This window comes from Sphingobacterium sp. E70 (genome assembly GCF_019285695.1).
In the GTDB taxonomy this organism is placed as follows: Bacteria; Bacteroidota; Bacteroidia; order Sphingobacteriales; family Sphingobacteriaceae; genus Sphingobacterium; species Sphingobacterium detergens.
In genome coordinates this window covers 1,442,683-1,498,194 of the sequence record NZ_CP079104.1, presented here as the reverse complement: position 1 = coordinate 1,498,194, position 55,512 = coordinate 1,442,683, and the positions used below count along the sequence as shown (strand labels likewise).

General features: G+C 39.9%; 74 protein-coding genes, 1 tRNA gene and 7 pseudogenes (2 of these 82 cut by a window edge). 44 read left to right on the top strand and 38 right to left on the bottom strand.

Going from position 1 to position 55,512, the window contains the following annotated elements; genetic code table 11:
- The 6 genes in view from KUH03_RS10805 to KUH03_RS10780 are tightly spaced (at most 59 nt apart) and all read left to right on the top strand, a layout consistent with a single transcriptional unit that may run on beyond the window.
- On the top strand, nucleotides 1-240 hold the 3' end of the coding sequence (locus tag KUH03_RS10805; protein WP_257093235.1) for a TonB-dependent receptor plug domain-containing protein. Its footprint begins 255 nt before the window's first position; the window shows 240 of its 495 coding nt (coding positions 256-495); the start codon falls outside the window, past its left edge; it ends in the stop codon at nucleotides 238-240.
- 50 nt (nucleotides 241-290) lie between these two features.
- Nucleotides 291-674 carry a hypothetical protein gene (locus KUH03_RS10800; protein WP_257093234.1) on the top strand — a complete coding sequence of 128 codons (384 nt, stop codon included), beginning with the start codon at nucleotides 291-293 and terminating at the stop codon, nucleotides 672-674.
- 59 nt (nucleotides 675-733) lie between these two features.
- Nucleotides 734-1,696: a hypothetical protein gene (locus tag KUH03_RS10795; RefSeq protein ID WP_257093233.1), complete on the top strand. Its 963-nt coding sequence runs from the start codon at nucleotides 734-736 to the stop codon at nucleotides 1,694-1,696.
- Nucleotides 1,648-2,667, top strand: a complete 1,020-nt coding sequence (locus KUH03_RS10790) for a TonB-dependent receptor domain-containing protein (RefSeq protein WP_257093231.1) — start codon at nucleotides 1,648-1,650, stop codon at nucleotides 2,665-2,667. Before KUH03_RS10795 ends, KUH03_RS10790 begins: the two co-directional genes overlap by 49 nt.
- Before the next feature lie 36 nt (nucleotides 2,668-2,703).
- Nucleotides 2,704-3,834 (top strand): RagB/SusD family nutrient uptake outer membrane protein, encoded by a 1,131-nt coding sequence (locus KUH03_RS10785; protein ID WP_257093229.1) that lies wholly within the window; start codon nucleotides 2,704-2,706, stop codon nucleotides 3,832-3,834.
- 5 nt (nucleotides 3,835-3,839) lie between these two features.
- Nucleotides 3,840-4,187: a RagB/SusD family nutrient uptake outer membrane protein gene (locus tag KUH03_RS10780; protein ID WP_257093227.1), complete on the top strand. Its 348-nt coding sequence runs from the start codon at nucleotides 3,840-3,842 to the stop codon at nucleotides 4,185-4,187.
- A gap of 188 nt (nucleotides 4,188-4,375) precedes the next feature.
- Here KUH03_RS10780 and KUH03_RS10775 read toward each other — a convergent pair whose 3' ends face one another.
- The 5 genes from KUH03_RS10775 to KUH03_RS10755 form a co-directional block, all read right to left on the bottom strand.
- The gene (locus KUH03_RS10775) at nucleotides 4,376-4,687 is read right to left on the bottom strand and encodes a PepSY domain-containing protein (RefSeq protein ID WP_257093225.1); all 312 of its coding nucleotides are present in this window, start codon (nucleotides 4,685-4,687) and stop codon (nucleotides 4,376-4,378) included.
- A complete protein-coding gene (locus tag KUH03_RS10770; protein WP_257093223.1) occupies nucleotides 4,684-5,535 on the bottom strand; it encodes a PepSY domain-containing protein in 852 nt (283 codons plus the stop codon). The genes KUH03_RS10775 and KUH03_RS10770 overlap by 4 nt, the downstream gene beginning before the upstream one ends.
- Entirely contained in the window at nucleotides 5,536-6,471 is a 936-nt protein-coding gene (locus KUH03_RS10765; protein ID WP_257093222.1) for a TonB-dependent receptor domain-containing protein, read from the bottom strand.
- 56 nt (nucleotides 6,472-6,527) lie between these two features.
- Nucleotides 6,528-6,677 (bottom strand): hypothetical protein, encoded by a 150-nt coding sequence (locus KUH03_RS10760; protein WP_257093220.1) that lies wholly within the window; start codon nucleotides 6,675-6,677, stop codon nucleotides 6,528-6,530.
- 70 nt (nucleotides 6,678-6,747) lie between these two features.
- Nucleotides 6,748-7,863: a TonB-dependent receptor gene (locus KUH03_RS10755; protein ID WP_257093218.1), complete on the bottom strand. Its 1,116-nt coding sequence runs from the start codon at nucleotides 7,861-7,863 to the stop codon at nucleotides 6,748-6,750.
- Between the two features lie 485 nt (nucleotides 7,864-8,348).
- Here KUH03_RS10755 and KUH03_RS10750 point away from each other — a divergent pair, with 485 nt between their 5' ends.
- A complete protein-coding gene (locus KUH03_RS10750) occupies nucleotides 8,349-8,693 on the top strand; it encodes a glycerophosphodiester phosphodiesterase family protein (protein WP_257093217.1) in 345 nt (114 codons plus the stop codon).
- Nucleotides 8,694-8,716: 23 nt separating this feature from the next.
- Nucleotides 8,717-9,118 (top strand): hypothetical protein, encoded by a 402-nt coding sequence (locus KUH03_RS10745; RefSeq protein ID WP_257093215.1) that lies wholly within the window; start codon nucleotides 8,717-8,719, stop codon nucleotides 9,116-9,118.
- On the opposite strand, the gene KUH03_RS10740 is transcribed toward KUH03_RS10745, so the two are convergent.
- The 8 genes and pseudogenes from KUH03_RS10740 to KUH03_RS10700 form a co-directional block, all read right to left on the bottom strand.
- Nucleotides 9,115-9,270: a hypothetical protein gene (locus KUH03_RS10740; protein WP_257093213.1), complete on the bottom strand. Its 156-nt coding sequence runs from the start codon at nucleotides 9,268-9,270 to the stop codon at nucleotides 9,115-9,117. The genes KUH03_RS10745 and KUH03_RS10740 overlap by 4 nt on opposite strands.
- Nucleotides 9,271-9,732: 462 nt before the next feature.
- The gene (locus KUH03_RS48490) at nucleotides 9,733-9,891 is read right to left on the bottom strand and encodes a hypothetical protein (RefSeq protein WP_373564805.1); all 159 of its coding nucleotides are present in this window, start codon (nucleotides 9,889-9,891) and stop codon (nucleotides 9,733-9,735) included.
- Between the two features lie 6 nt (nucleotides 9,892-9,897).
- Nucleotides 9,898-11,186, bottom strand: a pseudogene (locus KUH03_RS10730) (SusD/RagB family nutrient-binding outer membrane lipoprotein); the annotation flags it as partial.
- Between the two features lie 4 nt (nucleotides 11,187-11,190).
- The gene (locus KUH03_RS10725; protein ID WP_257096890.1) at nucleotides 11,191-12,534 is read right to left on the bottom strand and encodes a TonB-dependent receptor; all 1,344 of its coding nucleotides are present in this window, start codon (nucleotides 12,532-12,534) and stop codon (nucleotides 11,191-11,193) included.
- Between the two features lie 223 nt (nucleotides 12,535-12,757).
- Nucleotides 12,758-13,876 carry a TonB-dependent receptor plug domain-containing protein gene (locus KUH03_RS10720; RefSeq protein ID WP_257093207.1) on the bottom strand — a complete coding sequence of 373 codons (1,119 nt, stop codon included), beginning with the start codon at nucleotides 13,874-13,876 and terminating at the stop codon, nucleotides 12,758-12,760.
- Nucleotides 13,842-14,369, bottom strand: a complete 528-nt coding sequence (locus KUH03_RS10715; protein ID WP_257093206.1) for a carboxypeptidase-like regulatory domain-containing protein — start codon at nucleotides 14,367-14,369, stop codon at nucleotides 13,842-13,844. Before KUH03_RS10715 ends, KUH03_RS10720 begins: the two co-directional genes overlap by 35 nt.
- Before the next feature lie 586 nt (nucleotides 14,370-14,955).
- Nucleotides 14,956-16,454: pseudogene (locus KUH03_RS10705) on the bottom strand (sulfatase).
- A 175-nt stretch (nucleotides 16,455-16,629) separates the two neighbouring features.
- A complete protein-coding gene (locus KUH03_RS10700) occupies nucleotides 16,630-17,370 on the bottom strand; it encodes a FadR/GntR family transcriptional regulator (protein WP_257093200.1) in 741 nt (246 codons plus the stop codon).
- Nucleotides 17,371-17,506: 136 nt separating this feature from the next.
- On the opposite strand from KUH03_RS10700, the gene KUH03_RS10695 reads away from it, so the two are divergent.
- The 28 genes and pseudogenes from KUH03_RS10695 (at nucleotide 17,507) to KUH03_RS10560 (ending at nucleotide 32,439) form a co-directional block, all read left to right on the top strand.
- Nucleotides 17,507-18,511 (top strand): TonB-dependent receptor plug domain-containing protein, encoded by a 1,005-nt coding sequence (locus KUH03_RS10695; RefSeq protein ID WP_257093198.1) that lies wholly within the window; start codon nucleotides 17,507-17,509, stop codon nucleotides 18,509-18,511.
- Entirely contained in the window at nucleotides 18,484-18,651 is a 168-nt protein-coding gene (locus tag KUH03_RS10690; RefSeq protein ID WP_257093196.1) for a hypothetical protein, read from the top strand. The genes KUH03_RS10695 and KUH03_RS10690 overlap by 28 nt, the downstream gene beginning before the upstream one ends.
- A 20-nt stretch (nucleotides 18,652-18,671) precedes the next feature.
- On the top strand, nucleotides 18,672-18,860 hold the full coding sequence (locus tag KUH03_RS10685; protein ID WP_257093194.1) for a hypothetical protein: 189 nt from the start codon (nucleotides 18,672-18,674) through the stop codon (nucleotides 18,858-18,860).
- Nucleotides 18,842-19,147, top strand: a complete 306-nt coding sequence (locus KUH03_RS10680) for a hypothetical protein (protein ID WP_257093192.1) — start codon at nucleotides 18,842-18,844, stop codon at nucleotides 19,145-19,147. Before KUH03_RS10685 ends, KUH03_RS10680 begins: the two co-directional genes overlap by 19 nt.
- Complete coding sequence (locus tag KUH03_RS10675; protein ID WP_257093190.1) at nucleotides 19,144-19,281, top strand: hypothetical protein; 138 nt, start codon at nucleotides 19,144-19,146, stop codon at nucleotides 19,279-19,281. The genes KUH03_RS10680 and KUH03_RS10675 overlap by 4 nt, the downstream gene beginning before the upstream one ends.
- Nucleotides 19,266-20,036, top strand: a complete 771-nt coding sequence (locus tag KUH03_RS10670; RefSeq protein WP_257093188.1) for a TonB-dependent receptor domain-containing protein — start codon at nucleotides 19,266-19,268, stop codon at nucleotides 20,034-20,036. Before KUH03_RS10675 ends, KUH03_RS10670 begins: the two co-directional genes overlap by 16 nt.
- Before the next feature lie 115 nt (nucleotides 20,037-20,151).
- Nucleotides 20,152-20,808 carry a hypothetical protein gene (locus KUH03_RS10665; protein ID WP_257093186.1) on the top strand — a complete coding sequence of 219 codons (657 nt, stop codon included), beginning with the start codon at nucleotides 20,152-20,154 and terminating at the stop codon, nucleotides 20,806-20,808.
- Nucleotides 20,809-20,818: 10 nt separating this feature from the next.
- The gene (locus KUH03_RS10660) at nucleotides 20,819-21,583 is read left to right on the top strand and encodes a RagB/SusD family nutrient uptake outer membrane protein (protein ID WP_257093184.1); all 765 of its coding nucleotides are present in this window, start codon (nucleotides 20,819-20,821) and stop codon (nucleotides 21,581-21,583) included.
- Entirely contained in the window at nucleotides 21,559-21,783 is a 225-nt protein-coding gene (locus KUH03_RS10655; RefSeq protein ID WP_257093182.1) for a hypothetical protein, read from the top strand. Before KUH03_RS10660 ends, KUH03_RS10655 begins: the two co-directional genes overlap by 25 nt.
- A 120-nt stretch (nucleotides 21,784-21,903) precedes the next feature.
- Nucleotides 21,904-22,380, top strand: a pseudogene (locus KUH03_RS10650) (RagB/SusD family nutrient uptake outer membrane protein); the annotation flags it as partial.
- Nucleotides 22,381-22,416: 36 nt separating this feature from the next.
- Nucleotides 22,417-22,812: a dihydrodipicolinate synthase family protein gene (locus tag KUH03_RS10645; RefSeq protein ID WP_257093180.1), complete on the top strand. Its 396-nt coding sequence runs from the start codon at nucleotides 22,417-22,419 to the stop codon at nucleotides 22,810-22,812.
- On the top strand, nucleotides 22,716-22,943 hold the full coding sequence (locus KUH03_RS10640; protein ID WP_257096888.1) for a hypothetical protein: 228 nt from the start codon (nucleotides 22,716-22,718) through the stop codon (nucleotides 22,941-22,943). Before KUH03_RS10645 ends, KUH03_RS10640 begins: the two co-directional genes overlap by 97 nt.
- Nucleotides 22,944-22,959: 16 nt before the next feature.
- On the top strand, nucleotides 22,960-23,373 hold the full coding sequence (locus KUH03_RS10635; RefSeq protein ID WP_257096886.1) for a dihydrodipicolinate synthase family protein: 414 nt from the start codon (nucleotides 22,960-22,962) through the stop codon (nucleotides 23,371-23,373).
- A 161-nt stretch (nucleotides 23,374-23,534) separates the two neighbouring features.
- On the top strand, nucleotides 23,535-23,762 hold the full coding sequence (locus KUH03_RS10630) for a hypothetical protein (RefSeq protein ID WP_257093179.1): 228 nt from the start codon (nucleotides 23,535-23,537) through the stop codon (nucleotides 23,760-23,762).
- Nucleotides 23,763-23,966: 204 nt separating this feature from the next.
- Nucleotides 23,967-24,173, top strand: coding sequence for a hypothetical protein (locus tag KUH03_RS10625; RefSeq protein ID WP_257093178.1), 207 nt, complete (start codon nucleotides 23,967-23,969; stop codon nucleotides 24,171-24,173).
- On the top strand, nucleotides 24,155-24,487 hold the full coding sequence (locus tag KUH03_RS10620; protein WP_257093176.1) for a hypothetical protein: 333 nt from the start codon (nucleotides 24,155-24,157) through the stop codon (nucleotides 24,485-24,487). The genes KUH03_RS10625 and KUH03_RS10620 overlap by 19 nt, the downstream gene beginning before the upstream one ends.
- 188 nt (nucleotides 24,488-24,675) lie before the next feature.
- Nucleotides 24,676-25,056 (top strand): MFS transporter, encoded by a 381-nt coding sequence (locus KUH03_RS10615; protein ID WP_257093174.1) that lies wholly within the window; start codon nucleotides 24,676-24,678, stop codon nucleotides 25,054-25,056.
- 168 nt (nucleotides 25,057-25,224) lie between these two features.
- Complete coding sequence (locus tag KUH03_RS10610; RefSeq protein ID WP_257093171.1) at nucleotides 25,225-25,851, top strand: MFS transporter; 627 nt, start codon at nucleotides 25,225-25,227, stop codon at nucleotides 25,849-25,851.
- 91 nt (nucleotides 25,852-25,942) lie between these two features.
- A complete protein-coding gene (locus KUH03_RS10605; protein WP_257093169.1) occupies nucleotides 25,943-26,284 on the top strand; it encodes a hypothetical protein in 342 nt (113 codons plus the stop codon).
- Nucleotides 26,176-26,664: a GDSL-type esterase/lipase family protein gene (locus tag KUH03_RS48485; protein WP_373564804.1), complete on the top strand. Its 489-nt coding sequence runs from the start codon at nucleotides 26,176-26,178 to the stop codon at nucleotides 26,662-26,664. The genes KUH03_RS10605 and KUH03_RS48485 overlap by 109 nt, the downstream gene beginning before the upstream one ends.
- Entirely contained in the window at nucleotides 26,577-26,768 is a 192-nt protein-coding gene (locus KUH03_RS10600; RefSeq protein ID WP_257093167.1) for a hypothetical protein, read from the top strand. Before KUH03_RS48485 ends, KUH03_RS10600 begins: the two co-directional genes overlap by 88 nt.
- A 76-nt stretch (nucleotides 26,769-26,844) precedes the next feature.
- Nucleotides 26,845-27,060 (top strand): hypothetical protein, encoded by a 216-nt coding sequence (locus KUH03_RS10595; protein ID WP_257093157.1) that lies wholly within the window; start codon nucleotides 26,845-26,847, stop codon nucleotides 27,058-27,060.
- A complete protein-coding gene (locus KUH03_RS10590) occupies nucleotides 27,021-27,980 on the top strand; it encodes a sialate O-acetylesterase (RefSeq protein ID WP_257093155.1) in 960 nt (319 codons plus the stop codon). Before KUH03_RS10595 ends, KUH03_RS10590 begins: the two co-directional genes overlap by 40 nt.
- Before the next feature lie 32 nt (nucleotides 27,981-28,012).
- Nucleotides 28,013-29,232: pseudogene (locus KUH03_RS10580) on the top strand (AGE family epimerase/isomerase).
- Nucleotides 29,233-29,349: 117 nt separating this feature from the next.
- The gene (locus KUH03_RS10575) at nucleotides 29,350-30,441 is read left to right on the top strand and encodes a beta-N-acetylhexosaminidase (RefSeq protein ID WP_257093153.1); all 1,092 of its coding nucleotides are present in this window, start codon (nucleotides 29,350-29,352) and stop codon (nucleotides 30,439-30,441) included.
- A gap of 229 nt (nucleotides 30,442-30,670) precedes the next feature.
- A complete protein-coding gene (locus tag KUH03_RS10570) occupies nucleotides 30,671-30,859 on the top strand; it encodes a hypothetical protein (protein WP_257093151.1) in 189 nt (62 codons plus the stop codon).
- Nucleotides 30,796-31,218 (top strand): hypothetical protein, encoded by a 423-nt coding sequence (locus KUH03_RS10565; protein WP_257093149.1) that lies wholly within the window; start codon nucleotides 30,796-30,798, stop codon nucleotides 31,216-31,218. Before KUH03_RS10570 ends, KUH03_RS10565 begins: the two co-directional genes overlap by 64 nt.
- 63 nt (nucleotides 31,219-31,281) lie before the next feature.
- Nucleotides 31,282-32,439 (top strand): exo-alpha-sialidase, encoded by a 1,158-nt coding sequence (locus KUH03_RS10560; protein ID WP_257093147.1) that lies wholly within the window; start codon nucleotides 31,282-31,284, stop codon nucleotides 32,437-32,439.
- Between the two features lie 518 nt (nucleotides 32,440-32,957).
- Here the strand turns inward: KUH03_RS10560 and KUH03_RS10555 are convergent.
- The 4 genes and pseudogenes from KUH03_RS10555 to KUH03_RS45765 form a co-directional block, all read right to left on the bottom strand.
- Nucleotides 32,958-33,158, bottom strand: a complete 201-nt coding sequence (locus tag KUH03_RS10555; RefSeq protein WP_257093145.1) for a hypothetical protein — start codon at nucleotides 33,156-33,158, stop codon at nucleotides 32,958-32,960.
- Between the two features lie 69 nt (nucleotides 33,159-33,227).
- Entirely contained in the window at nucleotides 33,228-33,935 is a 708-nt protein-coding gene (locus KUH03_RS10550; RefSeq protein ID WP_257093144.1) for a hypothetical protein, read from the bottom strand.
- A 126-nt stretch (nucleotides 33,936-34,061) separates the two neighbouring features.
- Nucleotides 34,062-36,296: pseudogene (locus tag KUH03_RS48480) on the bottom strand (Tex family protein).
- An 85-nt stretch (nucleotides 36,297-36,381) separates the two neighbouring features.
- The gene (locus tag KUH03_RS45765; RefSeq protein WP_120259556.1) at nucleotides 36,382-36,900 is read right to left on the bottom strand and encodes a twin-arginine translocase TatA/TatE family subunit; all 519 of its coding nucleotides are present in this window, start codon (nucleotides 36,898-36,900) and stop codon (nucleotides 36,382-36,384) included.
- A 240-nt stretch (nucleotides 36,901-37,140) separates the two neighbouring features.
- Between KUH03_RS45765 and KUH03_RS10525 the strand changes: the two genes are divergently transcribed.
- Nucleotides 37,141-38,514: an MATE family efflux transporter gene (locus KUH03_RS10525; RefSeq protein WP_257093136.1), complete on the top strand. Its 1,374-nt coding sequence runs from the start codon at nucleotides 37,141-37,143 to the stop codon at nucleotides 38,512-38,514.
- 121 nt (nucleotides 38,515-38,635) lie between these two features.
- Here the strand turns inward: KUH03_RS10525 and KUH03_RS10520 are convergent, their stop codons facing one another.
- The 10 genes and pseudogenes from KUH03_RS10520 to KUH03_RS10505 form a co-directional block, all read right to left on the bottom strand.
- Nucleotides 38,636-39,592 carry a dihydrolipoamide acetyltransferase family protein gene (locus tag KUH03_RS10520; RefSeq protein ID WP_373564691.1) on the bottom strand — a complete coding sequence of 319 codons (957 nt, stop codon included), beginning with the start codon at nucleotides 39,590-39,592 and terminating at the stop codon, nucleotides 38,636-38,638.
- Entirely contained in the window at nucleotides 39,546-39,956 is a 411-nt protein-coding gene (locus tag KUH03_RS48475) for a biotin/lipoyl-containing protein (RefSeq protein ID WP_373564690.1), read from the bottom strand. Before KUH03_RS48475 ends, KUH03_RS10520 begins: the two co-directional genes overlap by 47 nt.
- Before the next feature lie 141 nt (nucleotides 39,957-40,097).
- Nucleotides 40,098-40,220, bottom strand: a complete 123-nt coding sequence (locus tag KUH03_RS45760) for a hypothetical protein (protein ID WP_306429547.1) — start codon at nucleotides 40,218-40,220, stop codon at nucleotides 40,098-40,100.
- Nucleotides 40,217-40,351, bottom strand: a complete 135-nt coding sequence (locus KUH03_RS45755; RefSeq protein ID WP_306429546.1) for a CinA family protein — start codon at nucleotides 40,349-40,351, stop codon at nucleotides 40,217-40,219. Before KUH03_RS45755 ends, KUH03_RS45760 begins: the two co-directional genes overlap by 4 nt.
- A gap of 61 nt (nucleotides 40,352-40,412) precedes the next feature.
- Nucleotides 40,413-40,538 (bottom strand): annotated as a pseudogene (locus tag KUH03_RS45750) (CinA family protein); the annotation flags it as partial.
- A 65-nt stretch (nucleotides 40,539-40,603) separates the two neighbouring features.
- Nucleotides 40,604-40,858: a hypothetical protein gene (locus KUH03_RS45745; protein ID WP_306429545.1), complete on the bottom strand. Its 255-nt coding sequence runs from the start codon at nucleotides 40,856-40,858 to the stop codon at nucleotides 40,604-40,606.
- Nucleotides 40,855-41,028 carry a hypothetical protein gene (locus tag KUH03_RS45740; protein WP_306429544.1) on the bottom strand — a complete coding sequence of 58 codons (174 nt, stop codon included), beginning with the start codon at nucleotides 41,026-41,028 and terminating at the stop codon, nucleotides 40,855-40,857. The genes KUH03_RS45745 and KUH03_RS45740 overlap by 4 nt, the downstream gene beginning before the upstream one ends.
- A gap of 51 nt (nucleotides 41,029-41,079) precedes the next feature.
- Nucleotides 41,080-41,352, bottom strand: a complete 273-nt coding sequence (locus KUH03_RS45735; protein ID WP_306429543.1) for a molybdopterin-binding protein — start codon at nucleotides 41,350-41,352, stop codon at nucleotides 41,080-41,082.
- A gap of 30 nt (nucleotides 41,353-41,382) precedes the next feature.
- Nucleotides 41,383-43,465 (bottom strand): annotated as a pseudogene (locus tag KUH03_RS10510) (putative LPS assembly protein LptD).
- A 428-nt stretch (nucleotides 43,466-43,893) separates the two neighbouring features.
- Nucleotides 43,894-44,124, bottom strand: a complete 231-nt coding sequence (locus KUH03_RS10505; protein WP_257093134.1) for a hypothetical protein — start codon at nucleotides 44,122-44,124, stop codon at nucleotides 43,894-43,896.
- 265 nt (nucleotides 44,125-44,389) lie between these two features.
- Here KUH03_RS10505 and KUH03_RS45730 point away from each other — a divergent pair, with 265 nt between their 5' ends.
- The 4 genes from KUH03_RS45730 (at nucleotide 44,390) to KUH03_RS45715 (ending at nucleotide 46,157) form a co-directional block, all read left to right on the top strand.
- Complete coding sequence (locus KUH03_RS45730) at nucleotides 44,390-44,857, top strand: N-acetylmuramoyl-L-alanine amidase (protein WP_306429542.1); 468 nt, start codon at nucleotides 44,390-44,392, stop codon at nucleotides 44,855-44,857.
- Nucleotides 44,857-45,123, top strand: coding sequence for an N-acetylmuramoyl-L-alanine amidase (locus KUH03_RS45725; protein WP_306429541.1), 267 nt, complete (start codon nucleotides 44,857-44,859; stop codon nucleotides 45,121-45,123). The genes KUH03_RS45730 and KUH03_RS45725 overlap by 1 nt, the downstream gene beginning before the upstream one ends.
- 204 nt (nucleotides 45,124-45,327) lie before the next feature.
- Nucleotides 45,328-45,858, top strand: a complete 531-nt coding sequence (locus KUH03_RS45720) for an MlaD family protein (protein WP_306429540.1) — start codon at nucleotides 45,328-45,330, stop codon at nucleotides 45,856-45,858.
- Complete coding sequence (locus KUH03_RS45715) at nucleotides 45,858-46,157, top strand: hypothetical protein (RefSeq protein ID WP_306429539.1); 300 nt, start codon at nucleotides 45,858-45,860, stop codon at nucleotides 46,155-46,157. The genes KUH03_RS45720 and KUH03_RS45715 overlap by 1 nt, the downstream gene beginning before the upstream one ends.
- 861 nt (nucleotides 46,158-47,018) lie before the next feature.
- Here KUH03_RS45715 and KUH03_RS10490 read toward each other — a convergent pair.
- From KUH03_RS10490 to KUH03_RS10455, 8 genes are all read right to left on the bottom strand, one after another.
- Entirely contained in the window at nucleotides 47,019-48,482 is a 1,464-nt protein-coding gene (locus tag KUH03_RS10490) for a prolyl oligopeptidase family serine peptidase (RefSeq protein ID WP_257093133.1), read from the bottom strand.
- A 136-nt stretch (nucleotides 48,483-48,618) separates the two neighbouring features.
- Nucleotides 48,619-48,990, bottom strand: coding sequence for a hypothetical protein (locus KUH03_RS10485; RefSeq protein ID WP_257093131.1), 372 nt, complete (start codon nucleotides 48,988-48,990; stop codon nucleotides 48,619-48,621).
- Between the two features lie 167 nt (nucleotides 48,991-49,157).
- Nucleotides 49,158-49,472 carry a cell envelope integrity protein CreD gene (locus KUH03_RS10480; protein ID WP_257093129.1) on the bottom strand — a complete coding sequence of 105 codons (315 nt, stop codon included), beginning with the start codon at nucleotides 49,470-49,472 and terminating at the stop codon, nucleotides 49,158-49,160.
- Nucleotides 49,420-50,643: a cell envelope integrity protein CreD gene (gene creD / locus KUH03_RS10475; protein WP_257093127.1), complete on the bottom strand. Its 1,224-nt coding sequence runs from the start codon at nucleotides 50,641-50,643 to the stop codon at nucleotides 49,420-49,422. The genes KUH03_RS10480 and creD overlap by 53 nt, the downstream gene beginning before the upstream one ends.
- A 4-nt stretch (nucleotides 50,644-50,647) precedes the next feature.
- Nucleotides 50,648-51,064 carry a Coq4 family protein gene (locus KUH03_RS10470; RefSeq protein ID WP_257093125.1) on the bottom strand — a complete coding sequence of 139 codons (417 nt, stop codon included), beginning with the start codon at nucleotides 51,062-51,064 and terminating at the stop codon, nucleotides 50,648-50,650.
- A gap of 124 nt (nucleotides 51,065-51,188) precedes the next feature.
- Nucleotides 51,189-51,491, bottom strand: a complete 303-nt coding sequence (locus KUH03_RS10465) for a transcriptional regulator (protein ID WP_257093123.1) — start codon at nucleotides 51,489-51,491, stop codon at nucleotides 51,189-51,191.
- Nucleotides 51,488-51,757, bottom strand: a complete 270-nt coding sequence (locus KUH03_RS10460; RefSeq protein WP_257093122.1) for a hypothetical protein — start codon at nucleotides 51,755-51,757, stop codon at nucleotides 51,488-51,490. Before KUH03_RS10460 ends, KUH03_RS10465 begins: the two co-directional genes overlap by 4 nt.
- Entirely contained in the window at nucleotides 51,754-52,098 is a 345-nt protein-coding gene (locus tag KUH03_RS10455; protein ID WP_257093121.1) for a hypothetical protein, read from the bottom strand. Before KUH03_RS10455 ends, KUH03_RS10460 begins: the two co-directional genes overlap by 4 nt.
- A gap of 148 nt (nucleotides 52,099-52,246) precedes the next feature.
- Between KUH03_RS10455 and KUH03_RS10450 the strand changes: the two genes are divergently transcribed.
- The 3 genes from KUH03_RS10450 to KUH03_RS45705 all read left to right on the top strand — a co-directional run bounded on the left by KUH03_RS10450 (nucleotide 52,247) and on the right by KUH03_RS45705 (nucleotide 53,719).
- Nucleotides 52,247-52,327 (top strand) — tRNA-Leu (locus KUH03_RS10450).
- 68 nt (nucleotides 52,328-52,395) lie between these two features.
- The gene (locus KUH03_RS45710; protein WP_306429538.1) at nucleotides 52,396-52,992 is read left to right on the top strand and encodes a trigger factor family protein; all 597 of its coding nucleotides are present in this window, start codon (nucleotides 52,396-52,398) and stop codon (nucleotides 52,990-52,992) included.
- Between the two features lie 103 nt (nucleotides 52,993-53,095).
- Nucleotides 53,096-53,719 (top strand): hypothetical protein, encoded by a 624-nt coding sequence (locus KUH03_RS45705; protein WP_306429537.1) that lies wholly within the window; start codon nucleotides 53,096-53,098, stop codon nucleotides 53,717-53,719.
- 586 nt (nucleotides 53,720-54,305) lie between these two features.
- Here KUH03_RS45705 and KUH03_RS10440 read toward each other — a convergent pair.
- The 3 genes in view from KUH03_RS10440 to KUH03_RS10430 are tightly spaced (at most 40 nt apart) and all read right to left on the bottom strand, a layout consistent with a single transcriptional unit that may run on beyond the window.
- A complete protein-coding gene (locus tag KUH03_RS10440) occupies nucleotides 54,306-54,830 on the bottom strand; it encodes a translocation/assembly module TamB domain-containing protein (protein WP_373564688.1) in 525 nt (174 codons plus the stop codon).
- A 40-nt stretch (nucleotides 54,831-54,870) separates the two neighbouring features.
- On the bottom strand, nucleotides 54,871-55,347 hold the full coding sequence (locus KUH03_RS10435; RefSeq protein ID WP_257093117.1) for a translocation/assembly module TamB: 477 nt from the start codon (nucleotides 55,345-55,347) through the stop codon (nucleotides 54,871-54,873).
- Nucleotides 55,344-55,512, bottom strand: partial view of a hypothetical protein gene (locus KUH03_RS10430; RefSeq protein WP_257093115.1) — the 3' portion only. 137 nt of this gene lie beyond the right edge of the window; only the last 169 of its 306 coding nucleotides appear in the window; its start codon lies beyond the right edge, outside the window; its stop codon occupies nucleotides 55,344-55,346. Before KUH03_RS10430 ends, KUH03_RS10435 begins: the two co-directional genes overlap by 4 nt.

The following is a 55,512-nucleotide window of genomic DNA, read 5'->3' as shown; positions in this document are numbered from 1 at the left end:
GAAGGTCAGGTTCCAGGATTACAGTCGGTCGCTTCTTCAGGCCAACCTGGTACCGAGGCGACTATCCGGATCAGAGGGATTGGATCTATCAATGCCTCCAGTGCACCTTTGATCGTATTGGATGGCAACCCCTATGCCGGTGACATCAATTCCATTAATCCGAACGATATACAGTCGATCTCGGTATTAAAGGACGCTGCTTCCAGTGCACTTTACGGTTCTAGGGGGCTAACGGGGTAATTATTATTACGACCAAATCAGGTATCGCTTCTGATAATACAAAAATTAATTTGAATTTTACTCAAGGCTATTCAACCCGGGCAGTTCGCGATTATGATCAGGTGTCGACCGATGAGTATTTTCAACTCTATTGGGAAGCTCTAAGAAATAAAAATATGTCCAATGGATTATCTGCGGCTCAATCAGCGACAAATGCAAGTAAAACATTGTTGACAGATCTTAATATCAATCCTTATGGTGGTCAGTTTCCACAGCCCGTAGGAGAAGATGGTAAACTTGTTGCGGGAGCAAAGACCCTTTGGGATGATCCCTGGACAGATGTATTACAGCGTACTGGTGTACGTACACAGGCCGACCTTGGATTTAGTGGGGTGGGGCAAAAAGTACCTATTACATTTCGGGAGGATATCTTAACGATCAAGGGATCGCAATAGAATCGGGATTTAAACGCTACAACTTAAGAGCTAATATTGATAGTAAGGTTAAATCTTGGTTGAATGCAGGGGTGAATATCGGTGGTAGCAGCACGCAGCAGAAATACCCTCAATCCGAGGATAGCAATACGGCTAATATCATCAACTTTACGAGACTGGTTCCATCTTTTTATCCGTATTATGAACGAAATCCGGATGGATCTTTTGTGCTCGATGCCAACGGAAATAAAGTGTATGATTTTGGGGAGTACAGACCAAGTGGCGCAACGCCGCGAAATAATCTGGCAGCTTCTTTACCGCTGGATAAAAATGATATTCGTCGAGAGAATCTTTCTGCGCGGGCTTATTTGGAAGCATTATTTACCAAAAATTTAAAATTAAAATCGACCTACAGTGTTGATTATACGAATGGGAATACACATGATTATACCAATCCAGTCCTGGGAGATGGTGTGAATACTGGAGGTTATGTATATCGCTCAAATGTGCGTACTGTTGCACAGACCTGGAACAATTTATTGACTTACGAAAAACAGTTTGGTTTGCACTATCTTAATGTATTGGCTGGCCAGGAGTATTATGCTTTCAATAGCAGTAATATTAGTGGAAGTAGGGAGCGCTTTGTGATGCCTGATCTTTTTGAACCAGTGGCTGCGTCACAATTAAATGATTTTACTGGATCCAGTGTTGATTATAGATTATTGAGTTTTTTGGGGCGAGTAGAATATAACTACGATAACAAGTATTATCTATCTGGATCCTTAAGAACTGACGGATCTTCTCGATTCGCCCCTGATACCCGTTGGGGTACTTTTTGGTCCTTGGGTGGTTCCTGGAAATTAAAGCAGGAGAACTTTTTGAAAGATAATTCCACGATTAATCAGTTGACTGTGAGGGCGAGCTATGGCGGCAGGGAAATGATAATCTCGGAACGTATTATGCCTACAAAGGGCTATATACTATTGCTAACAGTTTGGGCAGAGGGGGAACCTATACGGGGAGATTGGCTACTCCGGATTTAAAGTGGGAATCGAATCTCAATCTCAATGTAGGTGTTGACCTGTCTGCATTTGACAACAGGGTATCGTTAACTGTTGAGTATTTTAACCGAAGGAGTAAAGATCTACTGTTCACAATGCCAATGGCATATTCAACAGGGTATACCGGCTATGATGCAAATATTGGCGCTTTGAAAAATACGGGTATCGATGTTGATATCCATACAATTCCTGTTCAGAATGAAAACTTTAGATGGAATCTGGATGTTAATTTTTCGCATTTCAAAAATAAGATCACGGCGCTGCCAAATAACAATAAATCAATTCCGACAGGAAATAAACTCCTGCGTGTAGGCGGTAGTATTTATGACTTCTACTTGCCAGAATGGGCTGGTGTAAATCCTGAAAATGGATTACCTCAATGGTATACAGCTGATAAAGATGGTTATAAGACAGGCGAAAAGACATCGGAATATGGAAAAGCAGGCAATTTTATAGCAGGTAGCTCGCTTCCAGATTTGGTCGGCGGAATTCAGAATAGCTTTACCTACAGAAATTTTGATCTATCAGCCTTGTTGAGTTTCAGCCTTGGCGGTCAAATATTGGATAATGATTATATTCAGATTATGCACAATGGAAGTAATCCAGGACGTGCTTGGTCAAAGGAAATACTTGAACACTGGACACCAGAGAATACGCAAACTGATGTGCCTAAATTGACGACAGATAATCTGAACTGGACTTCATCATCGACACGTTTTTTATACAGTGGTACCTATGCGCGTCTTAAAAATGTCAGTCTGGGGTATAGTCTTTCACCAGCATTAATTAAAAGAATTGGGATAGAAAAGCTCCGCGTTTTTGCGACTGCTGAAAACCTACTGACATTTTATGGCCATCAAGGAATGGACCCTGAACAAACGGTGAATGGAGCTACTTATTTCCGTTATCCAGCGATGCGGACAATTTCTGGTGGCGTTCAGTTTGTTTTTTAATGATGTGTTGTTAAGCTAAAAAATTAAATGAAAATCATGAAACTAAAAATTACATCTATACTTATAGCCTTATCCTTGGCCAATACATCGTGTAAGGATATTTTGGAGACCAGTCCGACTACGTCTGTATCAGAAGAAGAGGTCTTTAAAAATACGGACAATGTCGCAACGGTTATTAATGGTACTTGGAAATATTTGAATGATACCTATTTTACCTATGCTAACCCAGGGTATACAGCGGTAATGCGCACGAGTGATGCCATGGGAAGTGATGTAGCTGTAACGACCAAATATGGCTATCGGGATGCCTATGCATTTACTGAATTAACAAATAATCGGTCCAACCGCGTTAATTCTTTTTGGATCATGTTGTATAAAGTGATTGACAATATGAATAATGTTATCGCAAAAGTGGACAATGCCGCGGGTTCTGTTGAGGCTAAAAATATTTTGAAAGGAAGGGCAAAAGCATTGCGTGCATTTTCTTATCTCAATTTGGCCTCTTTTTATCAGTTTAGCTATTTAAAGGACAAAAATGCTAAGTCCGTTCCAATTTATACAGAACCGAGTACGGCGGCAACACAGGGCCACCCCAGAGCAACCTTGGAAGAAGTGTATAAATTGATATTGAATGATCTTCAGGATAGTGAAAAGCTGTTGGCAACTGTTGTGAGAGATGTCAAATATGATATCAACATTGATGTCGTTAATGGCTTACTGGCGCGTGCTTATCTGCAAACTGGACAATGGAAACTCGCAGCGGAATATGCTGCAAAAGCTGCTAAAAACTATGAACTGATGAGTGCGTCAGATTATCAAACTGGTTTTAATGATTTAGGAAATAAAGAGTGGATTTGGGGACATATGCAAACGAATGAGCAGAGTGTCGCAAGTTACACCTTCCACTACCTGGATGTGTCATCTGCAGGATCTTATTACTATAGTTTTATGGCTGACCCTTATTTTAAAAACTTATTTGACACGAATGATGTTCGTTATACTTTGTTTGAATGGGACAATTTACCTGGTAGAGAGGGATTTCTGCGCTATAAGAAATTTAAATTTAAATCTAATTTAATTGGTGATATTGTATATATGCGGTCAGCCGAGATGGTTTTGATTGAAGCTGAAGGCTATGCGAGAGCAGGAGAAAAGATAAGGCAATAGCGGCATTGAATAAATTGCGTATAGCTAGAAATGCAAAATTATTTACTGGAAATGATGTTGATCAATTAATTGCAGAAATTCTTATTGAAAGGCGCAAGGAGCTATGGGGAGAAGGATTTGCTTTATCTGATATTCTTCGTACGCAGGGTAAGGTGGCTCGGAAGTCGTATGTTGACGCCGATGGAAAACCTATTCAAGTAGAGATTGTCGGTGCTGATGGTAAACCTAAACTGGTTAATGGTCAAGGTCATCGTGTTATTAAATTTCCTGACGGATCGACTTTTGTCCAAAACAGCTCCTATTACTTATTTTCTATCCCTTACGAAGAGACTTTAAGAAATCCAAATCTCTAGTCTTATTCTTTTGGTTTTCTATTACTCAAAGAAAGCTAGTATGTTTATTTACTGGCTTTCTTTGAGTAATAGTAACAAATTAGACTTATAGGTGGCCATGAATGTTGTACTTTTCCACATTATGTTAATAACTGTGTTGAAAAGCTGTTTAAAAGAAAAGATACTGTTATTAACAGTACTTATTAACATTATGTTGATAACCCTTCTTTTTCTTCGCCTTCTTGCTTTTGTTCAGCCAGATAATATATCCTGTGATTGGAAGGAAGCACAAAAAGACTGGCGATAAAAGCAATAATCTTTGTTTCCAAGCCACCGATACTGCCGGTGTGGATGTCATAATTGAGCGATCCAAGTTTATCTCCGAACCTCAAGTTGTCACCGCTTTTGATTTGTTTTAAACTGGCCTCTTTTCTGTCAAAATATAACCAGTTAAAGACACCGCTTCGTTTTTCATACCTTCTGATTTGAATATCGACTTCTTGCTCTGTTTCTTTTTTCAACCGGATGGAAAGCATTTCGGCCTGCGGATAATTTTGAGACTATAGTGCAGTGCATTGTCCTGAAATTTTTCGTAAGCTAAGGGGATTGGTGTCGGGACAGCTGGCGTTTTAGATGTCGCTTCCTGTTGAAAAAGATTAAATGTAGCGATATACGTCTTTTTGAATCCCGGAAATGCGAATGCTAAACCTGTAATAGCGAAAGCCAGTGCAATAAACAGGCTATAGAAGCCAATCACATTGTGCAGATCGTGATTTAACCGTTTCCATTTAACTTTTGTGTCTACCCAAAAGCTTCTGCGGAGATTTTTTCCCTTCCATTTTTTCGGCCACCACAATACGATCCCGCTCAATAGAATGACAATAAATAGCGCAGTAGACCAACTGACTAAAGCATGACCATATTTTTTTCCCAGCAACAAATTGAGATGGAGTTGTAATACCAGTTGAAAAAACTCTGTCTTTGTGTTTTCAACCTGTTGCACCTTACCTGTATAAGGATTGATGAATACCCTTTTATAATAGCGAAAGTAATTCCAATGGCCAAAGGCTTTCTCATCTGTTTTCATGGCACGAAATACCCAGGTTCGATCTTTCGCGGGATAGAGGTCTACACGGGATATTTTCTGCCCCTCGTCAAGACTATGCTGCGCATTGTGCAGTAAGGTGCTTAATGGGAGTGGGGGCAAGGAGCTATCAACCGGGGCTATAAAATACCTTTCGGGATAAGCCCATAGTTTGAGCTCATCCTGAAAGGTATATATACATCCCGTTATACTTAAAATGAATACAATAATGCCGGTGATTATCCCGAGCCATTTATGCAGCCAAAGTATGCTCGACTTGATCATCTAAAATTTGTAATTGATATTAAAGGAAGCCATCATTCCTTGACCTCTTACGTATTCCTCATTTAGGGCACGGTATTGACTTACAACTGGGTAGTAGTTCTTATTGAAAAGATTTTCAACGCCTAATCCCAATGACCATTGTTTGTTGATCTGATAATTACCATTTAAGTTAAAAAGATCTACTGGTTTAACCGGCCCCTCGCTGTTTTTATATACGCCTTTGTCGTTAGGTAGGAATCTGTCACGAGCCCCGGTATGTACCCAGAATAATTGAAAGGTCAATGGCTTGATCGGGGTATAATAGATATATCCCGTTGCTTTGATCGGAGCGATACGTGAGCCATTGAGGTAGGATTTCGTGCCGTCCTCTTTTTTCGATTTTCCTTCCACATAAGCATAAGTTCCACCCACAGTCAGTTGCGGGCTGATGGTTGCACTTAGGGCTACTTCATATCCATAGACATCTTCAGGAAGTCGTTGTGGCATCAGATAACCACCAATGTCTACAAGTTCCACGCCCATTTTTGAGGTACTATAGTAATAGGAAGCGGATAGTTGGAAAATACTGTAGTTACTGGAAAACCCGATTTCATAGTTATTGGTAATGATAGGATCCGTTTTCAGACTATCCAAGTCGTTGTCGGTTGCCCTGCGGACGATACGTCCGAGTTCGTTGATTGCAAAACCCTGTGAAAAGCTTATAAAGGGATTGAAGAATGCATATTTATTATAGCGAAGGCCGGCATTGAACGTGGCTCCTTTATACGGTATTTCCCCGCCTTTGACAGCAATACTACCTTCATTATTCGGCCCTGTCGCAATGGTGTTGAAATCTTTGATTTTGACGGTTGCATTCTCATAACGGACGCCACCTTTGAAAATTAAATTTTCGAGGAAATCAATCTTTACTTGTGCATAAGGCGCCACGTTGAGCATATTCATATAAGGAATATAGACCCTACCATCCGTTAGGTTTTGATCTGTGACATCATTTAGAGATCAAGTCCGTAAGTGACATCCGCGTTAGAACCAAATACTTGAAATGGCGTGTTGAGATTGATACGCAATCCTTTTTTCTCGGAGTTGATCTGTGTTTGACCAGGGCCATACCATGCCGATGCTTTTTCAACATAACGATTCATGGATCGAAAGGTATTGTAATAGGCCGATGCAACGAGAGAAGTGGAAGCAAAAAGATTATTTTTGTATACGTCAGCATCGCATTGTGGTTGTATGGCGTACCGGCAGGTTTGCCGGGATCATCTCCTTTACTCCGATAGTCGGGGATTGTCCATAGACACCCGTTTGGCTGATGTATCTGTTGTGCTGGTTGCTTCGATAAAAATTATATACAGCGGATAGATTGGAACTGTTATCTAAGGTGTAGCCAAGTTTGAGGAATGCATTGTATTGATAGGTATTTGAAAGACCATCTGTCTGACCGAGCGCCGTTCCATCGCCATCGCGCTGAAGACCGACATAATCTGCCGATCCGCTGACGGTGTAATCCCACTTATTTTTTCGGCCGTACAATGTTTGGGCGGCACGATAGCCCAACGTTCCGGCACCGTTTATAGGATTGAAGGTTGTTCTCAGGCTGGTGATTCCTTGGATAGGAGCTGAATCTTTTGCTGGATTGCGCGTGATGTAGTTGATAATCCCGCCAGCTGAGCCATTTCCATAGATGGAGGTTGCTCCTTTAATAACTTCCACGCGTTCAATAACACTGGGATCAATAGTGCGTAGATCGCGCTGTCCATTCATTAATGGTGTGGATTGTGGGATCCCATCTATTAAAACCAGTACAGATCGCCCGCGTAAAGTCTGACCTGAATTGGTTGCTTTGTTGGTAGCCGTACCCAGTCCTGGAATTGTATTGCCAAGTATTGTTGAAAGATTGGTGCTGATCTGGCTTTGTGCTTCGATCTCTTTTGTTGTTAAAATGGATACTGACGAAGGCACTGTAGAGATACTTTCGGCTTTACGACCAGCGGTAACAATAATCTCGTCTAAAGTCTGTGTTGCATTTAACTGAAATAGGATAGGACCGCTGACCGTATCTAAACTCACCATTTTTTCAAGGGCTGAGTAACCGGTATAGGAAACACGAAATTGAAGTGGGCCATTTGTCGGTACTTTAGCGAGATAAAATTGCCCCTGCTGATTTGAGTAACCAATGTTTTTCCCATTGAGCCTGATATTAGCTTGAGCCACTGGTTGATTTTCTGTATTTTTAACGAGGAGAGATAACTCTTGTGCATGTAACTGAGTCCCGAGAAGGACAAGGCTTCCTGCTGCGAACATCATATATCGTGTTCTATTCTTCATGGTAGTTTATTTAGATCAAATATAAATTGATGCAAATATAGAATATTTAATTTTTCTTCATCTAAAAAACGGCTATTTTTTTCGCTTAATATGCTCATCCAGCGGCTGTCTCATTCACAAAATCTCTGAAGATAAATCGGAATTCAATTTGGAGAGTCTCTCTTTGTCACTATGAATATTAGGGAATAGAGGAATGTTTTGCTATCGCACACGGGCTGTAGCAAAAAATCTATTCGATGTTGTTAAGCTGTTCGTTTTATTTTCTTTATTTTGAGTACATATTTTGTTTACGATTTATTGATATAGGATCGCTATTTTAGCAATTCATATTTCCATAATTAAATAGGTAGATGGCTGCTTCAGATCACAATGATATACGGTTGAAAACGATTTCTTTATTTCTATTATTATTTTTATCCAGTTTGTTATACACGAAAGTTTTAGCTCAAAGCAACCAGAGGCTAAAGTTTGAATCTGTAGAAGCCATGCGTGCATACTTTAAGTATGCTGAAGGAAAGAAAATCATAAGCGGTCACCGCGGGACGATAGAAGATGGTCTTCCTGAAAATTCTATTGCGGCTTTTGAGGCTGTGTTACGTAAAACTCCAGCAATTTTTGAAATAGATCCACGCTATACGAAAGATAGTGTTGTGGTATTACTCCATGATGCAAACTTGGAGCGGGTAACAAATGGGTTCGGTCGGGTGTCGGATTATACATGGGCTGAATTGCGTACACTTCGTCTGAAAGACCATGCTGGAAATATGACTAAATATCCTATAAATACCCTAGATGAAGTGATTGAATGGGCAAAAGGAAAACCATTTTAAATCTCGATAAGAAAGATCTACCGTTGTCGGCAACCGCAGCTATATTGCGAAAGCATAATGCATATAGCTGGGTTTGGGTAACCGTACATAACGTTGAACAGGCGGCCTACTATTTGGCTCAAAATCCGGATCAGTATATGTCTATGCATATCAAAGATCAGGCAGCCTTAGCTAAATTTAAGGCTTCGGGATTGCCTTATGATCGGATGATCGTCTATATAGGTCCCGAGATCAAAGAGTCGAATGCGGAAATGTATCGCTTTTTTAATGGGAAAGGGGTGATGTGTATGATTTCGTCAGCGCCAACTTATGACAAGTTAACAAAGAAAGAGCAAAGAAAGGAAAAATATAGGGCGATATTCGCCCAGGGTGCATCTATTCTTGAATCTGATTTACCAATGGAGGTGGCAGATGCAATTGATTAATCCAATTCGACGTTATCAGCCAGAAAATTAAAGTATTTTGGTGATTCCTCTTCAAAAATCTCTTTTCCTTCCATCATATAGGCGCGAAGAAGGTATTCTTGTGCAGATTCGGTATTAGCTGTTTCCAGGTAACACTGTCCTAATCGTAGCATGATAAAAGGATTTTCATAAGCATTTTCGATGATATTGCCTTTGGCATTTTCAAAGTGTGGAAGTGCATTTTCGAAGTCGTCCTCTAGGAAATAAGCATCCCCAATGGAGGCTTCCAGCCAAAGACTTTCAGCGTGGACATTTTGTGGGCTAGGGATTAAATTGAGCGCCTCAGTCCATACCTAATTGCTTCGCGAAAGTTCTCGTCATCACAATAAGCATTACCCTCTTCACTCAGCTGGTCGATTTTATCTAATATTTGATCATCCATGGTATTCTTTCTTAATGGTCTTTACGAAGTTAGGAAATAATTGGAGAAAAAAACACCTGAAATCTTAAACTTCAGGTGTTCAAATGGGTAGAAAATACTTTTTATTTATTCCACCATACTTTGGTGTTGATCACATCATCTCCTTGTTGCGCCAGGGCTGCTTGATAATTTGATCTATTTGTACTTTGTTCTTTCAATGGATACACCAAACGACTTGGTATGGCATCGCCAACTTCGGGATTAAAGGTATAGGTGACGGGTTTGCCATCGATAGTTCCGCTCCAGGTGACATCTCCTTTTTGATGAGAAATAATGGGTAGCCTGTTCTTCTGATTTCTGACCAAGCTTCTATGCTCTGATTGAAAAGTGCTAAGTATTTTTGGGAAAGCACATGCTCTTTATTAGCAGCTGGCAGTTTGCTGATATAGCTATTAATATCTTCTTGCGATACCCCCATTTTTCTAGCGAAGCGCGGGTTCCTTTCTCATAATTAGTCTGATCCCAATTGTTATTTTCTGCCAAGAGGAATGCTACTTCAGCGTATTCCAGAAGAACTTCGCCATAGTCAGCCGCGTTGATCGCGTCACTTGGTAAAGATATTTTATCCACAGGGAATAGATTTCCGGCGGCTAAAGGAAGCCCATACGGCTGGCCGAAATAGGCGTTTCCTGAGGATGTTGGTTTTGCGAATTTAGACAAGCGAGGATCTGCAATTTTAAAGGGACCACGTGTACCCTGAAGGGCTTCTATAAGTACATTTGAAACGGCGAAATCTTTTCGGTTGGCTGTCACTGTGGCCCGGAATAGTGGTGCTTCATTGGGTGGAGTTTTAGAATATTTAAATACGGCATTATCGCTGTTAGCGGTAAATACGCCTTTCTTTATCGCATCGGCAATATGCGTTGCTGCCAATGCAGCATCTTTTGCCTTAATGCGATTGGCTATCCGTAACCGTAGTGAATTGGCAAATTTTGCCCAGCTGGCATTGGATCCCTTGTAGATAATATCAGCAGTGCCAAATGTAGTTGCTGTTGTATATTTCGTTAGGGTATCAGCCGCTTGTTGCAGTTCGTTTAGAATATCTTTATAGATTTTTTCCTGATTTGCATACTTAGGCGTTAAGTTGTCTGGGTCCTGTTGCAGGGCTTCAAAATCAGCATCTTTATTTCCGTAAGACTCATAGGGAATATTACCAAAAACATCGGTTAACGATTGAAAAGCATAAGATTTAAGAATTCTTGCAATCGCAATCTGATTCGCATTGGAACCTGCTGTTCCTGCTGCGGCGATGGCCTTAGTCTTTTCATTTGAATTGAGTTTTATAATTTCATTCAGATTATTGAGTGATTTGTAAGTTGCCGTCCAGTAATTATCGGAATAACTCGTTGGTATTTGATAACGCGATTGATCGGTGTATATATTTTGTGCAAAATATTGTGAAAATAATTGTGCTCCACGTAAACTGACCTCTTCGCTTCGTAAGGCATTAATCAATTGCTTTTCGGCCGTTACCAAAATTGTCGGTGTTGTGACGGTGGCGGGACGGTTAGGATCTGTATTTATATCGTTAAATGTAGATTTAGAGCATGATGTAACAATAAGTGAAGCACCGATTACTGAAGCATATAATATAGTTGATATTTTCATTTTTTTAGAATTTAAGGTTTACATTAAAACCGTAAGTAACAGGAACAGGGATATTACCACCTTCAATACCCTGTACATTACCGCCACTGGAGGTGAATTCAGGATCAATGTATTTACTCTTGGTATAGATATTCCAAAGATTACGGCCATAGACATTGACCCCAATATTTTTAATGACTTTGGCATTGGCTAATTTGAAATTATAACCCAGCGTCACTTCTCTCAGTTTAACATAAGTGGCATCAAAAATGGAAAAAGTGGTCGGACCATTGTACTCATTGCGCGCCCATTGCTGCGCTGTAATATTGGTGGTATTTTGTTGAACGTTCTCAACGGCATATGTACCGTCGCTGTGGAATGTTACATCGCCTTTGACACCATCCAAAATAACACCCGTTTCACGGATATTATTAGCCGCTGTTTTGTCCAGGATGCCTGAATACATACCAACTTTATAGGTTTGGGAGAAAAATTTTCCGCCAACACGACCTGAGACCAAAAATCCTAAGCTAAAGTTCTTGTAGCGGAAGCTATTTTGAAAACCAAAGGTGAAATCAGGAAGAATAGATCCCAGGGGCACCAATTGGGAGGTTTTCATGTAAGTTCCATCCGCCTGAACAACGCGTTGTCCATCTGCTGCATATACAAAGTCATAGCCTAAAAATTGTCCATAGGACTCGCCTTCACGTGCTACTAATTCAACCAACGAATTACTTAAACTTAAGGTATTTACCTGATCGTCTAATTTGATCACTTTGTTTTTGTTTTTGGCCCAGTTAATTGTAGCGTCCCAAGTAAAGTTTTCATTTTTGATTGGCGTACCATTAAGAACAATTTCGAGACCTTTGTTATTAATTTTTCCCGCATTAAATACTTTGCTTGCGTATCCAAAAGACGAAGAAACAGGAACAGGAAGGATTTGATTTCTAGAATTATTGTTGTAGTAGGTTATATCAAATCCTAAGCGATTTTTGAACAATTGCACGTTCAGACCTGTTTCCCAAGAACTGGTAATTTCAGGTTTTAAATTAGCATTTGGTTTAATACTCGGGAGGCCATAGGAAGCTTGCCCTTCATACGATTGCTCGGGTTCATAGACCTTATATAGTTGATAAGGATCTGTGTCATTCCCGACTTGGGCCCATCCTAAGCGTATTTTTCCGAAACTTAGCCAATCCAATTGTTTGAATGCTTCTAATTGACTAAAGACAAAACTACCTGTTAGGGAAGGATATATAAAAGAGTTGTTATCTGTTGGTAATGTTGAAGACCAATCATTACGCACTGTTCCATCTAAGTAAAGCAAATCATTATATCCTAAAGAAAAGCTTCCATAAACAGATGCAATGCGTCTGTGATATTTAAAGTTGTCAATTTTGACTGAATTCGCATTTTTAGATTGTAATAATTTGGAATAATTAGACCGCCTTGTGTAATAGCATAATCTTGCTTGCGCTGCTGGTCACGAAGATTGGCTCCGATATTTCCAATGAGTGAGAATTTATCCCAGTTTTTTTTTTGCTGTAGCTAAAAATTCATAATTATATTCGTTTAGTTTATTGCTTGTCTCTTCATATTGTGAAGTGCTGCGAGTATACAGCGATACGGTCCTGAGATTGGAACGAATAAATATCGCCATGTACTTTAGCTCCTAAGGAAAGCCAGCTATTCAAGTCATATTGTAAGCCAATATTTCCATAAAAGCGGTCTCTATTATCTTCCATATAAGACTCGTAAGCAGACCAATAGGGGTTATCGATAAAGCGCGTTGCTTCTGCTGTAGGTGTATTTTGCCATCCAGTACGATTCCATGCTAATGGAGTTCCATCCTCACGTTTATAATTTTCCAATAACTTGTAATCCACTTGTACTGCTCCCCATTGGAATGCCTCGAGGATAATATTTCTGTTGGATGCACCTGTCCATGGGCGGCCTACGGATGCGTTACGGATATAGTTGAAATTAGAATTGATTTTCAATTTGCCCAGCTGCGTTCCTCCCGAAAAGTTAAACGTATTACGACCTAAACTAGAATTTGGAGTTGTTCCTTTTACATTTTTGTTCGTGTAGGAAAATCGGTAATTTGTATTTCCACTATTGCCGGCGATAGCAAAATTATTGGTATTGGCTACACCAGTCCGAAAGAAATAACTGACATCATTTTTGGGATAAAGCCATGGCGACGGATTCAGGTAATTGGATTCGTCTTCAGGGTTTAAATTATACCACTGTAAGACAGGTGTACCATCGAGTTTAGGACCCCAGCTTTCATCTGCAGCATAATCTACGATTTTGTAGTCTGTACCATTGATATTTTGCGTTTGAAAAGCAGTAGAGTAACCCTGACCGTATAAATGTTGTCTTTTTGGAAGTCGGACAATATTCTCAAAATCAACACCAGTGTTTAACGAAATATCTATCTTTTCCCCCTTTGAGGCGCGCTTTGTGGTAATTAATATAACACCATTAGCGGCTCTCGAACCATACAGGGCAGCAGCCGACGGACCTTTTAATACGGAGATGTTATCGATATCGTCAGGATTGATATCTTGTATCATATTACCGACGTCTTTGCCTGCGCTTCCGTTTATGGTAGATGAGGAGTTTAAATCGGTGTTATCAATTGGAGTACCATCAACAACATACAACGGTTGGTTATTTCCCGCAATTGAATTGATACCCCGAAGCAAAACGTGGGAGGATCCCCATATTGCCTCCCGACGTAGTCACTTGAAGACCTGCTACTTTCCCGGAAAGCGCACTGAGCGCGTTAGTGGGACGTGTTTGAAGTTCAACAGATTTGACTTCTTGGACCGCATATCCTAATGATTTCTTTTCGCGCGAAATACCCAAGGCTGTTACAACGACTTCATCCAATTGGGAACTCGTTGGTGAAAGCTGGATTGTTGTAAGTCCGCCGGAATTGGTTTGGACAGTTTTGGAATCAAAACCAATATATTGAACCTGGATACTGATGGTATTACCACTTGATGGTAATTCGAAAAGGCCATTTGCATCCGTTTGCACCTGTTTTTTGCTTATTATTTCTGTAATCGTTGCACCTTGAATAGGGCTGTTGTTGTTGTCGACAACTTTTCCTTTTATGGTGGATTGAGCGTATAGCGTGCCCGTGCTTAAGCAAAGCGCTGCCAGTACGACAAAATCTATGTTGTTTTTTGCCATATAAATTTTAGTGATAATGTGTGGATCTTTTTGTTTGTGGTTATAGGAGATCGTTTGAATCGAACTGAAAAACATCTCCTAGAAGCATTCGTTTTACAGGTATATGTATTGCACTGATTTTCATGTGTTAAAAATGTTAATGCAAATATATAAAATCTACCTAATAACTATACTTTATTTTTTGTTTTTTTGTAATTATGATGTCAGAATGCCCATGATAATCTTATTGGCTAGATAGGACGACCGTTTTTATCGCAATGGAATACTGAGTGGATATCTTTTTCATAAAATAACTTATTGGAATTCTGCTTATAATACAAATGGAATACCAGTAAAGCACCTTAGTCGTATAGATACAGTATGGATTAAGTATGCATAAAGTATGAATGAAGTATCGCTATGGGGGTATATAAGTTCATATTTAGCCGGTACCTTATTGTTGCTGTAAACGTCTTTATAAGGTGAAGGCCATGGGGAATCCATACAACAATATAGTTGAAGAGGGAGTTTCCTTGCGGATTAACAAGAATAGGATGAAGGTATGAAATGAAACAGGGTATCTCGTTTATGGATACCCTGTTTTTATTTAACGGTCAATGTTTACTTTATAAATTGTTTCGGCTTCATCATCATCAAATTGCCGGATTTGCGCGATGAGTTTTTGTTTCATTTTAGTGACTACGCGCTGATAGCTTGGGTCCTTATAAACGTTTCGAAGCTCATTCGGATCTTTTTCAAGATCGAAAAGCTCCCAGCTTTCGACCCGTTTATAATAACGGATAAGTTTATAACGGTCGTCCCTAACGCCAAAATGAGGACTTACGGCATGCTCTCCATTTTCAAAATAATGATAATATAGATCTTTGCGGTGCTCTTCTTTTGTGTTTTTTAGGACATGGACAAAGGATTTTCCCTGCATATCAACAGGTTTTTTGACTGCTGCCAACTCGAGTAGGGTGGGAGCGATATCAGCATTCACCAATTTTGCTTCGATTTTTGTCGCAGGTTTAATCATTGGGGATAACGCATTAACATCGGTGTCCGGAATGACTCTTCGTACATCCATCGTTTATCAAACCAACCGTGTTCGCCCATATAGAATCCCTGATCCGAAAGATAGATCACGATGGTATTTTGGCGGAGAGATTTCTGATCCAGGTAGTCCAATACTTTACCTATATTGCGATCCATAGATTGAGCGGTATTGAGATAATCGATCATATAGCGTTTGAACTTCCACTCGGCAAGCTGTTTGCCTGTTAGCTTGCCTTGTTGCAGTTGTTCATAAATTGGACGATAATAGGCGATATACTTGTTTTTCTGATCTTGGTCCATTCGTTTGAAATTACCGTCATTCATCATTTCTTCTAATGAGTTGAACATTTTGAGATCATAACCCATCTTCATATCCTTATCGATTGACATTTCCTGTAACGCGGCGGCCTGTCTGCTTTGGTAGTTATCATAAAATGTTGATGGTAGGGTAAAATTCACGGTATCATAGGTTCCGAAGTCTTTTGGGTCGGGCATCCATGTGCGGTGTGTCGCCTTATGACCGATGACCAGACAGAAGGGTTTGTTTGAATCTAAGGTGTCCAGCCAATTGATGGATTTTTCTGTCACGATATCTGATACATAGCCTTCAGCGCGCTTGCGCCCTTGTTTGCTGATGAAATCTGGATTGAAATACGTGCCTTGACCCACCAGGATATCATAATAATTAAATCCCTGAAGCTTTTCTCCTAAATGAATTTTGCCCACCCAAGCTGTTTGGTAGCCCACCTGTTGTAACTGTTTGACGAATAAATCCTGATTGAAATCAAATTCAGAAGTTTCATTGTCCTTAAATCCATTCTTGTGGCTATACTTGCCTGTTAGTAGCGTGGCTCTGGCTGGACCACAAATGGAGTTGTTCACATATGCATGGTTGAAAATTGCCCCTTCAGTCGCAATACGATCAATTTGAGGCGTTTTAGCATACCTGGAGCCATAGGCACTAATGGTTTGATAGGCATGGTCGTCTGATATAATAATGATGATGTTGGGACTTTTCTGCGCTGAAGAGTATGTATAGATCAACAGCATAAATAATGTGAATAATAGCGTTCTCAGTTTCATTTACAGATTTATAGCGGTTCAGATTAAATCATAAAGTTAACGATTATTATGTATTACATAAAATAGTTTAATAAAAAACATATCCTAAATGGAGATCGTTACATATTTGCACTTACTTCCTAAAACCGAAGCAGAAGGTAATTTATCCAACAGATTTCTTATATAGAAAAAGTCTTTGATAATGATTGTCCAAATGCTTGCGCATTGCATTGCGAAAAACTTCTGCATTGCCGACCTTTAATATGTCTACTAAGCCTCGATGCGAGATAAAGGTTTTTGATTCACTCGGACTGGTTAACAGGCCACTAATATGTACATATTGAAAAACAGGCAATAACATATTCTGGAAATCTTTGAGAATAGTGTTTCCGGTTATTTCATAAAGCTTTCCATGGAAGGCAACTTCTGTTTCAATATCAAAAATTGTATTGTCTGAATTGACAGGCTCTTTTGCGACAATAGCTTCCAGCTCTTTGATATCTTTTTCCTGTATATGTTCAAATAATATATCTGCCATACCTACTTCCAATACCATACGCATTTCAAAAAGATCTTGTAAGGTCTTATTTTCCATAATCGTCGGATAGAGCGATTTCCGTAGAGGTTTTATAAGATCAGGACTTGTAAGCACTGCTCCTCGATGTTTCTTCGATTCAATTAAGCCTACCATGCGTAATCTCAGCATTGCCTCGCGAACAACCGTGCGGCTTACGCCCAGTGTTTCTGCTAATTCGATTTCTTTGGGTAACGCGTCCCCAACCTTCAGACCTTGATTGACAAACAGATTGATGATTTCTTTCTCTGCACGGTCTACTAAAGAAGAGGTATCGAGGGTGTTAAGATGTTCTATTAGCGAAGAGTTTGATTCCATATATATTTTCATGGCGCATTGGGCACCTTTAGACAAAGATAATTAATAAAAATCAATAATATGTATTACATAATTATATTAAAATTTGCTTTTCATATTTTTTAATCTATATATTTGCATATATGTAATACTTAATACAAAAACCAATATGTATTCAAACCTAAAATTACGATCCCTTTTAGCCTTGTCTATATTGACAGGTAATCTGCTCTTGGCGCAAGCACAGGACCATGCGGTAAAAGGGAGAATCACTGATGCCAAGACAGGGGAACTTTTGGGGAAAGTCACTGTTAAAGTCAAAGGAACAAATCAATCCTTACAGACAAATGCTGATGGAACGTTCGCTGTTAGCACAAATCCTAACACGGTCTTAATAATTACATCAACAGGGTATAAGCCCTTTGAAGTGAAAGTTGGGCAAACAAACTTACTGGATATCAAATTAGAGCCCAGTACGGAGCAGATGGACGAAGTCGTCGTGGTGGGCTATGGTAAAATAAAAAAATCCAATTTGACCGGTTCCGTAAGTAGGCTCGACAAGAAGGTGCTAGAGACTGGCGTTCGTTCCAATCCTGCCTCTGCTTTAGCCGGTACCGTACCCGGTATCAGAGTGCAACAAACTTCCGGAAGACCCGGGGCTGTTCCTAAGATTGTCTTACGTGGTGGGACAGATTATGATGGTAGCGGTACTCCTTTGGTTATCGTCGATGGTATCATTAGGGATGGATTTAATGATATCAACCAAAATGACATAGAATCAATAGATGTGCTCAAAGATGCCTCGGCTACTGCCATCTATGGCGCAAGAGCTTCCAATGGCGTAATTCTCATAACAACAAAACGTGGAAAAGAAGGCGTGTCCAATATCGTTGTTCAGTCGAAAATCGGTATCAATAAACTGAATAATCCTTTTAATTTCCTAAACGCCAAAGATTATTTATACTGGTCAAGAAAAGGGGTGCAAACTTCTGGAATCTACCAGCCAAATCAGTTGAATCAGTTGTCAGCTGTGGGACCTTTTGGAACAGGCAACAAGTTTAAGGATGATCAGGAAATTATCTTGATGGTAATGTCAGCAGTAACGCTGTGTGGAGCACAATGTATCTGGATGATAGTAATCGTGAATTGTTGCAGCAGGGATGGCAGACCATGAATGATCCCATAACAGGTAAAGAATTGATTTTTAAAGATTTTGATTATGAAGATTATGCGTTACGGAATAATAGTCTAACGCAGGATTACAATGTTGCTTTACAGGGGGAACACAAAAGGGAAGTTACTATGCCAGTGTAGGAAAATATAATGAGAAAGGATTGCCCATCAATACTTTTTATGACCGGACCACCTTTGTTTTAAATGGCGACTACAAAATCAAACCTTGGTTGCAGTCTAATTCGAACGTGAACTTCTCCTACACCAAATGGAGAGACGCAATCAACGGTGAAGCGAATTATATGACCAGGGCCCTGGGGCGCCACCAACAATGCGCGGTACCAATATGAATGGAGACCTGTTGGTGGGACGTGATTGGCAGGATGGTAACCCGCTCGTCAATGATGACAAATTTATTCGTAAGAATATCAATCAAAAACTAACCTTGGGGCAGGCTTTCACAGTAGATTTTTTGGATAATCTGAGCTTAAGGGTCAGCGGCAACTGGTTTTTAATCAAGAAACGAATGAGTCGTTTAACCGCGATTATCTGGCAAGCCCCGGGAATTACGTTAGAACTCGTAATTCGGGCGCATCTTATTACAAAAACTTTAATCAAACCTACAATGCTGTATTGAACTACAATACAAGCATTGGTGAAGACCACCATATTAACGCGATGTTGGGTTCTGAATTTTTGATTCCTATCGCACAAGTTTCTCCGCTTCAGGGACTGGCGCACCCACAGATGATTTTATGGATTTGGGATTGACCAGTCCGGACGCGAATAAGCGAAGTATTGATTCTTATCATGATCGTCAGCGTATTACCTCTTTTTTTGGCCGTGTCAATTATGATTATCAACAAAAATACCTGATGACATTAACCGCGCGACGCGATGGGTATTCCACCCTTTTGAATAACCGCTGGGGAACATTTCCGGGAATTTCTGTCGGCTGGAATTTGCATAATGAAGAATTTCTTAAAGATTATATTGGTTCGGGCAACTCCATCAATACGTTGAAATTAAAAGCGAGCTATGGTGAAAATGGTAACGTCGATGCTGTATTCAAAGGTCAGACAACAAGAGATTCGTATATTTTACAAGGTGCTTATGGAAGTTCAAAATATGATGGTGCGGTAGGTTATACAATGACATCCCTGTCCATTCCCAATCTGAAATGGGAAAGCTTGAAAACTAAGGAGATTGGTTTGGAAACCAGATTGTTTAACCGTTTGGATCTGAGCTTAGCTTATTACCATAGAACAACAAAGGATAAAATTGCGACATTGACCCTGCCGCAATCGGCAGGGTTCCGGACAATTCGAACCAATAATGGAGATATGTCCAATCAAGGTGTGGAGGTGGATTTAAATTACCAAATACTACGCAACAAAGACTGGAATTTGAGCTTTAACTGGAATACCGCGTATAATAAAAATAAAGTACTAAAACTTCCTTACAATGGTGTGGCTAATAATCGTCAGGAGGTATCCAGGTTTACGATCCCGGTTCAAAGGAATTGATTTGGGTGGGTGGAACCCAGGAAGGTCAAGATCCAAACGTTGCCTATGCTTACGAAGCTGTTGGAATCATTCGAGCCAGGCAGACTTAGACCGGTATGCTGGTCAATTGAAAGATTTGATCGGTGCGAGAACACTGGTTCATCCGGATGCTTTTAATGCTCTATCGGAGGATCAGAAGAAATTGTATTATCCGCTTGCTTTGGGCGATGTCATGTGGAAAGATGTCAATGGCGATGGAATAATCAATTCGTATGACCGTGTATATATGGGCAATACTGTACCGCGTTGGACAGGAGGTTTTGGAGCAACACTAAGCTACAAGGACTTTAGCCTATATACACGATTGGATTATGCGTTAGGTTTTGTTGCTTATGATGGACCTAGAGCTTGGTTTTTGGGCATGATGCAAGGCACCTTTAATACAACAGATGCAGTTTTCGATACTTGGACTACGGAAAATCCAAATGCGAAGTACCCAACCTACTATTGGGCAGATCAACTGTTCAAGAACAACACCAGCCGTGAAAGCAGTATGTTTTATAATAAGGGCGATTATCTGGCATTACGTGAGATTTCTTTAGGATACAAACTGCCGAATGCGATTGCGCAAAGAATCAAAATGGAGGGAATGCGGGTTTCACTAACAGGTCAAAATCTCCATTATTGGACAAAAAATACACTGTTCTCAGCTGAAAGCGGTAGAGTAGACCAAAACAGCGGTGGATATCCGCTCCCTAAGACGTTTATTTTTAGCCTTCAATTAACCTTTTAATCGTTAAATTATGAAAAAGATATTTGTTTATTGCTGTGTTATCATAGCGGCATTTACATCTTGCAAAGAAATTGATCTGGAAATTACGCCGGAAGACTATTTTGCAAGTGGAAGTTTCTGGAAAAGTAATGATCAAGTTGCCGGCGCGATGCTGGGGCTACATAGTCAATTGCGTAGTCAACAGCAGAACTTATGGAGCCTGGGCGAACTGCGGGCTGGAACATTAAGGGATGGTACCAGTTTTACCGGAACCGCATCCCTGAACTCGGCGGGGATAATTACGCAGGATATTCGGGAAAGTGCACCAGGTATAAGCGGATGGGCGGGCTTGTACGGCACCATATTCCAGGTCAATAATTTTATCTACCAAGTCGAGAAAGCGGATTATTTGACCGACGCTCAAAAAGGGTATTACTTGGGGCAGGCTTATGGGCTGCGTGCATTTTACTATTTTTATCTGTTCAGAACCTATGGACGGGTACCATTAGTGACGGAACCTCAAGCTGCGGTAAATACGCCAACTTCAGCCGACCAGGCCTATAAAGCGAGAACTGATACCGAAAAAGAAACTTTTGATTTTATCAAATCAGAGATAGATAAATCTGAGAAATCATTTTCAGGGAATTACGAGACAAAAAATCAGAAAGCGCAATGGTCCTTGGCGGCAACAAAGATGTTGAAAACGGAGGTTTATCTATGGTCCGCAAAAGTGAACATAGATGGACAATCTCCAAAAATACCAACTCCGATTTGCAGTTGGCGAAAGCTGCCGTAGAAGAGGTAATTCCTAAATATAATCTGGTCAATAATTTTGCTGAACAGTTTAAGTCTGCTAGTATGCCAACGATGAAAGGGAATGCTGAAATGATTTTTGTCATCCGCTATTTGAATGGTGAGTCTACTTCCTTTTTAATAATTTTATTTATGCTGCAAGTGATGATATTACTGGGTATATGGATGATAACGGCCAAGTGATTCCTAAAGATCCACTGCAAACGGATCTACGGGATTGATCCGTTATGAATATAAAATGGATTTGTACAGATTATATGAAAAAAGGACAACAGAGCCAATGCTACTTTTTTAAATTTTAATAAAGGAAACACATCCGCTGTTGTCTTTAGAAAGTTCCTGGGTACCTTAATTGATGGGGTACGTAACTATTCGGATGACTATCCTATTTATCGTGCGGCAGAAGCGTATTTATTATTGGCAGAGATCAAGAATAAATTGGGTGCGGATCCCACCGCTGAAATTATGGCTGTTCGGAACCGTGCGTATGGCGGGCAAGCTCCGTTGTTTAACAATGGAAGCTTTGAAGCGAATGAGATCGCAATTTTCTACGAGCGTACAAAGGAGTTTGTGTCGGAAGGTAAGCGATGGTTTGATTTAAGAAGAATGCAGGATGGAAATGGGCTGCCACTGTTGTTTCGTAAAAATCTGAATCTGGTTGGAGTTTTGGATAACAATGATGCACAGAAACATAAAATTTTGTGGCCGATCGATTTACAGACTTTAACAGAAGATCCTCAATTAAATGATCAGCAAAACCCTGGATATAAAGGAACTTAATTCAATAATGGCCTATCTCAATTTTAAACAGGTAAATTGAACGCGGGTGTTTTTAACTATTCACATAAATTATCATATGCTAAATCAAAAATATCGGGATTAATTGCTGCGCCATTTACTCCTTTTGACGAAAACGGTGAGCTGAATCTCGAATTGATTCCATCCTATTATGAGATGCTAAAGCGAAATAGGGTGTCGGGTGCCTTTATTTGTGGCTCGACCGGAGAGGGCGTATCGCTGACATTTGACGAAAAAGTTGCGGTAATGACCGCTTGGGCCAAACTGACAAAGGACGATCCGGCGTTTACATTAATGATGCTCCTGGGGGAACGAATATCAAAGAATGTAAACAGCTGGCTGAGCTTGCCGAGCAGGCAGGAGTCGATGTTGTTTCTTTTACGTCACCGTCATATTTTAAACCTGCGAATGTAGATCAGTTGGCAAAGTGTTGTATGGAAATCGCCCGTGCTGCTCCGAATACGGCTTTCTATTATTATCATATTCCGGTATTGACCGGCGGAAATTTTCAGATGATCGAATTATTGAAAAAGTGGATGGAGTAATACCCAATTTTAGGGGATTAAATATACACATGAAGATTTTATGGACTTTCTGAGCTGCATGAATTATGCTGAACGCAAATATGACATGCTCTGGGGAAGAGATGAAAATATGCTGTCCGCTTTGGTATTGGGTAATATTGGCGCGGTCGGGAGTACCTATAATTATGCAGCTCCTTTATACCTGGACTTGATCGAAGCGTATAATGAAGGGGATTTGGAAAAGGCCAATACCTTGCAGCAACAATCAATTGATATGATTGCATTGTTGGGTAAGTATGGTGGTATCGCGGTGGGAAAGGCGTATATGAAATTAATTGGTTTAAATTGTGGCGAATTTAGATTGCCTGTTAAAAATATGCCTGGGGAACAAGTTGAGGCTTTTAAGGCTGACGTAAATAAAGTCGGTTTTCAGGATTTTTGCATGCAATAATGCAAATCAGAATTTCACCATGGGAATATATGCTTCCCATGGTGAAATTACAAGGAATGGCTAACGAGATATTCGAGAATAAATAATTATGACAAAACAAAATTGGATGGGAATCGTCGGGAATACTCTTTGCAAGTAGTGTTAATGGACAGGTAGGCCGTTTGGAATGGCGTAATTCCATTGAATTGCCGATGATGCAAAATGGAAAGCCTTCCATTGGGGTTGCCGGTCCAATTGCTGGTCTCTCCAACGGTTATTTACTCATTGGTGGTGGGGCTAATTTTCCGGATTTGCCGCCTTGGGAAGGTGGAGCAAAAGAAATCCAAAGGGAGCTGTTTGTTTATTCAAAAAAGGCAAGACAGTTCATTTGCTTGCACGTGATACGCTAGCGGAGGCTGTTGCCTATGCTGCCAGTTTATGTTTACCAAATGGACTGTGCGTCATTGGCGGGGAGACCCAAGAAGGAAAACAAATGCCTGTCACTTAATTAACTTTGATAAGGATACAGGAAAATCACAGCACTGCGTTATCCAGATCTTCCATCGCCCCTGTCCAACATGGGAGCGGTCTGCATCGAAAATAAAATTTTTATTGTGGGCGGTGAATTTCAGGATGCGGTATCAGATCAAATCCTGCAACTTGATCTGAACAATCTCGCTCAGGGATGGATACAGGTCGGAACACTGCCATATGCGGCTTCACATTTGCAATTGCTTGCGGACAAATCGCACAATCTATTTGTCGTTGGGGACGAAAGGCTAATAAGGATACTGCCTCTACATTGTATCAAACGGTACTGAAATCTTCGGATGGAGGAAAGCACTGGGAAAAGCTAACAGAAATCCCTTTTAAGGCCGCTGCTGCTGTCGCCTGTATTTTGCCGGATGATGGATTATGGCTGCTCAGCGCAGACCGTGGAACTACTTTTCATCGTGTTGAGACTTTAATCTTTGAAGCCAAGCGCGCATCTGATCAACAGGAAGCAAAACAGTTGATCGAGGTTAAGAATCAGCTGCAGCGCAATCACCCCGGATTTGGACGGGAGATCTGGCGTTATGATCTGAGCTATGAAAAATGGAAGAAGACCGGGAGCTTCCTTCCAATGCTCCGGTGACAACAACAGCTGTTGTATGGGATGATATGATTGTCTTACCGAGTGGTGAAGTTAAAGCTGGTGTTCGATCCCCAAAGATTTTACTGGCTACATTTTTAAAGTGATCGGATAAAAAACAGAATATAGACCAATATGATATCTTCCTTACAAAATAAATCTTTTTATCCCTGGCTCGTTGTAGCCCTACTTTGGGGGTAGCCCTATTGAATTACATGGATCGTCAAATGCTGTCGACCATGCGGGATGCCATGCAAATTGATATCCCCGTATTGCAAAGTGCCGAAACTTTTGGTGTGTTAATGGCAGTTTTTCTTTATATCTATGGCATCATGAGTCCTATAGCGGGCATTGTTGCTGATCGTAGCAATAGAAAATGGCTGATCGTAGGAAGTTTGTTTGTCTGGTCTGCAGTAACTTATGGAATGGGGATGGCAAATGACTATCCTACATTACTGGTATTAAGGGCTATTATGGGATTTAGTGAAGCCTTATATATTCCTACTGCGCTTTCGTTGATCGCAGATTATCATACGGGAAAAACCGTTCACTTGCCATTGGTCTGCATATGACAGGATTATATACTGGTCAGGCATTGGGGGCTTTGGAGCTACATTGGCTGCGACGAAGGGATGGCATACTGCGTTTCATTGGTTTGGAATTATAGGAATTTGCTATGCCTTGGTTCTCGCGTTGTTACTCGTGGAAAAAAGAATGAACCCGCTTCGGAAGAGGTAAATTTGAAAGGCCAATTGTCGCTGCATAAAAGTCTGTTACTAATCTTCTCCAATGTGGCATTTTGGATTCTATTGTTTTATTTCGCCGCGCCAAGTTTGCCGGGATGGGCCATAAAAAATTGGCTGCCGACTTTATTTGCGGACAGTCTGGGTATACCAATGGCCAGTGCAGGTCCTTTATCGACGATTACGATTGCGATATCATCCTTTATCGGCGTAATTGTAGGTGGAATAGTGAGTGACCGATGGGTGCAAAAGCATATTCGGGGCCGCATCTATACCAGCGCTATTGGTCTTGGGTTAACCATCCCCGCTTTGGTGCTTTTGGGTGTCGGGCAGACACTGCCCGCCGTATTGGGGGCCGCAATTTGTTTTGGAATTGGTTTCGGGATATTCGATGCAAACAATATGCCTATTCTTTGTCAGATCGTGCCGAACAACTTGCGCGCAACAGCTTATGGGTTCATGAATATGGTAGGTGTATTTGCCGGTGCCGCTATAACCCAATGGTTGGGCAAGTTTAAAGATGAAGGGCACTTTGGACTGGGGTTCGCGGTGCTAGGCGGAGCAGTATTAATCGCTCTTTTATTGCAGCTACTATTGCTGAAACCGAAAGAGACGGAGGAATAATGATTTCCTTAATATATCAGGCAATGAAGATGAAATCTATAATTGGGTCGATCGCCAATCGCATGCTGAAAAAGCTGATGTTTTTATAAGTTTGATTGTCCCTTTTTCAACCTCTCTGGGACAAGCACCTATTAAGGTCGCTTGTATCGGTAACTCCGTAACCTTTGGCTATGGTCTTGCTCATCCGGCACAGGATTCTTATCCCGTTCAACTTCAAGCCTTGCTGGGCCAGGAGTTTGAGGTACGTAATTTTGGTCATTCGGGGCTACACTATTGCGTAAAGGGCATAGACCGTATGATAAAACGCCTGAATACCGAAAGGCATTGGCTTTTAAACCCGATGTTACCATTATCCACCTGGGGCTCAATGATACGGATCCAAGAAATTGGCCCAATTACAGAAATTCATTTTCATCGGATTATGCAGCATTGATTGACTCCATACGGGCGGTCAACCGAGACATGCAGATTTATATATGTCGGTTGACACCGATTTTTAGTGGCCATCCGCGTTTTCTATCTGGGACACGTGCGTGGTATGATCAAATTCAGGCACTTTTACCACAGATAGCGGCGAGTAATCAGGTGGGATTGATTGATCTTCATACGCCGCTCCATACTCGAATTGATCTGTTTGATGACTATTTACATCCAAATCGACAAGGGGCAGCAATAATCGCAAGACAGGTAGCTAATATATTACGCCCCTTAAACAGGACTTGCAAGTGGCTGAAACGCTCGGTTCGGATATGGTACTCCAACGTGACTGGGAAAATAGTATTCATGGTAAGGGAACTGCAGCAGCTGAGGTAAAAATTGTATTTAATAAAAAGACTTTTAAGACCATCGTGCATCCTGATGGCTTTTGGGTAATCAAACTTCCCAAGATGAGGGCCGGGGGCCTTACAATATCCTGATATACTCGGGTAATAAAAAAATCGAATTAAAAATATCCTCTTTGGAGATGTATATCTCGCTTCCGGACAATCGAACATGGCTTTTGAACTTCGTAGAGCCACAAAAGGTGAGCAGTTAATCAAAGATGCAGCTGGCTTAAAGAATCTGCGTCTTTTTAAATGCCGTAATTTAGCTGAAACCAACGCGGTTGCCTGGGATACCGCTACCTTAAAAAAGTCAACGACTTACTGTATTTTGATGGTGCTTGGGCTGTGCCTACATCAGATGAAGCGGCAGGGTTTTCCGCCGTAGCCTATTCTTTCGCTGAACAGATCGCTAGAGAACAACATATACCTATTGGCATTATTGATTTATCTGTTGGTGGATCTAATACGGAATCATGGATTGACCGCAAGTCTTTAGAAAACGACGATCTGTTGGCTTCTTATATCCACAACTGGCGGAAATCAGATTTTTTGCAGGACTTTTGTCGGGAGCGCGCCAGTCAAAATTTGTTTCATTCAACAATAAGGAACCAACGCCACCCTTATCAGCCGGCCTACAATTTTGAAGCAGGAGTCAATAAATGGCTGGATACAGGTTTGAAAGCGATACTTTGGTATCAAGGTGAAAGTAATACCCATAACATGGAACTTCATGAGCGTCTTTTCAAAACATTGGTGTCTTCCTGGCGAAAAAATTTCAATCAGCATCTGCCTTTCTATTTTGTTCAGCTGACGAGTTTGGATAGACCTTCATGGGGTGACTTTAGAAACTCGCAACGCTTATTGGAGAAACAGATTGAAGATACCCATATGGCAGTAACATTTGATCTCGGTGATTCTTTGGATGTACATCCGCACGAAAAGTTATTGGTAGGCCAGCGTCTGGCCAACTTGGTGAGTAAATATGTATATGGAGCATCGTTGAATGCGAATCATCCGGAGCCCGTAAGATGCAAGGTCCAAGCGGATAAGCTGTTATTGACATTCGATCATTGTGCCCGATTAAAAGTAAAGGGCAACGGCCCTCTAAAAGGTTTTCAATTGGTGGACAATAGGGGCAGAATATTCGAAGCTAACGCTAGTATCGTATCGGAAAATGTCGTCGAGATCCGAAAACCAACGGTAGATCTGATCAGACTGCTGTATGGATACGAACCTTTCAGCCGGGCAAATCTTCAGAATGAAATTGGTATACCAGTGTCCACCTTTGATTTGAGAATAAAGTAAACCTAAACGAATTGATGTAAAAACTGGAAAAGATGAAACAGACAAATATAAAAGATACAACAGAAATACTAGATGCTGCTTATTTGAAAGAATTGGAAGTCTTTTATAGCGATAAGCTTTTAGAAGATACCCTTCCATTTTGGTTTCCTCGATCAATTGACCATGAATGTGGTGGCTATCTATTCATGCGGGATCAGGAGGGTACCTTGATTGATACCGATAAGGCTGTATGGATACAGGGCCGGGCATGCTGGTTGCTGGCTACACTTTACAATACGGTTGAACAAAAAGAAGAATGGTTGGAAGCCGCTCGCATTGGTTATGAATTTCTGAAGAAATATTGTTTTGATGCAAATGGCAAAATGTATTTTCATGTAGACCGTCAGGGAAATCCAATTCGTATGCGTCGTTATTTTTCTCCGAGACATTTGCGGCCATAGCATTTGCTGCCTATGCAAAAGCAGCCGGGGATCTGAATATTGCGGCAGAAGCTCGACATCTATTTGGTATATGCATAGACTATGCAAATGGTGCAAAATTGATCGAGCCAAAATATGAACCAACTAGACCAATGAAGGGAATAGGCGTACCGATGATTATGATCAACACGGCACAACAGATCCGCGAAACTATTAATGACCCACGTTGTGACCAAGTCATTAGTTCCTGTATAGCGGAAATCGAAAAAGATTTTGTAAAAGATGATATTCGATGTGTCATGGAACAGGTGGGGCCGCAGGGGGAAATTATCGACCATATTGATGGACGTACACTCAATCCGGGCCATGCTATTGAGGGCGCTTGGTTTATTTTGCATGAAGCAAGATATCGGAATGGGGATCCGGATTTGGTTGACCTTGGCTGCCGTATGCTGGATTATATGTGGGAACGCGGCTGGGACAAAGAATATGGCGGGATACTCTATTTTAAGGATGTCTATAATAAGCCTGTTCAAGAATACTGGCAGGATATGAAATTCTGGTGGCCGCAGAATGAAACGATTATAGCAACATTACTTGCTTATGTTATGACGGGTGATCCGAAATATAAGCATTGGCATCAACAAATCAATCAGTACGCTTATGACCATTTTCATGATAAAACGAATGGCGAATGGTTCGGATATCTTCACCGGGATGGAACCATAGCGCAAACCGCAAAGGGAAATTTATTTAAAGGACCTTTTCATCTCCCGCGTCAGGAGTGGTATTGTATGCAAGTTTTGAAGGAATTTAGTTCGATCAAGTTATAAATGGTTATGCGAAGGTATTGCGATACAAATAGCTGTTTTGTTAAGCTGATTGTTTTTTTGTGCTTAATCATCAGCCCCTTCTTTTGTTTTGCTGGCACAGGAAGCCCTTTGCTGCCCATGCCCCAATCTGTAGAATGGAAGACAGGTTATTACGATCTTGAGCGGGCGGTCAATGTACAGGTAAAAGGAGAAATATCAAATGCTAATAAACAGGTGCTGATCGTATTATTAGCGAATAGGAACATACAGAAGGTTGATTTTGACAATGCAAGGCAAGCTACTTTATCCATTCGCTGTGGTATGGAATTGCGTTTGCCCTCGGAATCTCTGGAAGCTTATCGAATTGTGGTTGATTCGAAGGGAATACAGATTGAGGCCAAAAGTAATGCCGGTATTTTTTATGCTTTACAAACCTTGCGTCAGCTGGGCGGTTATGGCAAGTTTCCCTATTGTTCGATTACCGATTATCCTTCTTTTCGTTGGCGGGGATACCTGGTGGACGTGGGGCGCAACTATCAAAGCCTAGCCATACTGAAGGAACAGATTGATATCATGGCTAAGTATAAATTGAATGTTTTTCATTTTCATTTTACCGAGGATATTGCTTGGCGACTGATCAGTAAAAAATATCCAGGTTTAACGGATTCATCGAATATGGAGCGCTGGAAAGGGAAATATTATACTGTCGAAGATATGAAGGAGTTGATTGAGTATTGTCATGATCGGCATATCCAGCTCGTACCTGAGATTGATATGCCGGGACACTCGGCGGCTTTTCGTCGTTATTTCAAAACAGATATGCAAAACGATAGTGGTACTGCAATAATCAAAGAGCTCGTCGGGGAATTTGCGACGACCTATCCAGGATTACCTTATCTGCATATCGGTGGCGATGAAGTGAAGATTCATAATCAGCGATTTTTGCCGGAAATGACCAGATGGATAGAACAGCTTGGAATGAAGACTATTGGTTGGGATCCAGGTGGTAATCTACAGCCACAGACAATACGTCAGCTTTGGATGGGTGGACCTCAGTCGATTACAAACGATTATCCTTTTGAGGTGATTGATTCGAAGCATTTGTATCTCAATCACATGGATCCATTGGAAACTGTAACAACACTGTTTTATAGACAGTTGGGGGACAGCCGAGCGAAAATAGGAAGTTGCTTGGAGCGACATTATGTGCATGGCCAGATCGCGCTGTAAGTGATGAACGTGATGTATTTCATCAAAATGCTATTTATCCGGCCTTGCTTGTTTTCGCGGAACGCAGTTGGAGAGGTGGTGGAGAATTTGAATGGCGTAGTAATATCAGAACCGATGCGCGGGGACTTGCCGAATTTGCTGAATTTGAGGAACGTTTGCTTCAACATAAACAGCTGTATTTTAAAATTTTATTTTCCCCTATTATCGGCAGAGTAAGCAAACATGGGCATTGTATGGGCCTTTTGAAAATAAGGGAAATCTGGATATGTCTTTATATAAGGAGCAGGAGGGGAAGTTTCAAGAAGCTCAGCAGATTGGTGTGTTTTATGGTGGAACGATTGTATTGCGACATTGGTGGGCGGATGTGGTTCAGGGGCAATTGATCGCCCGCTTAAAAATACCACCATTTATGCAGTAAGCAAGATCTGGAGTGATCAACCGGGATACAAAAACTTCTGGATTGGCTTCAATGATCTCTCGCGTTCCTATGCAAGCGATTCGCCACATTTGGGAACCTGGGACAATAGAATGAGCAAACTTTGGGTGAATGGGAGTGAAGTGCTCCCTTCGCACTGGCAACATGCTGGTCAAAAAGGAGATCTTGAAATTCCGCTGTTTGATGAAGGATATAGTTATCGTATTCCTTCCCAAGTAAAATTACGGCAAGGGTGGAATACAATTGTGGTAAAACTTCCTGTTGGAGAGTTAAAAGGGACGGATTGGCAAAATCCATTGAAATGGATGTTTACCTGTCTTCCTATTGACAATGAAAGATAGTCAAAACTATCTTTTCGGAAAAATGGAACAAATTAAAATGTATTATAATTAACAAAAATAGATATGAGGAAATTAGGTATTACAGCCGCATTAGTCCTATTGTTTGGAATCAGCCGTGCGCAGGAAGTCAATGTATTTGTTGCTGGCGAAGATGGTTATAAAAGCTATCGCATACCGGCAATAGTAAAGGATAAAACTGGACAATTGATTGCTTTTGCCGAGGGCAGGGTGGATCATGCGGGCGATTTCGGTAATGTCGATATCGTTTATAAAGTCAGTAGGGATAATGGTAAAACTTGGGGTCTCTTGCATGTCGCTGTTGATAACGATAATTTGCAGGTCGGCAATCCCGCTCCTGTAGTTGACTTATTGGATCCGGCATACCCAAAAGGACGTTTATTGCTTTTTTACAATACAGGTAATAATCACGAAGGCGAGGTTCGTAAAGGCAATGGTATACGTGAATGTTGGTCAATTAGTTCAACAGATGGTGGTAAAACCTGGTCCGATCCAAAAAATATTACGCTTGAGACCCATCGCCCCAATCAACCTGCGGTAAATGCATCATATACCTTCAAACAGGACTGGCGAACCTATGCGAATACACCTGGGCATGCTTTGCAGTTTGATTCCGGTAAATATAAAGGACGTATCTATATTCCTGCAAATCATTCCGAAGGAGATCCCAAAGAAAATGGTCGGGATTATTTTGCGCACTCCTATTACTCGGATGATCATGGAAAAACGTTCCAAATAGGGGCGAGTGTCAAATTTGAAGGATCAAACGAAACTATGGCAGCTCAGATCTCTGAAACAGGATTGTATATGAATTCCCGTAATCAGCAAGGCAATGTGAGAGAGCGAATCGTATCCTATTCGAACGATGGCGGAGTAACCTGGGATACGACCTATTATGATAAAAACCTTCCTGATCCCGTTAATCAGGGGTCTGTGCTCTCTTGGCAAAGGAAAGGAGAATATGTGTTAGCTGTTTGCAACGCTGCAACCACAGATAGAAGAGATAATTTAACGCTTCGATTAAGCAAGGATCAGGGAAAAACCTGGTATTTCAATCATGTGGTTTCAAAAGCTCCTGCGGATGTAAAAGGGGATTATACAGCCTATTCCGATTTGGTGCTTTTAAATAAAAATAGAATTGGTGTTTTATTCGAAAAGGAGAATTATCGAAAGATTGTATTTGTGCCGGTCCAACTGAAATAAGTGTAATTATATAACAAAATACAGCGTATTTGATTTTTATGCTGCAAAATCTGGATGTAACTTGATTAAAGAATAAACTTTTGGTTTAATGATGACAGCTTACTATTAGTGTAATAAACGATAATATATAGCTATAAAAAAACACCTGAAGTGGGGAACCTCAGGTGTTTAACCTAACCAATTATTAACCTAAATTTATGAAAAGTATACTTTTTAAAGTATAGAAAGTTATATTCAATATTCATGCCATTTTGTGTTCCGACCCACTGTTGTTTTTCTTTTGTGTTATTTTTGTTACTCAAATAGTGCTAACGATTTGTTTTGAGAATATTTATAAATTATAATTTGTGGTTTGGTGATAATTAATAAATTATTTTGGTTTACCTCCGTAAATCAGCTGTAAATAAAACTCCTGTGAAACAGCAGCGGAATATTTTAGAAAGAAGGGTTTATAAAGAGTTGAGAACTTCATACTAAAATAAATCCCTGTTTAATACAAACAAGGATGGTTAGATTGGTTAGAAATATAATCGAAACAATTCGTTCCATTCGGCATCTAGACTGCCTGCATATACTGCCTGTCGGGCTCGATTATACCAATAGCGGGCATTCCAGGGGTCTCCTTCCTTGCGGTGAAGGTAAGCATGTACGTGAGCGGCTTCAACACCATCTAACTGATCGATGAGGTCGTGTGCGGTTTTCCAATCCCCTTTTGTCATACCACAATGATTTTTGTACAGCAGACCAGTGATGAATAGGACTGTCTAATAATTGAAATTCTTCTATTGTCATTTTGTTAATTCTTTGCTCCAGATTTCATAAATATCATCTCCTTTAGAGCTTTTTCCACTGTGATGCCATTTGTTATCTTCCAGCTTTCCATTAAAATTCAGTTCTTGCCCCACCTTATTATTGTCTCTTGAAAAGAATAGTATTGTCTCTGTGTAACGATTGTTTTTGTAGCTGTAACGTCCGCCACCGGTTCCATAAAATCCTTTTTGGGCCGGATTAATGGCAATCCATTGGAAGTATCCGTCGACCAGAATCTTGATTGTTTTGCGATCTGCTTTTGGAATCTCGTGCATCTTTGCATCTTGTTGTCTCCCCGTAATTCTCCACAGTGCATCTAGATCTTGGGCGATGGTTTTCTGCTTGACAAAGATCTTGCTGGAATCGGGCAACTTTATCTGGATGTTACCTTTTTCCTTTTTAACATACAAGCTGGTTGATTTACCGATATCGGTACTGTCTTTCGTGTCATATTCGATAGCTACATTGATCGTGTTGTCTTGCTGCTGGATTGCGCCGCCCCAAGTATAACCAAAATGCTTATTGGTATCATCATATTGTATGAAAGAAAGGTAGTGATCCTTGATCAAAATTAGGTTTTTGGTGGTTCCTGCCGTGGAAATATATGCGCCATCAGCAAGTTGTGCCTTAGCTTGGAAATGTACAGCTACAAGCGATAAGCACAATAGTAAAATACAGTTTCTCATAACAAATCAAAGCATGTTGTCTTTTAAAGATACAAAATAAAAATGTTGAATAGTGTACTGGGATTGCTGACTCATAAAAAGGCTGATTCTTTAAAAGGAATCAGCCTTTTTAGCGGAATATATAATTTATTTGAATTTACTCGCTAATGCGGCAAGCTTACTAGCCATATCGGTTTGCGGTTCTGGCTGTCTTTTGCCTTCATTTTTCTTATTCTTTGGAAGAACAGGTTTTTCATCTGTTTTCATCGATAAAGCAATACGGTTACGTTTCTCATCCACCTCTGTAACCGTGACTGTAACATGTTGTTGTACTTTGACCACCTCATGTGGGTCGGAGATATAACGGTTGGACAGTTGGCTCAGGTGTACTAAGCCATCTTGATGTACGCCAATATCAACGAAAGCACCAAAGTTGGTAATGTTGGTCACGATGCCGGGAAGTTTCATGCCAATACGTAAATCGCCAATGCTATTGACACCGTCAGTGAATGAAAAGGCTTCAAACTTTTCCCTTGGATCAAGACCAGGTTTGGCTAGTTCATTAAGAATATCATTTAAGGTTGGTAGGCCCACTTCCGCAGAGATATAGTTTTTCAAGGGAATGGACTTTCTTAATTCAGCATCTTTAAGTAAGTCTTCTACTTTTTTACCCAGGTCTTTTGCCATTTGCTCAACCAGTGCATAACGCTCAGGGTGTACAGCAGAAGAATCCAATGGGTTGGCAGCATGTCTTATCCGAAGGAAACCTGCAGCTTGTTCATAGGCTTTGTCACCAAGACGAGGGACTTTTTCAATTCTCGACGTGAGGAAAATGGACCGTTTTCATTTCTATATTTAATAATCTGCTGCGCTAGAGATGGCCCTAATCCAGAGACGTATGATAATATCTGTTTTGAGGCGGTATTCAGTTCCACACCTACCGCATTTACACAGCTGATGACGGTATCGTCCAACGATGTCTGTAGCTTATTTTGGTCTACATCATGTTGATATTGGCCGACACCGATAGATTTTGGATCAATTTTAACCAACTCGGCCAATGGATCCATTAATCTTCTTCCGATCGATACTGCACCACGTACGGTGATATCATGGTCCGGAAACTCTTCACGTGCAGTCTCTGATGCAGAATAGATTGAAGCACCACTTTCATTGACCATAACAATGGTCACATTGTTGAGGCCTAGTTTTTTTATAAAATCTTCAGTTTCACGTCCTGCCGTTCCATTACCGATCGCAATGGCCTGAATATCGTGTTTGGATACAAGATAGTTGATTGTCTTTTGTGCTTCGGCAAGTCCATTTGCGCCATTGTGTGGAAAAATAGCCGTGTTTTCTTTTAGCTGGCCTTGTTCGTCCAATACAACAGTTTTACATCCAGTTCGGAAACCGGGGTCTATTGCAAGTAATCTTTTTTGTCCCAATGGTGCTGCTAAAAGTAATTGACGAACATTGTCTGCAAAAACCTTGATTGCCTCTTCATCCGCTTTTTGACGGGTCAATACACGGATTTCTGTCTCCATAGAAGGTTTCAATAATCGCTTATAGCTATCTGTCAATGCCAATTTTACTTGTGCGGCAGCATCGTTGGATCCTTTTATATAAAGTGATTCAATGGTCGGAAGGATATTTTCTTCATTGATGTCGATATCCAGATAAAGTAATTCTTCTTTTTCGCCACGACGCATCGCCAAAACGCGGTGTGAAGGGGCATCTTTTAGCGATTCGGACCACTCGTAATAATCTTTATATTTGATAGCCGCTTCTTCTTTTCCCGGAACCACTCTGGATACGAATTCAGCCTTTTCTAGGAATATCGCTCTTGATTTGGATCGTACTGTCGCGTCTTCGGCAATGATTTCAGCAATGATGTCTCTTGCTCCGGCTAGTGCTTCGTCGCTATTGTTTACTCCTTTTTCTGCATCTATTAACGAACTTGCAAGTTCCAGATAATCTGTTTTTTCCTGCGCTAAAGAAGATCTGCCAGTGGCTGAAGTCCTTTTCGCGAGCGACACTGGCTCTTGTTTTACGTTTGGGTTTGTAAGGCAGGTAGATGTCTTCCAGATTCGCCATCGTCTCGGCTGTCATGACCTGTTGTTCAAGTTCAGGTGTCAATTTACCCTGATCAACGATGGATTTTAAAACAGCTTCTTTACGTTTATCCAGATCCTTCAGTTGTTGGGAACGATCTCTGATGTTCGTAATCTGAACCTCATCCAGACTTCCTGTCATTTCTTTCCGATAGCGGGAGATAAATGGAACAGTAGCGCCTTCTTCTAATAGTTGAATTGTCGTGCGAACCTGTTTTTCGCTTATGGATAGCTCGTTAGCAATAGTAATTTCGTGTGATAATAAGCTCATTGTAGATTTTACTTTAAAAGGAAAGCTGTTGAATAACCATTCAACAGCTCTATGAAATATCTGATTGTAAATTAATGCAATGGAGTTACGCAGGTTTGTTTGTGTTTTCCTCTTGTTCTGTAGGTTTCTTTTCTTCTCCTTCGTTGTTTTTGGCCTCAGCAAAGTGGTCATTGTATCCGTAAGTGATATGAGAAGGTTCCTCTCCGTAATCTAATTGCTTATGTGGATTGTGTTCCACGACTCCCGCAGGAGTTGTAAATTCATATTTTTTCTTCGCTGGTTCAGACTCTGAGCTTTCAGCAGTTTCTACTGACTGGGATTCTTGCTCAGCTTTGGCTTGTTCTTCCGCAACTTTTACATCGCTAGGGACGGTTTCCTCTTTGACTTCTGTCTTAACGTCTATGTCTTTTTCAAAATTATTGATCTGATCTGAAATCTCACGCTTGATGCCTTCGGATGCATCTTTGAATTCTCGTATCCCTCTTCCTAAACCTCTAGCCAATTCAGGAAGCTTCTTGCCACCAAAAAGTAACAAGATCGCAAACACGATTAAAATCATCTCCTGTGTTCCGATATTTAGAAATGTTATTACTGGATTGTACATACTCTTTTCCTCTTCTTTTGATTACTAACTAGATGCTAAGTTACACTTATATTTCTATAGTTCTTAGACTAACAGGTAAATTTAAGATAATTTTAAGGTATTTGAAACATAAAAATTACTTAACAAAGGAGCTGTATTTGGTGAGTAAATTTTGTTATATTTTTGCTAAATATTTTTTAATATGACGATAGAGCGGAAATATCTTTGTATTTTTGTGCCTATTTTTTTGAGGAATTGATTATGTTGGGAAAATTTAAAACATTCAAGCCGTATTACAAAAGCACGATCGTATTGGCCGGTCCGGTGGTCATTTCGCAATTGGGACATACATTGGTACATACCGCGGACAGCGTTATAGTCGGCCATTTTGCCGGGACGATTCCATTGGCCGCAGTATCCTTGGTGAACGCTGTCTTTATGATCGTTATGGTAGTCGGATTGGGAATTGCCTATGGGATTACACCATTGATCGCACAGGAAAATGGTCGCGATAATAAGGAGGAGTGCGCTGTATTATTATCAAATAGCTTTTGGTTGAATATCATTACTGGTATATTGTTGTTCTGTTTGGTCTATTTTGGTTCTATGCTCGCAATTGATCATCTGAATCAGGATCCGGCTGTTGTAAAGGAGGCGAAACCTTATTTATTGATTTTAAGTCTTTCTATGTTACCCCTGATGGTATTCAGTACATTTAAGCAATTTGCCGAAGGTCTGGGTTTTACCAAGCAAGCGATGAATGTAACCATCTGGGGAAACGTACTCAATATTATATTGGCAGTCATCTTTGTCAAGGGTATGTTCGGAATTACGCCGATGGGTGTAAAAGGGGTCGGCTATAGCACGCTGATTGACCGTATCTTGATGATGGCGGTGATGATGACCTATGTGTTGCGATCGCAAAAGTTTAAGGGCTATATACAACATTTTAAAATTACAGTAATAGACAAGGTAAGACTAGGGAAAATATTGCGCATCGGTGCACCTGTTGCAATGCAATATGTTTTTGAAATTGGTGCGTTTGCCGGAGCGTCTCTACTGGCTGGGACGATCAGCGCTACTGCACAAGCTTCCCATCAGGTAGCAATCCAGTTAGCTGCAATGACCTATATGATGGCTAGTGGTATTGCTGCTGCTGCAACAATTAAAGTGGGCAATAGCTATGGAAATAGAAACCTGTTCCGTTTGGAGCGCTTTGCCATAACTTCTTATCAGTTGGTTTTGATCTTTATGTTGATTACGGCGTCATTGTTTGCGATTTTCAATAATTATCTGCCTTATATTTTTACGTCTGATAAGGCGGTGGTTGTTATCGCTGCTCAATTGCTGATCATCGCTGGTCTTTTCCAGTTATTTGATGGTACTCAGGTCGTGGGACTAGGCGTTTTGAGAGGTATGGGTGATGTGAATATCCCTACGATCATTACTTTTATTGCTTATTGGATTATCGGACTGCCAAGTGGTTATGTGATGGGAATACTTTTTGACTGGGGTATTGAAGGGATCTGGTACGGCTTGACCCTTGGTTTATTGACTTCATCGGTATTGCTCTATTTGCGGTTCCAATTAGTGATCAAGAGAAAGAAGCTTCAATTTGAAAATAGCATATTATAAAAGCTGCCGGAAGATAAACACGCCTTAATATAGCTGAAAGTATATTCCTGTGAGAATATATATGGAGTTAAATAAAAAGTGGCTGTCCAAAAGGACAGCCACTTTTTATAGCTTGTTGCCGTTAAATTTCTCTGTTGCTATCCCAGTTTTCGAGATAGTCTGCAACCCGTTTCAGGAATGTGCCGCCTAGGGCGCCATCTATTGCACGGTGATCGTAGGATAGGGACAGATACATCATATGTCGAATTCCGATCATATCACCGTATTCTGTTTCGATTACCGCGGGTTTCTTTGTTATTGTACCGACTGCCAATATCGCCGCTTGGGGCTGATTGATAATAGGTGTTCCCATAATATTACCAAAAGCACCAATGTTGGTAAATGTGAATGTCCCATCTTGTGTATCATCGGGTTTTAATTTATTTGCCCGTGAACGCTGTGCAAGGTCGTTCACTGATTTGCTTAGCCCTACTAGACTCAACTGATCAGCATTCTTTATTACCGGTACGATGAGATTGCCATTTGGCAGCGCTGCAGCCATACCGATATTGATATTTTTCTTTTTAATGATATTATAACCATCGATTGATATATTAACCAAAGGAAAGTCTTTTAAAGCCTTGGTAATGGCTTCTATAAATAGTGGTGTGAACGTAATATTTTCTCCCTCACGTTTCTTATACGCATCTTTTACTTTATTGCGCCATAGGACTAGGTTGGTTACATCTGCTTCCACAAAAGAACAAACATGTGGGGATACTTGGACACTCTTGACCATATGATCGGAAATCAAGCGTCGCATACGATCCATTTCGATAATTTCGTCGCTACCATTTACAACGGTGTGGACTGTTGGAGTTGGTGTAACTTGAGCCGGTTCATTTTTGATCAGAGGGGCATTTGTTGGTTTCGCATGATCTGTGTTTTGCTGCGTGCCTCTATTGGCTACGTACAACAGAATATCCTCTTTCGTAACTCTACCCTCGACTCCTGTACCTTGTATACGATCAAGCTCCTCCTGAGATAATCCCTCATGACGCGCGATGTTTTTTACTAGCGGCGAATAAAAAGCGGACACCTTGTTCGTAATGTTTATTTGTTGTTTCTTCGACCGGATTACCCAATTGCGCTATACCTGGTATTTCCAAATTGGTCGTTTCGCTTGAAAATGCAGGTTGATCGACTATGCTCTCCGGCGACTGAACAGTAGGTTCACTTGTTTCGGTATCTCCTTCTATTTCTATAATTGCAACAACATCACCAACCTGAACGATTTGGTCTGCAGTATAAAGTTGTTCCTTCAAAACTCCCCTAACAGGAGAAGGTACCTCTGAATCAACTTTATCCGTTGCGATTTCCAATAAAGTGTCATCTTCTTCAATCAAGTCACCAGGTTGTTTCAGCCATTTGGTAATTGTTGCCTCCGATACACTTTCTCCCATTTTTGGAAGTAAGAGTTTATATAAAGCCATATTTTTTAGCAATCTCGTTATAGAAAAACGAAGTTAATTAAATTGTGGTTTACTTTCAACAATTTGAAATATTATTCCTTAAAAACGATTTTATTAAAATTTTATTTTAAGTTACTCGAATTTTGACCCTTCTTCTTTTACCAGTAGTTTCCAGAGCAGGAGAAGGGCATTCATGCGCGTACGTTCGATGTTTATGCGCCTATCGTTGTTGAATTGAAATTTCTTTGTGATCACTTCTTTTTTCCCGCTACCGCCACCCAGACTGTCCCTACAGGTTTCTCAACAGAACCGCCGCCCGGACCCGCTATCCCTGTTGTCGCAATGGCATAGTCCGTGTTGAATTTTGCTTTTGCGCCTGCAGCCATTTTCTACAGCCGTCTGCTCACTGACAGCGCCAAATTGCTCCAAAGTTGTTTCATGGACGTTTAGCAATTGCTGTTTTAGTCTATTGGAGTAGGGGATTGTTCCTCCGACGAAGATTTCGCTACTTCCGGGATTTGCTGTTAATGAAGCCGCCAGACTTCCGCCTGTACAGCTTTCAGCTGTAGTCAAGGTCAGTCGCTGTTGAGTAAATTGCTTAATTAAATATGCTTCAATAGTGGTGTCGTAATCCGCAATTACATAATTTTTAAGCGATTCAAAAGTTTACTCTTAAAGAGCTTTACTTCTTGAATAATATCCGATTTGTTTCTGCTTTTTCCGGAAAGCCGGAGACGAATAAAAGCTAATGTGGGTAAATAAGCCAATTTAATAGTTGAAGGAAGTTCTTCTTCAATATCCTTTATTTCTTCAGCAAGATAAGACTCTCCGATACCGCCTACAAGTATGGTTTCGTGATGGATGAAGATATCTTTATTTTGTTGTTCAATCAAGGGAAGACACGCTGTTCCATGAGATGTTTCATTTCAAATGGTACACCGGGCATAAAAATATAGTGTTTTTGTGCCTCAGAAACCAACATACCTGGTGCTGTACCATAATCGTTGAATAATATTTCACAGTTTGCAAAAACATCTGCTTGCTGTCGATTAATCTCTAGCATTTCCATATTGCGGACTCAAAGAAACTTGTTACATGTTGGAGTACTTTTTCGTCACGGATTAATGTTGTGCCAAAATATTTTGCTGCAGTTTTTTCGTAACATCGTCTTTAGTTGGACCAAGCCCCCAGTAATTAAAATCAAATCGGCTCTTGTGGATGCGCTTTTTAATGTGTTGAAAATAGCTTCCTCCGTGTCGGGAATGGATGTCATCTGGACAACATCTATCTCGAATTTTCCCAATTGTTGTGCAATCCAGCTGGAGTTGGTATCGATAATCTGACCTATCAGAATCTCATCTCCGATCGTAATAATTTCTGCTTTCATAGTATAAACTTACATAAAATTATGGATCAACTATACGCTAAAATTGTTTTGATTAAAAGAATTTAAAGATGGTCCTTTTGGCGTAGTAACTGGGTTTGAATTTTTGGGTTTATACTGGATTAATTGCATAAAAAAAGCGGTTATTTTAAAAATAACCGCCTCCAGAACTTGCTCTTTTGTCAATTTGAGATCTTGCAATATGGATGCCTTCGCTCGAATGGTGACATTATAACTTCGATATCGTCCAAATGGCATCCACCCAAAGGACATATCCCAACAGTGTAAATCTCGATAGATATTGAAGGAAGTCATGACAACTTCTTTTTGTTTGAAATCGTACCCGGATTGAAATGTTACTTTCCATTTCGGTGTAACACTAAAGTCACCATGTAAATTCAGTGTACTCGTAATCTGATTGTCCATGCGTCGTGTACTCGTATTAAAGAACTTGGACATATTAAAACTGAACGAAGCCGCTAGGTTCCAGGGAATATTAAAGTCTACAAAAGCATTGGGGTCGGAACTGATTCGGGCCAAAGCCTGTGCCTGCTCTGGGGTCATTCCAGCATTGGACATTTGCTTTCTCAGTGAATCGATGTTGTCACCACGTGATTTGGCCGCTTTCGGATTTAGACTATAGTCAAAGGATAAACCGAAATTTGTCAGACGGGCCAAACTTCCATCTTTGATCGCATATCTATTAATACGCACACCATTATTGTCGATGGAGTAGGGGTCAAATGTACCATTGAAGTTGACATTCATCTTCTGGTCGAAAAATGCTGTCCGACCGGAGAAAGTGATCGGAGATAGTTTTAATGAATCGGCAACAAAATTGTAATTTCCACTAAAAGTCAAGCCTTGGAGAATTGGTATCTTTTTGAAACCACCATCGGTGGTGTCAGATTTGCTCTTTACCTTGGCCTCAATATTGTTGTCAATTGAGAAGCCTATACCCGCAGATTTTCCGGCAGAAGGTGAACCATATACTCCTGTGCAAAGATGGAGTATACGTTACGATTGCCATATTGATCATTATATTGTTGATAGAATCCATAACGTGGATCTGAGAAATCTGGTCTGTAGTTAAAATTGATAGACGGTGTGACCACGTGTCTGATCGCTTCGATCTTTCCGATCTTTGGATACATACCGTATATCTTGGTCGAAAGACCAGTAGATACAGAGTAATCGTAAGCACGATTAAATCCCTGTAGCGTATCAAGGCGTTGTTTATACCCCGCAGGTGTGTTGTCGATCCGTTGTCTGGTACTTTGGAAATACCAACGTTCGGTGTAGTTTACACTGGTATTGAATTGAAAGTATTTAAAAGCATTAAGTGATAAGCTGATCGGAATATTATGTTGGAAACCATTCTGGAATCTTTTGAAACCTCCGGAACTAAACAACAAGCTGTCTTTGGTATTGACGGTATTCTGTGCCTGAAGACTATAACCAACATTGATCCGTTGATACCATTTTTGTTCACCTACCCGGTCTTTGCTGTCAAAGGGATTGAATGAAGAAACGTTTAAACTGATATTTGGTAAACTTAACTGAATACTCCTGTCAGCCATATTCTGACTATGAGTTAAACTTGCTGTTAGATTTACTTTTCCATCGGCAAACACTTTTCCATAACTGATGGACGACCCCATTCTGTTACGAGCTAAATTCTCGTAATTATTTTGTGCACTACCTGTACCGGTGTTTTGGAAGAAAGATGTTGTACCAAAGTTTACACTAGCAGAAAAAGATGTTCCCGGGTTAGCTTCTTGACGTTGGGTATGATTCCAGGTTACATTGAAGTCTTTATTGGAACCGTAATCTTTTGTTCCTTCCACCCCTGTTTTCGTATTTGCATAACGTATATTAAATCCACCGTTAAATTTATAATTTACGGTATAACGTGTATTCATGGATACTTCCCATGAGCCTTTTGAATACAATGACCCCTAATTTCACTATCCCAGTAATCGTTGAAAGCCAGATACCAACCAATGTCACGCATGGAGAAACCTCGCGTATAATCTTCACCAAAAGATGGGAAAAGAAATCCTGATGCTCTTTTATCGGGTTTAGGGAAAAATGCAAAAGGGAAGGCTACAGGCATAGGGACACCCATCACCACTAAATAGGCAGGACCGGAAATGATCTGATTTTTGGTCACAATTCCTTTGGATATATGTATACCAAAATGGGTGTGTGGCTCCGGTAAATTACAAGTACTATAGAGTCCCTTGTAGATTGACATCTCATCATAGATATTCTTTCGGACGATATTGGCTTGGATAAAGCCTCCATCTACCTCGGTCATAATACCATAGGTATTACCTTCCTGCTTTTCGTAATCATAATAGAGGAATCTACCGTTTTAGGAGATTCGCCATTTCCCATAATAACAATAGGACGGCCTACATATTTGCCGCTTTTATCATAGATGCCTGATGCGAAAATCTTTTTTGATTGCGGTCGAGTCGGATGTAATCAGCTGAAAGTTCAAAATCTTGATATTTTACTTTTGCACCACGATATAAATGGCTAATATTCTTTGCTACTTCCGATTTTTGGGAATCGACTGCGATGATGCTGACTTCCGCCTGCAATCCATTGCCTTTTTTTCTTCGTGGTATCCTGTCCGGATTTAGTAGAATCAGCAGGTTTTATTTTTGTTGTATCCTGCAGTTTACTGGTCGCCGAGACAGGGTCCTTACTTTGAAGTCCGTTCTGTTTTAATGGAATATTGCTCTGAGCTAATGTTGAATTGCTCATTGCAAGAATGATAAATAGTGTTAAAATGTTGATTAACGACTTCAAAATTAAAGACAAATGTTATTTTTGTGAAATAATGTTAAACTTCGAAGGACAAAATTAGTCAAAAACAAATAGAAAATATGTTAAATATCGTTATCTATTAAAGAAATAATATTGACTCATTTTGTATCGTTTATAGTAGAGCAAATAAATATTCAATGAAATCAGATTTAAGAATTAGAAAATGGTGTAGCATTATGTTGGCTACTTTGGGATTTTTTTATTGAATTCTTTCAAATTAAACAACGGCCAACCCGAACCACCCGACTATCAGATTAAAACCATCGTTATTGATGCTGGGCATGGTGGAAAAGATACCGGTGCACAGGGCCGTCGATCCCTAGAAAAGAATGTAGCGTTGGACGTGGCGTTAAAGCTCGGCCGACAAATTCAAAAAGATATTCCTGGAGTTAAGATTATCTACACGCGGACTTCTGATGAATTTGTGGAATTGTATAAACGTATTCGTTTGGCGAATGCTAACAAAGCGGATTTATTTATTTCTATTCACTGTAATTCAGGTGGTTCTAGTGCCCATGGTACAGAAAGCTTGGTTTCCGGTTCGCATCGTTTAGGGCAACAGGATGCTGCTGTCCGTGAGAATGCATCGTTATTGCTCGAATCAAATTATAAAGAAAATTACCAGGGATTTGATCCTAAAGACCCTGAAAGTGCTATTATTTTTCATTGATGAAAAACAGATTCCGTGAAAAAAGTATTCGTTTGGCACAGATGATTGAGGGAGAGTACGTGAAAGCGGGAAGACATAGCCGTGGGTTCTGGGAAAAAGGATTAGCGGTATTAGCAGAGGCAGGAATGCCAGCTGTTTTGACAGAAATCGGATTTATCAGTAATAGGGAAGAGGAAAGCTATCTTTTATCGGATGAAGGGCAACAAGAAATTGTCAATAATTTGGTTTCGGCTTTAAAAATTTATAAAAATTCTGTTGAACGCTAAACAGATTTGCTTTTATGCTGTTTTAAAGTTATATTAATGATGCATTACAAAAAAATGATTTGTGAAAATATCAAATGAAACAAAAGTCGGCATATTAGCAACAGTTGCAATTGCTCTATTATTTATAGGGTATAGTTTTTTAAAGGAAACGACGTCTTCAGTAGTGATAATACATTTTATACCACTTACCATACAGTAGACGGGTTGACCGCTTCCAAGCCGGTTTTAGTTAACGGTTATCAGATAGGACGGGTGTCAAAAATGACCTTACAACCAGATGGCAAGATAAAAACGGAATTTAAAATCCATTCCCATTATAAAATCCCTAAGAATACTATCGCTCGGATTTCCAGTACAGATCTATTGGGTAGCAAGGCAATTGTTTTTGAGATGGGTAATAGCACAGAAATGGCCAAAGATGGTGATTTTCTAAATTCGGGTATCCAACCGAATATCATGGATAAAGTTGAACCCATCCAAAAGCGTATTGAAACAATTACCATCAAACTTGACTCTACATTGACTGTGGTGAATACGGTGCTAGATAAGCAATTTCAAGATGATTTTAAGAATAGTATTCATAGCATATCCACTTCACTGAAAAATGTTGAAGGAATCACCAAAGACGTGGAGGGGCTCGTGGGAAATGAAAAGGGAAGGCTAAATAGAATTATGGCCAATCTGGAATCGATCACATCCATTTCTCACAAAATGGTGAGAAAATCAACGCAATAATGGCTAATCTAAATAATATAACAGATAAAGCGGCACGATTGGATTTTGAACAAACCATGAACAAGGTAAATGCGACAATGTCCGATTTTCAAAATATTACGAGTAAGATCAATAGTGGTAAAGGATCAATTGGCTTATTGCTTAATGATGAGGAATTATACCGCAATCTGAATAATGCATCTAAAGAAATGGATAATCTGATGAAGGATGTCAAGGAGAAACCTGGTAAATATATTAAGCTTTCTATTTTTGGAAAAAAGGTGAGAAATAGACCTTTTGTACGTATCACAGATTTGTAACATAAAAAAGCCTGCAATTTGCAGGCTTTTTCTATATAAGGCTTCTTTGGATGCTGGAATTATGCTCCCATCAGAGTGGAAGTTACGTCGCACCTGAATAGCTCTCAAATACGCTACTATTGTCACCGACAAACTGTCCTGCGACTTTTTCCTTTTTCTGTTCAGAAGTTCTGCTTTACTGTTTTTGGGTTACGTTTTTCTATGGCTGTGCATCGTATTTTAGTCGGCTACAGGTAAGCGCTAACGGTGTTAAATATTCTTTTAAGGGGCATTGGGGCTATTTTATGAAATCACCTGGTGTATTTTTATCTAGGTTGTTTATCATTGCTGGTGCTTAACTTATGACCAAGTTGATACCATATCCAATATTAAAACTCTATTAACACTATTTTTATAGGGTACTAACAGAGGGTTAATAGGGATATACCCCTGTTAACCCCTGTTATACCCTTGTTAATACCCCGTAATCTCCCTTTTAATAGATAAGTAGGTGTTAATCAATAGTTAACTTGGTCCTTTGTTATCTGAAATAATCGAAAAAGATGGAATGAAATAGATTACAGCCCCTGCGGATGGTCAATTTGAAAGGGAAATCAATAATCCTGAATCCAGAAATATCGGGTTTACTTTATGGTCAGTCATTAAATCAAATTAACGCCACTCAATAAGTGGCGTTAATTTTCGCAATTGCAATATTTTACTAGCGATATTATCAGTAGTGTATATTATCTCACTATCTGATTTTACAGCGTTATTAGAGGGTTTCTTTAAGCCAAGTAAAGAATTCTCTTTGCCAGACCTGAGCATTGTGTCCTGACAGTACCCAGTGGTTTTCATCAGGAAGATAAACAAGTCTGCTCTTTATTTTTTCAACTGAGCAAGTTGAAAGGCTGCTAAACCTTGTCCAATAGGGACACGGTAATCTTTTCCGCCTTGAAAAATCAGAATAGGCGTATGCCAGTTATTTGCTTTCTCAATCGGATTAAATTGGGTATAAGATTTTTCATTTTTGCTATCCCAATAGGCACCGCCCAATTCATGATTGGCAAAGAACAATTCTTCCGTTGTACCATACCAACTTCTCATATCGAATAAGCCGTTATGTGCAATGAATGTTTTGAAACGATTTTGATGGACTCCGGCTAACTGGTAAACGGAATAACCACCATAACTTGCGCCAATTGCCGCTCTACGTGCTGTATCGACATATGTTTCTTTGGATATGTCGTCTATAGCGGATAAATAGTCTCTGATGGGTTGTCCGCCCCAATCTTGGGAAATTGCCTCATTCCATTTTACTCCCCAGCCGGGCATGCCTCTACGATTTGGTGCGATAACAATGTAACCTTGTGAAGCAATTAATTGCAGGTTCCAACGGAAAGAATAAAACTGCGTGAGCGCAGATTGTGGGCCACCTTCACAGTAGAGTATAGTTGGGTATTTTTTTGCAGGATCAAAATTTGGAGGATAAATTACCCATGAAAATAAATCAGCACCATCGGAGGCTTTTGTAATACGTCTTTCAATTTTGTTTTCCGCAATTGCTGCATACTTGTCGTCATTGACCTTTGTGACCGCTGTCAAAGATTTGTTTTTGAGATCAAAGCTAAAGACTTCGGTGGCGCGCGTGAATTTGGTCAAAGTAACAATCAGCTTATCTCCGGTTTGACCAACAATCCCCGTAATATCAAAGTCTCCTGTAGAAATTTGTTGGATCTTTGGAAGACTTTTTGACTTTATATTCGAAGGTACCTCTAATTCAAATAACTGCACAGTACCTTTGGTAGCAGCAGTAAAGTATATTTTGCGATTATCATTGCTCCAGATAAAACTATTGACTGTACCATCCCAGTGTGCTGTTAAATTTAATCGGATTGAACTGCTTTTATCAAATAGGATGATGTCATTTTTGTCGGACTCATAACCATCGGTTTTCATACTGAGCCAAGTTAAACTTTTACCATCTGGAGAATAACTTGGTGCAATGTCATAGCCATTCATGCCTTCGGTAAGATTGGTGGTTGTACCAGAAGATAATTCATAACGATAAATATCTGTATTGGTACTCACGGCATAATCTGTCCCGAATTTTTTCTTGCAAACATATAATATCGCCTTGCTGTCTGGAGACCAAATGAAATCTTCTGCACCACCGAAAGGTGCCTGCGGACTGTAGTAAGGTTGATCCTTCAGTAGATCAACGGGATCGCCTATCTTTCCATTGCTGTAGCTGGCAACAAAAGGGTGATTGAATTTTCCATCATTGAATGTATCCCAATGTCTATAATCTAAGTTGTCATAAATATAGGCATCCGATTTTGGCAATTCTGGGTATTTATCTGTGCTATGGTATTTTTGATTAATACAGATTGGCTAAAAAGAATATGTGTTCCATCGGGAGAAAATTTGACATTTTCCAAAGCCATCTCACCGGATGTCAGCTGAGTTGCCTCTCCTTTTGTCAGATTTTTTTCCACAAGTGGCCTTTCGATAGATAAATAACATCCCCATTTTGTTCGATCTGGACTACAGCTTCGCCTCCTTTCTGATCCGTAAATTGACCACCGGCACCATTGGCTAATGAGATCGTATAAAGATTCCTCTCACTCGTATTGCTTTCCGGGTTGTAATTAGAAACACCGTACAGCAATGTTTTGCCATCTGAAGAAAGTCCTTCAGCCGATACACGTCCGAGATCCCAAAGGGTGCTAGGGTTAATCGGCTGTGGTGTTTCAGTAACCATCTTAACATTGGATTTTCCACCTTTGCTTTCTTGCGCATTGCTGAGGTTGCATGCCATAATCGCTAATGTAAATATTGTAAGTTTTTTCATATATATAATGCTGAAAAATGTCCTCGCAAGTTACAGATTTTGCTACTAAAAGCTAAGCAAAGGATGAAAATAGCCGTCTTATTTAGTAAAAAGACGGCCATTTGTTCGGATAAGTTTATTTCTTGAGCAATATGCCGATAATGACACAATAGATTTTGAGATGTTGCTTATTGATCAGCATGATTGTTGTCAAATTGATACCAATTAATTTTTGTGGAAACACGCATCAGGATTGCCAAAATAATAAAGATTCCGATCGTTCCCGCGATGAGTGAGTAATCTCTAAGTTGCATGAGTACATAGATGAATAAATAGAACGTACCCAAAATAGACCCGAGTAAAAGTGCAGATTTAAGATCTTTTGTAATCGCTTTTATAAAACTTGCAATGAGCATTACGGTCGCGATTGCTGCGATTAAATACGCGAGATTAAATCCGATATGTTCTGATAATGCTAATAATAGTGTATAAAAGAGTACCATGGCTGCTCCAATTAGTACATATTGGATGATATGGATTCTTTTTTTTCTTGATGATTTCGGTGAATAGGAGCGAAGTAAATGTTAAAAGGATGATCAAAATACCGTATTTAGCAACCCGTGTCGTTTTTTGATAGTTATTGATATCTGGCAGAAAATTGATAGTGATCATATCCGAATTGACCAACATGTCACTAGGTACGTTTGTATCAGATGCAGCAGGGGCAGTGGGCTGGGGCGACTCAACTTCATCTGTCAGGTTGGCCCTGTTTTTTTCGAAAAGATAGATTGGATAAATATCTCCTGACCATTGTTGGGGCAGCTTGCGGCTAAAAGAAGGGATCTCCCAAGATGCTGAAAAATTGGCGTTGTCGACTGATCGCTTAGTTGGTAAGAATGCACCGACAAAACTCGGATTAGCCCAATTCCCTTTTGCGGAAATATTTGTTTGATCACCGAGTGGGACAAAATTTAATGATTTTGAACCTTTTAGGTCCAGTGTGATTTTGAAAAGGCTCTCGCTTTGGGGATTGATTGAAATTGGGCAGACCAAATTTTGATTGAATAGTTTGAGGTTGTTGAAATCAGGATCGAAAGCTGACTCTAGACCATTCCATTTGAGAACAGGGCGTTTACCTAAACCCTTAAAATCTTGTATACCAAATACTAATCGACTTCCTTTCCAATCAATCTTTTCAATTGGGATTTCCAGCTTTGTTAGATCGATTTTATTAAAGCTACCTTCGATCGAGATATGACTGTTATATACCACAGTATTATAGATCCCTCTGGAAAGATGCTGCGGGCTGATGTCTGTGCTGATATTCGAGCTTTGGGGCAGAATAAATATCCACTTTGTTTGTTTGTATGCTAATGTTACTGAGTTTTTACTTTTTTCAGCGGGCTTCTGAATAATTTCGCTGTAGGGGATTGCTACGACGGGACCGGAGATGACCTGCTCTTGGCCCCAATTAAGCGCAATACCTTCGGATACGCTTTGCTCGCGAGTTTTACGTTCTTCAATTAGATCGCTGATCAATGTCAGTGGTATGAGCAATAGTAGTGAAAGAAATAAGATGACAAATAATTTTAGGACAGTTGAGTTGCTAATTTTGTCAAAAAGCGAATACTGTTCTGCTGCAAATGAGCTTTGGGGTGTATTTTGGTTTTCCATGATTTCATTTGTTTAAATCAACCTGAATATTTTTACTGTATAATGCAATTTGGAGTTCGGTAAGCTGATAATGAAGTATCTCTTTGAATTCAATATGGTGGAATCTTTGTAGGGATCGGCCTTTCTGGAAGGTTTTCTTGTAATATTTAAAATGTTCTGGAAACAGGATGCCACCAATCGCGATCATTCCCATTAAGTATAGACTGACTTTTCCGTTACCCAACAGAAGATATTGCATGGCAATTTCATCTTGAATTTCAGTTCCCGTTCCCGTTATAATATGGAAGACATCGTGATTTTCCAATTTCGGCATGACATCAAATCCCTTGCTTGCATAAAAGAGACCCAAACTATGGCCAATGCTCCCAATTGGGTAGGTTAAAAATTCCTCTTTGCTAATTCCCCATGCTTTTTGTTCCATTTGAAAATATCTGCATACACTTTGGAAGACCAGTTGTAGAGATGGAGCATGAGTTTTAATCGAATTCCTTTCATGTTTTATTGTTTTAAAAGTACTTTGAATTTCAAAGTGTTTGGGTAAAAAATTATTTATATTGTTGTTTTATTAAATTTTCTAATGCAATAAGGTGGTTTTCAAATGCTTTTAAACCTTTTGTTGTCCTTTTATATTTGGTATTGGGTTTCCGGTCAACAAAACTTTTCTCCACGACAATATACTCTTCCTTCTCCAGGGTCTTGAGGTTGGAGGCTAGATTTCCATCAGTTACTTCCAATACTTCTTTGAACGAATTGAAGTCATATTCTTCATTCACTGCAAGAATGCTCATAATTTGTAAGCGGACTCTATTTTCGAATATTTTGTCATATAAAGAAAGATCTAATTTCACGATTCGTACTTTTTGTAAACGATAAAACCATAGATGATATGTAACACACCAAATCCTAATCCCCATAACATCAGTCCGTGGTCTGGAAGACATACTGCCATTAAACCTAAGCATATTTCTAGTATGCCTAACCATTTTACTTCTGTGAAGGTATAAATGCTGCCAGCAGCTAAAGCCAAGCCATAGAAAATAAGCAGTATTCCAGCAATCAAATGATAATGACCTTGAGAAAGTAGGACTAACGCTAAAACTCCTCCAGTTATCAAAGGGATTGAAACTGCAAATAAAAGAGATTTGCTGGTAATGTTCCAAATCGACTGCTTATTTTTTTAGCTTTCTTTCGAGCCATTAACCATCCTGTCACTAATGAGAGCGCCAGAATCAATAGAGCAACTATTAAAAAGAGTGTAGGAATAGTCAGACCAGAGGCGAACCGATTGATCACAGCTTCGGGACTTGCTATCGCATAGTAGCCAAGTAAAGTTCCTAATAACGCATAGCAGCCGATAAGAACACCTGACAAACCGCTTATCGAAACAAATTTGGAGGATTTCTCCATCAATAATCTGATCTCTCCAAGCTCTTTAAATAAATCTTTTTGTTCCATAAAAGTACTTTGATATTCAAAGTAAATGAATAATAATGAATTATGCAAGAGGTAGAAAGAATATTGAAAAAAATAAAAAAAAGAGTGGAAAATACTTGCAAGATATAGGTTTGGTTTCTATCTTTGTGGCATCAAAAGAAATCCTAATGCGGAAGTGGCGTAATTGGTAGCCGCACCAGACTTAGGATCTGGCGCCGCAAGGCGTGGGGTTCGAGTCCCTTCTTCCGCACTTGATGTCCTCCCGAACTTAAAACCTCGGGAGGATTTTTTTATGAATGCGATATAGCTAAAAAGAGTATGAATATTTCACACGAGAATGTAGATGCAATCAATGCGGTAATCAACGTCGCATTAGCACCTGAAGATTATAATCCTCAAGTCGACAAAGAGATTAAAGCGCAAGCTAAAAAGGCAAAATTACCAGGTTTCCGTCCAGGTCAGGTTCCAGTGGGACATATCAGACGTACTTATGGTAAATCTATTTTATTTGATGAGATCAATAAATTGGTGAACGATAGAATCACGAATTACATTTCAGAGAACAAATTAGAAGTATTAGGTCAGCCACTTCCTTTGGAAGATGATGCACAATATAGCTGGGATTATAAAGACAATTTCAATTTTAAATATGAGATTGGTTTAGCTCCTGCTTTTGAATTGCCTTTTACTGCTGAGACTGAGTTTGCTGTTTACGATATCAAAGCTGATCAAGAGACTTTGGCAGATCGTATCAAAAACTTACGTCGTAGTTATGGAAAGATGACTAATCCAGAAGTATCAGAAGAAGGTGATGTATTGTATGCTACCTTGAAACAAGATAAAGAGGAAGGTCTTGAGAAAACAACTTCGATCCGTACGGATATCGTTGAAGATGCAAAATCAAGAAATCTTTAGTAGGTCTTAAAAAGACGATGCTGTTAAAATCGATGTTAAGAAAGCTTTCAAAACAGAAGATTTAGCACGTATCTTAGGTATCACTGAAGAAGAAGCTACAGCTTTGGATGTAACAAAATTCGAATTGACTGTTAAAAACATCAACCGTTTAGAAGAAGCTGATCTTAACCAAGAATTTTTCGATAAATTGTTTGCAGAAGGTGAAGTAACTGAAGAAGCTCAATTTACTGAAAAAGTAAAAGAAGAAGTAGAAAACTTGTTCAAGCAGAACTCAGATCAAAAATTACGTAACGATATGTATACTTTTGGTATGGACAAAGTTGACGTAAAATTCCCTGAAGAGTTTTTGAAAAGATGGTTGAAAGCGACTAACCCTAGTATTTCTGAAGAAGAGCTTAACGAAGGATTTGCTGATTTCTTGAACAACTTGAAATGGACAATCATCGAAAACCGTGTCGTTACTGAAAACGGTCTTGAAGTTAAATATGATGAGGTAATCAATTTAGCGAAAGAACGTATCTACGCACAAATCAAAATGTACAATATCAATGAAGAGCCTTCTGATGAGCAATTGAATCAGTTTGCAATTCAATTGTTACAAGACAGAGAGCAAGGTAACCGTTTGTTCGAAGAAGCTAAAGCTTTGAAAGTATTTGATCACTTAAAAGGTTTGGTTAAATTGAACAGTAGTGATATTGAATTTAAAGAATTCGAAAAATTAGCGTAAGCGGTTTTTAACATTATTATAAGAAGGCCTTCCAAATATCTTGAAGGCTTTTTTATGCCTTCAATGAAGTCTCCTTTATACTGTTGGTCGTTTTGATTTATAGAAGCGATCTAGATATATCCCTTGCTCTGATCTTACCATTTGATAGTTATTGATTCATTCAGTTTTTTGATTGTGATGGGATAACTGGACTAGCTTTTACTATTATTTTAGCAGCCTATTATTAGTTGGGCTGGCTTTTCTTTACATCTGTTTGGGTTGGAATAAAGAAATTATTCTTTTTCCCAATGGAAATAGCCTTTTCAGAAATTCAGAGAAGGTGTTAAACTCCTGCCGATATAATAATCCAAAGGCGCTGATATATTCCCATCGTTTGGACTAAGAAGAAAGTTTCTTGTGTTTAGGCGGTTGGAAGCTCTAAGTACAAGGCGACCATCTTTGCGCAAATAAAACATAGCTTCAGCATCCGTTGAAACACGATCTGAGAATACATTCAAATCTGTTAACGCCTGACTCCTGCGATCCGAAATACCGCCTGTGAGAACTAGCCTGTCATTAAATAAACGAAGGGACGCAGAGGCGTCATTCAGTGATTTAATATTGATATCAAAGAAATTGATATTGAGTGATTGTGCGATGATATTATTGATTTGATTAAAAGCAATTTCGGTGCCCGCTGATAGTAATGTATTGTTGACTTCTTTCCCAAAATCACTTTGTGTTCCGGGGTGAAGCTACGTCTCACAATTAAACTGAGCGCTTGCTGGTTGACATTATTGGCATCAGAGAAATACCCTTGCAGCTCGTCCTTCACGCCCGGGTTCTGTGGGAAATTGATGTCAAATGTAATATCGGGTTGACTCAATTGACCTTTTAAAATCATGTCCGCTTGCGCCAGTACACGCTCAGGGTTTTCCTCTCTTCCCGCAGCATTGTACAGTGGAGCTAAGCTGGTTCTCTGTTGGTATATTGCGTTGATATTGATATTGGCTTCAGTCGGATTGCCAGCCCATCGTACAGTTCCACCCTCCTTTAAGTCAAATATTTTGTTGATATAATCCTGTGCGGTGAAATTAAACTTACCACTGTTTACGATGAAATCACCGAACATTTCAAAATCTCCCAGTGAAGATATTCGCATATTCAGGTTACTATTTCCTTTGCCCGATAGTTCCCCATACTTGAAAAAAAAGGTTGATTTCAGCATTTGGTGTGATCAGTAGATCCATATTCATCGTCAAACCATTAAAATCCCGTTTCTTTTGATTTTTCTTGATTTTGGTAGAGTCTTTTTCTATAAAGTAGATGAAATCACTATCGGAAATTGTACTTGCGCTATTAAAAGGTATATTGATGACTGTGTTTTCTTCTGATTTAGCACGTATATTGATATTCATTGCTGATGTCAATCCCTTAAACTGGAAGGTTCCGGAAGCATAAGCGGTGCCATAGTAAGTATTGTTATCTTTTATTGTTGTATTCAATACCATGAAATTCTTTGCCTCGGCTGTCACATCTATATCCGGGTCACTTAATTTGTTAAGATCAACAATGCCGTCGATTGTCGCTATATTGTTTTTTTGATCGTATATTTTGAGACCAGTAAGGAAAATTCTATTGTTGGTCACATTGATTTCTTCGGAAAGACGATAGGGGTTTTGAGGTAATTGATAACCATCGAAGCATTGTCAAGCTTTCCCGATCCACTAATTTTTGGATTTAGGATATCACCTTCTATGTCAAGGTCTGCATTTATCTTACCTTTAATGTTGGAAACTAGACTTCGCAGAAAC

What these genes read in the sequence shown, in the direction of transcription:
- KUH03_RS10760 (WP_257093220.1), bottom strand. Translation starts at nt 6,677, where the DNA reads ATGAATCGTTATGTTGAAAAAGCATCGGCATGGTATGGCCCTGGTCAA.
- creD (WP_257093127.1), bottom strand. Translation starts at nt 50,643, where the DNA reads ATGGAAAACCAAAATACACCCCAAAGCTCATTTGCAGCAGAACAGTAT.
- KUH03_RS10455 (WP_257093121.1), bottom strand. Translation starts at nt 52,098, where the DNA reads ATGGAACAAAAAGATTTATTTAAAGAGCTTGGAGAGATCAGATTATTG.
- KUH03_RS45735 (WP_306429543.1), bottom strand. Translation starts at nt 41,352, where the DNA reads ATGAAAGCAGAAATTATTACGATCGGAGATGAGATTCTGATAGGTCAG.
- KUH03_RS10765 (WP_257093222.1), bottom strand. Translation starts at nt 6,471, where the DNA reads ATGCTCAACGTGGCGCCTTATGCACAAGTAAAGATTGATTTCCTCGAA.
- KUH03_RS10480 (WP_257093129.1), bottom strand. Translation starts at nt 49,472, where the DNA reads ATGGTACTCTTTTATACACTATTATTAGCATTATCAGAACATATCGGA.
- KUH03_RS10595 (WP_257093157.1), top strand. Translation starts at nt 26,845, where the DNA reads ATGGCTTTTGAACTTCGTAGAGCCACAAAAGGTGAGCAGTTAATCAAA.
- KUH03_RS10525 (WP_257093136.1), top strand. Translation starts at nt 37,141, where the DNA reads ATGTTGGGAAAATTTAAAACATTCAAGCCGTATTACAAAAGCACGATC.
- KUH03_RS45725 (WP_306429541.1), top strand. Translation starts at nt 44,857, where the DNA reads ATGAAAAACAGATTCCGTGAAAAAAGTATTCGTTTGGCACAGATGATT.
- KUH03_RS10695 (WP_257093198.1), top strand. Translation starts at nt 17,507, where the DNA reads ATGTATTCAAACCTAAAATTACGATCCCTTTTAGCCTTGTCTATATTG.
- KUH03_RS10770 (WP_257093223.1), bottom strand. Translation starts at nt 5,535, where the DNA reads ATGATCAAGTCGAGCATACTTTGGCTGCATAAATGGCTCGGGATAATC.
- KUH03_RS10575 (WP_257093153.1), top strand. Translation starts at nt 29,350, where the DNA reads ATGCCCCAATCTGTAGAATGGAAGACAGGTTATTACGATCTTGAGCGG.
- KUH03_RS45710 (WP_306429538.1), top strand. Translation starts at nt 52,396, where the DNA reads ATGAATATTTCACACGAGAATGTAGATGCAATCAATGCGGTAATCAAC.
- KUH03_RS10750 (WP_257093217.1), top strand. Translation starts at nt 8,349, where the DNA reads ATGCGTGCATACTTTAAGTATGCTGAAGGAAAGAAAATCATAAGCGGT.
- KUH03_RS10660 (WP_257093184.1), top strand. Translation starts at nt 20,819, where the DNA reads ATGAAAAAGATATTTGTTTATTGCTGTGTTATCATAGCGGCATTTACA.
- KUH03_RS45715 (WP_306429539.1), top strand. Translation starts at nt 45,858, where the DNA reads ATGGCTAATCTAAATAATATAACAGATAAAGCGGCACGATTGGATTTT.
- KUH03_RS10505 (WP_257093134.1), bottom strand. Translation starts at nt 44,124, where the DNA reads ATGAGCAATTCAACATTAGCTCAGAGCAATATTCCATTAAAACAGAAC.
- KUH03_RS10440 (WP_373564688.1), bottom strand. Translation starts at nt 54,830, where the DNA reads ATGTTCGGTGATTTCATCGTAAACAGTGGTAAGTTTAATTTCACCGCA.
- KUH03_RS10715 (WP_257093206.1), bottom strand. Translation starts at nt 14,369, where the DNA reads ATGGCAAAAAACAACATAGATTTTGTCGTACTGGCAGCGCTTTGCTTA.
- KUH03_RS10470 (WP_257093125.1), bottom strand. Translation starts at nt 51,064, where the DNA reads ATGGAACAAAAAGCATGGGGAATTAGCAAAGAGGAATTTTTAACCTAC.
- KUH03_RS48475 (WP_373564690.1), bottom strand. Translation starts at nt 39,956, where the DNA reads ATGGGAGAAAGTGTATCGGAGGCAACAATTACCAAATGGCTGAAACAA.
- KUH03_RS45740 (WP_306429544.1), bottom strand. Translation starts at nt 41,028, where the DNA reads ATGCTAGAGATTAATCGACAGCAAGCAGATGTTTTTGCAAACTGTGAA.
- KUH03_RS45755 (WP_306429546.1), bottom strand. Translation starts at nt 40,351, where the DNA reads ATGGCTGCAGGCGCAAAAGCAAAATTCAACACGGACTATGCCATTGCG.
- KUH03_RS10670 (WP_257093188.1), top strand. Translation starts at nt 19,266, where the DNA reads ATGGATTTGGGATTGACCAGTCCGGACGCGAATAAGCGAAGTATTGAT.
- KUH03_RS10555 (WP_257093145.1), bottom strand. Translation starts at nt 33,158, where the DNA reads ATGACAAAAGGGGATTGGAAAACCGCACACGACCTCATCGATCAGTTA.
- KUH03_RS10680 (WP_257093192.1), top strand. Translation starts at nt 18,842, where the DNA reads ATGCGCGGTACCAATATGAATGGAGACCTGTTGGTGGGACGTGATTGG.
- KUH03_RS10485 (WP_257093131.1), bottom strand. Translation starts at nt 48,990, where the DNA reads ATGAAAAAACTTACAATATTTACATTAGCGATTATGGCATGCAACCTC.
- KUH03_RS45765 (WP_120259556.1), bottom strand. Translation starts at nt 36,900, where the DNA reads ATGTACAATCCAGTAATAACATTTCTAAATATCGGAACACAGGAGATG.
- KUH03_RS10700 (WP_257093200.1), bottom strand. Translation starts at nt 17,370, where the DNA reads ATGAAAATATATATGGAATCAAACTCTTCGCTAATAGAACATCTTAAC.
- KUH03_RS10550 (WP_257093144.1), bottom strand. Translation starts at nt 33,935, where the DNA reads ATGAGAAACTGTATTTTACTATTGTGCTTATCGCTTGTAGCTGTACAT.
- KUH03_RS10740 (WP_257093213.1), bottom strand. Translation starts at nt 9,270, where the DNA reads ATGCTACGATTAGGACAGTGTTACCTGGAAACAGCTAATACCGAATCT.
- KUH03_RS10755 (WP_257093218.1), bottom strand. Translation starts at nt 7,863, where the DNA reads ATGAAGAATAGAACACGATATATGATGTTCGCAGCAGGAAGCCTTGTC.
- KUH03_RS10560 (WP_257093147.1), top strand. Translation starts at nt 31,282, where the DNA reads ATGAGGAAATTAGGTATTACAGCCGCATTAGTCCTATTGTTTGGAATC.
- KUH03_RS10785 (WP_257093229.1), top strand. Translation starts at nt 2,704, where the DNA reads ATGAAACTAAAAATTACATCTATACTTATAGCCTTATCCTTGGCCAAT.